The 57671-nt window shown below is 44.3% G+C and carries 53 protein-coding genes and 1 tRNA gene (2 of these 54 cut by a window edge); 32 read left to right on the forward strand and 22 right to left on the reverse strand.

What is annotated here, in order from left to right; all coding sequences use genetic code 11:
• Nucleotides 1–446, forward strand: partial view of a replication initiation negative regulator SeqA gene (seqA, locus tag R7P72_RS14120; RefSeq protein WP_005382149.1) — the 3' portion only. 97 nt of this gene lie to the left of the window's left edge; 446 of the gene's 543 nt are visible here — the last part of the coding sequence; the start codon falls outside the window, past its left edge; the stop codon is at nucleotides 444–446.
• A 92-nt stretch (nucleotides 447–538) separates the two neighbouring features.
• On the forward strand, nucleotides 539–2185 hold the full coding sequence (gene pgm / locus R7P72_RS14125) for a phosphoglucomutase (alpha-D-glucose-1,6-bisphosphate-dependent) (protein ID WP_025766986.1): 1647 nt from the start codon (nucleotides 539–541) through the stop codon (nucleotides 2183–2185).
• A gap of 61 nt (nucleotides 2186–2246) precedes the next feature.
• On the opposite strand, the gene R7P72_RS14130 is transcribed toward pgm, so the two are convergent.
• On the reverse strand, nucleotides 2247–3020 hold the full coding sequence (locus R7P72_RS14130; protein ID WP_025766985.1) for a DUF1853 family protein: 774 nt from the start codon (nucleotides 3018–3020) through the stop codon (nucleotides 2247–2249).
• A 232-nt stretch (nucleotides 3021–3252) separates the two neighbouring features.
• On the opposite strand from R7P72_RS14130, the gene R7P72_RS14135 reads away from it, so the two are divergent.
• On the forward strand, nucleotides 3253–4011 hold the full coding sequence (locus tag R7P72_RS14135) for a Nif3-like dinuclear metal center hexameric protein (protein WP_025766984.1): 759 nt from the start codon (nucleotides 3253–3255) through the stop codon (nucleotides 4009–4011).
• 92 nt (nucleotides 4012–4103) lie between these two features.
• Here the strand turns inward: R7P72_RS14135 and R7P72_RS14140 are convergent, their stop codons facing one another.
• Nucleotides 4104–5393, reverse strand: coding sequence for a citrate synthase (locus R7P72_RS14140; RefSeq protein ID WP_005382163.1), 1290 nt, complete (start codon nucleotides 5391–5393; stop codon nucleotides 4104–4106).
• A gap of 396 nt (nucleotides 5394–5789) precedes the next feature.
• Here R7P72_RS14140 and sdhC point away from each other — a divergent pair, with 396 nt between their 5' ends.
• The 8 genes from sdhC (at nucleotide 5790) to sucD (ending at nucleotide 15499) form a co-directional block, all read left to right on the forward strand.
• Entirely contained in the window at nucleotides 5790–6182 is a 393-nt protein-coding gene (gene sdhC, locus R7P72_RS14145) for a succinate dehydrogenase cytochrome b556 subunit (RefSeq protein WP_017634811.1), read from the forward strand.
• Complete coding sequence (gene sdhD, locus R7P72_RS14150; protein ID WP_005382169.1) at nucleotides 6176–6520, forward strand: succinate dehydrogenase, hydrophobic membrane anchor protein; 345 nt, start codon at nucleotides 6176–6178, stop codon at nucleotides 6518–6520. Before sdhC ends, sdhD begins: the two co-directional genes overlap by 7 nt.
• Entirely contained in the window at nucleotides 6521–8287 is a 1767-nt protein-coding gene (gene sdhA / locus R7P72_RS14155) for a succinate dehydrogenase flavoprotein subunit (protein WP_005382172.1), read from the forward strand.
• A 15-nt stretch (nucleotides 8288–8302) separates the two neighbouring features.
• A complete protein-coding gene (locus tag R7P72_RS14160; protein WP_005382174.1) occupies nucleotides 8303–9013 on the forward strand; it encodes a succinate dehydrogenase iron-sulfur subunit in 711 nt (236 codons plus the stop codon).
• A 171-nt stretch (nucleotides 9014–9184) separates the two neighbouring features.
• Nucleotides 9185–12010, forward strand: a complete 2826-nt coding sequence (sucA, locus tag R7P72_RS14165; RefSeq protein WP_005382176.1) for a 2-oxoglutarate dehydrogenase E1 component — start codon at nucleotides 9185–9187, stop codon at nucleotides 12008–12010.
• Between the two features lie 28 nt (nucleotides 12011–12038).
• The gene (odhB, locus tag R7P72_RS14170; RefSeq protein WP_005382177.1) at nucleotides 12039–13247 is read left to right on the forward strand and encodes a 2-oxoglutarate dehydrogenase complex dihydrolipoyllysine-residue succinyltransferase; all 1209 of its coding nucleotides are present in this window, start codon (nucleotides 12039–12041) and stop codon (nucleotides 13245–13247) included.
• Between the two features lie 213 nt (nucleotides 13248–13460).
• The gene (gene sucC, locus R7P72_RS14175; protein ID WP_005382179.1) at nucleotides 13461–14627 is read left to right on the forward strand and encodes an ADP-forming succinate--CoA ligase subunit beta; all 1167 of its coding nucleotides are present in this window, start codon (nucleotides 13461–13463) and stop codon (nucleotides 14625–14627) included.
• Nucleotides 14627–15499: a succinate--CoA ligase subunit alpha gene (gene sucD, locus R7P72_RS14180; protein WP_005382181.1), complete on the forward strand. Its 873-nt coding sequence runs from the start codon at nucleotides 14627–14629 to the stop codon at nucleotides 15497–15499. Before sucC ends, sucD begins: the two co-directional genes overlap by 1 nt.
• Before the next feature lie 119 nt (nucleotides 15500–15618).
• Here the strand turns inward: sucD and znuB are convergent, their stop codons facing one another.
• Complete coding sequence (gene znuB / locus R7P72_RS14185; RefSeq protein WP_005382183.1) at nucleotides 15619–16404, reverse strand: zinc ABC transporter permease subunit ZnuB; 786 nt, start codon at nucleotides 16402–16404, stop codon at nucleotides 15619–15621.
• Nucleotides 16397–17185: a zinc ABC transporter ATP-binding protein ZnuC gene (gene znuC, locus R7P72_RS14190; RefSeq protein ID WP_005382185.1), complete on the reverse strand. Its 789-nt coding sequence runs from the start codon at nucleotides 17183–17185 to the stop codon at nucleotides 16397–16399. The genes znuB and znuC overlap by 8 nt, the downstream gene beginning before the upstream one ends.
• A 78-nt stretch (nucleotides 17186–17263) precedes the next feature.
• On the opposite strand from znuC, the gene znuA reads away from it, so the two are divergent.
• From znuA to R7P72_RS14215, 5 genes are all read left to right on the forward strand, one after another.
• The gene (znuA, locus tag R7P72_RS14195) at nucleotides 17264–18151 is read left to right on the forward strand and encodes a zinc ABC transporter substrate-binding protein ZnuA (protein ID WP_033906913.1); all 888 of its coding nucleotides are present in this window, start codon (nucleotides 17264–17266) and stop codon (nucleotides 18149–18151) included.
• Between the two features lie 202 nt (nucleotides 18152–18353).
• Entirely contained in the window at nucleotides 18354–21731 is a 3378-nt protein-coding gene (locus tag R7P72_RS14200) for an AraC family transcriptional regulator (RefSeq protein WP_285437620.1), read from the forward strand.
• 833 nt (nucleotides 21732–22564) lie between these two features.
• Complete coding sequence (locus R7P72_RS14205) at nucleotides 22565–22792, forward strand: ferrous iron transport protein A (RefSeq protein WP_005382190.1); 228 nt, start codon at nucleotides 22565–22567, stop codon at nucleotides 22790–22792.
• Nucleotides 22792–25068 (forward strand): Fe(2+) transporter permease subunit FeoB, encoded by a 2277-nt coding sequence (feoB, locus tag R7P72_RS14210; protein ID WP_285437621.1) that lies wholly within the window; start codon nucleotides 22792–22794, stop codon nucleotides 25066–25068. The genes R7P72_RS14205 and feoB overlap by 1 nt, the downstream gene beginning before the upstream one ends.
• Nucleotides 25065–25295 carry a FeoC-like transcriptional regulator gene (locus R7P72_RS14215; protein WP_005426709.1) on the forward strand — a complete coding sequence of 77 codons (231 nt, stop codon included), beginning with the start codon at nucleotides 25065–25067 and terminating at the stop codon, nucleotides 25293–25295. The genes feoB and R7P72_RS14215 overlap by 4 nt, the downstream gene beginning before the upstream one ends.
• A 108-nt stretch (nucleotides 25296–25403) precedes the next feature.
• Here the strand turns inward: R7P72_RS14215 and R7P72_RS14220 are convergent, their stop codons facing one another.
• The 3 genes from R7P72_RS14220 to argS all read right to left on the reverse strand — a co-directional run bounded on the left by R7P72_RS14220 (nucleotide 25404) and on the right by argS (nucleotide 28405).
• Nucleotides 25404–25925, reverse strand: a complete 522-nt coding sequence (locus R7P72_RS14220; protein ID WP_318110640.1) for a YqhA family protein — start codon at nucleotides 25923–25925, stop codon at nucleotides 25404–25406.
• A gap of 150 nt (nucleotides 25926–26075) precedes the next feature.
• Nucleotides 26076–26504: an HIT family protein gene (locus R7P72_RS14225; RefSeq protein ID WP_039841466.1), complete on the reverse strand. Its 429-nt coding sequence runs from the start codon at nucleotides 26502–26504 to the stop codon at nucleotides 26076–26078.
• 167 nt (nucleotides 26505–26671) lie between these two features.
• On the reverse strand, nucleotides 26672–28405 hold the full coding sequence (gene argS, locus R7P72_RS14230; RefSeq protein ID WP_025517318.1) for an arginine--tRNA ligase: 1734 nt from the start codon (nucleotides 28403–28405) through the stop codon (nucleotides 26672–26674).
• A 220-nt stretch (nucleotides 28406–28625) separates the two neighbouring features.
• On the opposite strand from argS, the gene R7P72_RS14235 reads away from it, so the two are divergent.
• Complete coding sequence (locus tag R7P72_RS14235; protein WP_025766980.1) at nucleotides 28626–29222, forward strand: VOC family protein; 597 nt, start codon at nucleotides 28626–28628, stop codon at nucleotides 29220–29222.
• 72 nt (nucleotides 29223–29294) lie between these two features.
• Here R7P72_RS14235 and R7P72_RS14240 read toward each other — a convergent pair whose 3' ends face one another.
• From R7P72_RS14240 to purU, 3 genes are all read right to left on the reverse strand, one after another.
• On the reverse strand, nucleotides 29295–29663 hold the full coding sequence (locus R7P72_RS14240) for a hypothetical protein (RefSeq protein ID WP_017819944.1): 369 nt from the start codon (nucleotides 29661–29663) through the stop codon (nucleotides 29295–29297).
• A 4-nt stretch (nucleotides 29664–29667) separates the two neighbouring features.
• Nucleotides 29668–31287, reverse strand: coding sequence for a S1 family peptidase (locus tag R7P72_RS14245; protein ID WP_005382202.1), 1620 nt, complete (start codon nucleotides 31285–31287; stop codon nucleotides 29668–29670).
• Nucleotides 31288–31494: 207 nt separating this feature from the next.
• Complete coding sequence (gene purU / locus R7P72_RS14250; RefSeq protein ID WP_005382206.1) at nucleotides 31495–32328, reverse strand: formyltetrahydrofolate deformylase; 834 nt, start codon at nucleotides 32326–32328, stop codon at nucleotides 31495–31497.
• Nucleotides 32329–32546: 218 nt separating this feature from the next.
• Here purU and R7P72_RS14255 point away from each other — a divergent pair, with 218 nt between their 5' ends.
• The 7 genes from R7P72_RS14255 to rnd all read left to right on the forward strand — a co-directional run bounded on the left by R7P72_RS14255 (nucleotide 32547) and on the right by rnd (nucleotide 40040).
• A complete protein-coding gene (locus R7P72_RS14255; RefSeq protein ID WP_005382210.1) occupies nucleotides 32547–34487 on the forward strand; it encodes an ATP-dependent DNA helicase in 1941 nt (646 codons plus the stop codon).
• 29 nt (nucleotides 34488–34516) lie between these two features.
• Nucleotides 34517–35218: a tRNA (adenosine(37)-N6)-threonylcarbamoyltransferase complex dimerization subunit type 1 TsaB gene (gene tsaB, locus R7P72_RS14260; protein WP_017819943.1), complete on the forward strand. Its 702-nt coding sequence runs from the start codon at nucleotides 34517–34519 to the stop codon at nucleotides 35216–35218.
• Between the two features lie 60 nt (nucleotides 35219–35278).
• Entirely contained in the window at nucleotides 35279–35584 is a 306-nt protein-coding gene (locus R7P72_RS14265; protein ID WP_017819942.1) for a hypothetical protein, read from the forward strand.
• A gap of 41 nt (nucleotides 35585–35625) precedes the next feature.
• Complete coding sequence (locus tag R7P72_RS14270; protein ID WP_005382214.1) at nucleotides 35626–36183, forward strand: Slp family lipoprotein; 558 nt, start codon at nucleotides 35626–35628, stop codon at nucleotides 36181–36183.
• A 6-nt stretch (nucleotides 36184–36189) separates the two neighbouring features.
• A complete protein-coding gene (locus R7P72_RS14275) occupies nucleotides 36190–37044 on the forward strand; it encodes an alpha/beta fold hydrolase (RefSeq protein WP_005382215.1) in 855 nt (284 codons plus the stop codon).
• 106 nt (nucleotides 37045–37150) lie between these two features.
• On the forward strand, nucleotides 37151–38842 hold the full coding sequence (gene fadD / locus R7P72_RS14280; protein ID WP_005382216.1) for a long-chain-fatty-acid--CoA ligase FadD: 1692 nt from the start codon (nucleotides 37151–37153) through the stop codon (nucleotides 38840–38842).
• A gap of 79 nt (nucleotides 38843–38921) precedes the next feature.
• Nucleotides 38922–40040 (forward strand): ribonuclease D, encoded by a 1119-nt coding sequence (rnd, locus tag R7P72_RS14285; RefSeq protein WP_215810595.1) that lies wholly within the window; start codon nucleotides 38922–38924, stop codon nucleotides 40038–40040.
• Nucleotides 40041–40117: 77 nt separating this feature from the next.
• Here the strand turns inward: rnd and minE are convergent, their stop codons facing one another.
• Genes minE through minC form a run of 3 tightly spaced genes read right to left on the reverse strand, consistent with a single transcriptional unit; the run spans nucleotide 40118 to nucleotide 41876 of the window.
• Nucleotides 40118–40381, reverse strand: coding sequence for a cell division topological specificity factor MinE (gene minE / locus R7P72_RS14290; protein ID WP_005388332.1), 264 nt, complete (start codon nucleotides 40379–40381; stop codon nucleotides 40118–40120).
• Nucleotides 40382–40383: 2 nt separating this feature from the next.
• Nucleotides 40384–41196, reverse strand: coding sequence for a septum site-determining protein MinD (gene minD, locus R7P72_RS14295; protein WP_005388331.1), 813 nt, complete (start codon nucleotides 41194–41196; stop codon nucleotides 40384–40386).
• Nucleotides 41197–41213: 17 nt separating this feature from the next.
• On the reverse strand, nucleotides 41214–41876 hold the full coding sequence (gene minC, locus R7P72_RS14300) for a septum site-determining protein MinC (protein WP_005382304.1): 663 nt from the start codon (nucleotides 41874–41876) through the stop codon (nucleotides 41214–41216).
• Nucleotides 41877–42073: 197 nt separating this feature from the next.
• On the opposite strand from minC, the gene R7P72_RS14305 reads away from it, so the two are divergent.
• The 4 genes from R7P72_RS14305 to R7P72_RS14320 all read left to right on the forward strand — a co-directional run bounded on the left by R7P72_RS14305 (nucleotide 42074) and on the right by R7P72_RS14320 (nucleotide 45865).
• The gene (locus R7P72_RS14305; protein WP_005382303.1) at nucleotides 42074–42355 is read left to right on the forward strand and encodes a YcgL domain-containing protein; all 282 of its coding nucleotides are present in this window, start codon (nucleotides 42074–42076) and stop codon (nucleotides 42353–42355) included.
• 48 nt (nucleotides 42356–42403) lie between these two features.
• On the forward strand, nucleotides 42404–43375 hold the full coding sequence (locus R7P72_RS14310) for a lytic transglycosylase domain-containing protein (RefSeq protein WP_005388330.1): 972 nt from the start codon (nucleotides 42404–42406) through the stop codon (nucleotides 43373–43375).
• A gap of 88 nt (nucleotides 43376–43463) precedes the next feature.
• On the forward strand, nucleotides 43464–44408 hold the full coding sequence (locus R7P72_RS14315) for a LysR family transcriptional regulator (RefSeq protein WP_017634801.1): 945 nt from the start codon (nucleotides 43464–43466) through the stop codon (nucleotides 44406–44408).
• A 257-nt stretch (nucleotides 44409–44665) separates the two neighbouring features.
• A complete protein-coding gene (locus R7P72_RS14320; protein WP_005382298.1) occupies nucleotides 44666–45865 on the forward strand; it encodes a NupC/NupG family nucleoside CNT transporter in 1200 nt (399 codons plus the stop codon).
• Nucleotides 45866–45933: 68 nt separating this feature from the next.
• Here R7P72_RS14320 and folD read toward each other — a convergent pair whose 3' ends face one another.
• Complete coding sequence (gene folD / locus R7P72_RS14325) at nucleotides 45934–46794, reverse strand: bifunctional methylenetetrahydrofolate dehydrogenase/methenyltetrahydrofolate cyclohydrolase FolD (protein WP_005382297.1); 861 nt, start codon at nucleotides 46792–46794, stop codon at nucleotides 45934–45936.
• 203 nt (nucleotides 46795–46997) lie between these two features.
• Here folD and R7P72_RS14330 point away from each other — a divergent pair.
• Nucleotides 46998–47074, forward strand: a tRNA-Arg gene (locus tag R7P72_RS14330).
• A gap of 197 nt (nucleotides 47075–47271) precedes the next feature.
• Here the strand turns inward: R7P72_RS14330 and R7P72_RS14335 are convergent.
• From R7P72_RS14335 to R7P72_RS14350, 4 genes are read right to left on the reverse strand one after another with little or no spacing between them, the layout of a single operon-like run.
• Nucleotides 47272–48060: a competence protein CoiA family protein gene (locus tag R7P72_RS14335; protein ID WP_017420542.1), complete on the reverse strand. Its 789-nt coding sequence runs from the start codon at nucleotides 48058–48060 to the stop codon at nucleotides 47272–47274.
• Between the two features lie 11 nt (nucleotides 48061–48071).
• The gene (locus R7P72_RS14340) at nucleotides 48072–49193 is read right to left on the reverse strand and encodes an SAVED domain-containing protein (RefSeq protein ID WP_206953977.1); all 1122 of its coding nucleotides are present in this window, start codon (nucleotides 49191–49193) and stop codon (nucleotides 48072–48074) included.
• Nucleotides 49193–49684, reverse strand: coding sequence for a hypothetical protein (locus tag R7P72_RS14345; RefSeq protein WP_206953978.1), 492 nt, complete (start codon nucleotides 49682–49684; stop codon nucleotides 49193–49195). Before R7P72_RS14345 ends, R7P72_RS14340 begins: the two co-directional genes overlap by 1 nt.
• Entirely contained in the window at nucleotides 49685–50941 is a 1257-nt protein-coding gene (locus tag R7P72_RS14350) for a nucleotidyltransferase (protein ID WP_206953979.1), read from the reverse strand.
• 173 nt (nucleotides 50942–51114) lie between these two features.
• Here R7P72_RS14350 and R7P72_RS14355 point away from each other — a divergent pair, with 173 nt between their 5' ends.
• Nucleotides 51115–52017: a WYL domain-containing protein gene (locus R7P72_RS14355; RefSeq protein ID WP_182032668.1), complete on the forward strand. Its 903-nt coding sequence runs from the start codon at nucleotides 51115–51117 to the stop codon at nucleotides 52015–52017.
• 259 nt (nucleotides 52018–52276) lie between these two features.
• Here the strand turns inward: R7P72_RS14355 and R7P72_RS14360 are convergent, their stop codons facing one another.
• On the reverse strand, nucleotides 52277–54025 hold the full coding sequence (locus R7P72_RS14360) for a restriction endonuclease subunit S (protein WP_318110647.1): 1749 nt from the start codon (nucleotides 54023–54025) through the stop codon (nucleotides 52277–52279).
• Complete coding sequence (locus tag R7P72_RS14365) at nucleotides 54025–55515, reverse strand: N-6 DNA methylase (RefSeq protein ID WP_206953983.1); 1491 nt, start codon at nucleotides 55513–55515, stop codon at nucleotides 54025–54027. The genes R7P72_RS14360 and R7P72_RS14365 overlap by 1 nt, the downstream gene beginning before the upstream one ends.
• 162 nt (nucleotides 55516–55677) lie before the next feature.
• Here R7P72_RS14365 and R7P72_RS14370 point away from each other — a divergent pair, with 162 nt between their 5' ends.
• Nucleotides 55678–56076: a hypothetical protein gene (locus tag R7P72_RS14370; RefSeq protein ID WP_025506819.1), complete on the forward strand. Its 399-nt coding sequence runs from the start codon at nucleotides 55678–55680 to the stop codon at nucleotides 56074–56076.
• Nucleotides 56077–56243: 167 nt separating this feature from the next.
• Here the strand turns inward: R7P72_RS14370 and R7P72_RS14375 are convergent, their stop codons facing one another.
• Nucleotides 56244–56393: a hypothetical protein gene (locus R7P72_RS14375; RefSeq protein WP_017790133.1), complete on the reverse strand. Its 150-nt coding sequence runs from the start codon at nucleotides 56391–56393 to the stop codon at nucleotides 56244–56246.
• 75 nt (nucleotides 56394–56468) lie between these two features.
• Between R7P72_RS14375 and R7P72_RS14380 the strand changes: the two genes are divergently transcribed.
• Entirely contained in the window at nucleotides 56469–56837 is a 369-nt protein-coding gene (locus R7P72_RS14380; protein WP_025612556.1) for a translation elongation factor Ts, read from the forward strand.
• 81 nt (nucleotides 56838–56918) lie between these two features.
• Here the strand turns inward: R7P72_RS14380 and R7P72_RS14385 are convergent, their stop codons facing one another.
• Nucleotides 56919–57671: the 3' portion of an MATE family Na+-driven efflux transporter gene (locus R7P72_RS14385; RefSeq protein ID WP_206953985.1), read on the reverse strand. 576 nt of this gene lie beyond the right edge of the window; 753 of the gene's 1329 nt are visible here — the last part of the coding sequence; the start codon falls outside the window, past its right edge — the gene reads right to left on this strand; it ends in the stop codon at nucleotides 56919–56921.

A 57671-nucleotide genomic window follows, 5' to 3' on the forward strand; every position in this document is an offset into this window, starting at 1 on the left:
TAAACCTTGATGGTCAGTTGCAGGAAGCTAAAGCCGCGCCTGTAGTAGAGAAGCCACAAGGGATTGTAGTAAGTAAAGATGCGGGTAAAACGGAATCTGTTGATGTAGTGAAAGAAATGCGTTCGCTGCTTATTTCTGATGAGTTTGCCGGTCTAAAAAAAGCGATTGATCGCTTTATGTTGGTATTATCGACCTTACATAAATTGAATCCAGAAGGTTTCGCCCAGGCTACGAATGTAAAAGGACGCAAACGCGTGTACTTTGCAGATAATGAAGAAACCTTGCTAGCAAACGGTAATACGACCAAGCCAAAAGCCATTCCTGGCACACCGTTTTGGGTTATCACGAATAACAATACAAGTCGTAAAAGACAGATGGTTGAACAAGTGATGGCACACATGGGGTTCCAACCTGACTTAATAGAAAAAGTAACAGGTTCAATCTAAGAAACCTGATAGAAGCCTCATAATGCGTCGCAGTGAGCGGATATTATGAGGCTTTTTTAATTTTATTTGTATTGAAAGAAAGGATGTCAAACATGGCTATGCACCCTCGTGCTGGGCAAAAAGCGCAGCAGGAAGATCTTCACAATATCCCAGCACTCGTTGCTAACTACTTCTTACTTCAACCAGACGCGGCAAACGCAGAACACAAAGTTCAATTTGGTACTTCTGGCCACCGCGGTACTGCAGACAAGCACACTTTTAACGAAAACCACATTTTAGCGATCGCTCAAGCGGTAGCAGAAGTTCGTGCTGAGCAAGGCACAACTGGCCCGTTGTTTGTGGGTAAAGACACGCATGCGCTATCTGAGCCTGCTTTTTCAAGTGTGATTGAAGTATTGATTGCAAATGGTGTGAAAGTGATTGTCCAGCAAGACAACGGTTACACGCCAACACCGGGTATTTCACACGCGATTCTGACTTACAACATCAAACACGATGAAAAAGCAGACGGTATCGTTATTACCCCATCACATAACCCACCACAAGACGGCGGAATCAAATACAATCCGACACATGGTGGTCCTGCAGAAGCTGAGTTGACTCAAGCTATCGAAGATCGTGCGAACGAATTGATTGCTGAAGGTTTACAAGGTGTTAAACGCCTACCACTAGCAGAAGCAAAAGCATCGGATCTGTTTGTAGAGATGGACTTGGTGAAGCCATACATTGATGACCTGGTGAACGTTATCGATATGGAAGCAATCCAAAAAGCGAACCTGAAGATTGGTGTAGATCCATTGGGTGGCAGCGGTATCGATTACTGGCGTCAAATTGGTCAGGCATACAACCTAGACCTAACGCTAGTAAGTGAATCGATCGATCCTTCTTTCCAATTCATGTCGCTAGATAAAGACGGCGTTGTGCGTATGGACTGTTCTTCTCCTTACGCAATGGCGGGTCTATTGGCACTGAAAGACGAATACGATTTAGCATTTGGTAACGATCCTGACTACGACCGTCACGGTATCGTTACGCCAAAAGGTTTGATGAACCCGAACCACTTCTTAGCCGTTTGTATTGACTACTTGTACCGTCATCGTGACGCGTGGGGTAAAGACGTCGCTGTTGGTAAAACACTAGTTTCAAGTGCGCTGATTGATCGTGTTGTTGCGGATCTAGGTCGTGAGCTATGTGAAGTGCCTGTTGGTTTCAAATGGTTTGTAGACGGTCTGTACACTGGTAAGTTTGGTTTCGGCGGCGAAGAAAGTGCTGGTGCGTCTTTCCTTCGTAAAGATGGCACGCCTTGGTCAACAGACAAAGATGGCATCTTGCTATGCCTTCTAGCAGCAGAGATCACTGCGGTAACGGGTAAGAACCCTCAAGATTACTATGAAGAGCTAGCGGCGAAGCACGGTGAGTCGAAGTACAACCGTATTCAAGCTGTAGCAAATGGCCCACAAAAAGACGTATTGAAGAAGTTGTCACCAGAAATGGTTGCGGCTGAAACTCTAGCAGGTGATGCTATCACTGCTCGTCTAACGCATGCACCAGGCAATGGTGCTGCGATTGGCGGCCTTAAAGTAACGACAGCTAACGGTTGGTTCGCTGCTCGTCCATCAGGCACAGAGGACATCTACAAGATTTACTGTGAAAGCTTCAAAGGTGAAGAACATCTGAAACAAATCGAAGCTGAAGCACAAGAGATCGTTAATCAAGTGTTTGCAGCCGCTGGTTTGTAAAACATCCAATGGTCAATGTATCTAGCAAAGGGTTGATGTGAAAACATCAACCCTTTCATGTTTAAGTGCCCCGAACCGCTTTATCTCCGGGCCATGAATCTGGTACCACAAACCAGAATTGACCGTCCTCCGTTTGTGCATGTACAAATCGGTCTGAAGGCTTTTCAATGGGTCGAGATAAATCGTCCATACCAATCGCCCAGCATGGTTTGTGTAAATGATAAAGTGGCTTACCGATTAACTCCCATTGGCTCTGGTAGCACCAGTAACCACTAATCTGACTTGGGTTTAGTTCATAACCCAAGCACTCGCTAGGAGTTGGCTCTGGAGTAAACGGATTAATATAGAGTCGTCCTTGCATCAATAGATGCTCTTGTGGGGCGTCGTTTAACGGAATTATTTTTTGAAATTCCGGGCGATCGCTCATTTTCAATTGATGAGTAAGCATTCTATTCAGTTTTGTATGCAGCTGGTCGTGAGCATTCGGACCATACCAAACGCCGTTATAAAGAAGATAAAACTTAATCGCCACTTCCCAGTGTTCTATTTGATTTGATTCTGTATTCCGCAACACCAAATCTATAGCACCAATGGTCTTACCTTCGATGTCGTTTAACTGAACCTCTTCAGCGATAACCTGATATCGTTCTGAACTAGAGAGAACTGCAGTGCATAAGTGCTGATATAAAAAGCCCAATCTTGGATTACCATTGTATTGCTCAGTGTTCTTTAAAGGCGTTACCGTAAGATCCTCTAAGGTTGCAAACGGAGGGCGTAACTTGAAAAGAGGAGGTGAAGTGGCGATCCATTGGTAAAAGCGTTGCAGTTGGTTCATCCGTATCCCTAAATGTATGGTGAGGCGACAAGCTTTGTTATTGTAACTAAATTTGCTTTTGAGGGTAGGGTGGCTAGCATCGATATTAGGGTTCGAGATACACTTTAAATACCTAAATGATATCAAGGTGCCAGATGTCAAAACGTTGTTGTATCAACTAGGTTGCACACTCTCGGTCTGATTTCATCGAGAGGTTATTTAGGTTTACATGCGCTAGAAATTGGAAGTAATAATGAATAACTTAAAGCTAGAACAGATTCTTAATGACAAACTGTCACCGCAGTTAATTAAAGATTACGCACCAAACGGGTTACAGGTAGAAGGGACGCCAGCCGTAAAGCGTATTATCACTGGCGTAACCGCCTCTCAAGCCTTAATCGATAAAGCGATTGAGCTTAATGCAGACGCATTGCTTGTTCATCATGGCTATTTTTGGAAAGGTGAGCCTGAGCCAATTCGTGGCATGAAAGGTAAACGAATTCGTAGCCTGATCAAAAATGATATCAACTTATATGGTTATCACCTTCCTCTAGATATTCATCCAGAGCTAGGCAACAACGCTGAATTAGCTCGCTTACTTGAAATCGAAGTAGAAGGTGGGCTTGAAGGGCACCCTCAGTCAGTTGCTATGTTTGGGCGCTTGAAAAAGCCGATGTCTGGTGTTGAATTTGCGAGTAAGATCAACCAAGTTCTTGAAAGAGAGCCTCTGCATATCGCTCCAGAGAATACTGATAAGATGATTGAGACAGTCGGCTGGTGTACTGGTGGAGGGCAGGATTTCATTGAACTTGCTGTACAGCACGGGCTGGATGCATTTATCTCTGGAGAAATTTCAGAGCGCACCACTTATACTGCTCGTGAAATGGACATTCATTACTTTGCTGCAGGTCATCATGCTACTGAGCGTTATGGTGTTCAGGCCTTAGGCAAATGGCTAGCGGATGAATATGGCCTACATGTGGAGTTTATCGATATTGATAATCCGGTTTAGCGTTCTCCATTAATAACGTTAAACGCAAAAAAGAAAAAAGGGTTGAGACGAAAATCTCAACCCTTTTGTTTGTCTATCTTCGTACTAAAAGATCATTCACGTTCGTGAAGTGGAGAAAACTCACGTTGTGTTTCGCCAGTGTATAGCTGACGAGGACGACCGATGCGGTTCAGTGGATCGCTGTGCATTTCGTTCCAGTGAGCAATCCAGCCGATGGTACGAGAAATCGCGAAGATAACCGTAAACATAGAAACTGGAATACCAATCGCTTTAAGAATGATACCTGAGTAGAAGTCTACGTTCGGGTACAGCTTCTTAGACACGAAGTACTCATCAGAAAGTGCAATGCGCTCAAGTTCCATTGCAACGTCTAGCAGAGGGTCTTGAATGTTTAGCTCTTTGAGAACTTCATGACACGTTTCGCGCATTACTGTCGCACGTGGGTCGTAGTTCTTGTAAACGCGGTGACCAAAGCCCATTAAGCGGAATGGGTCATCTTTGTCTTTCGCGCGGTCTACATATTCAGGGATGTTATCGACGCTGCCAATCTCTTCTAGCATTCTCAAGCAGGCTTCGTTTGCGCCACCGTGAGCAGGCCCCCAAAGGGATGCAATACCAGCGGCAATACATGCAAATGGGTTCGCACCAGAAGAGCCAGCTAGGCGAACAGTTGATGTCGACGCATTCTGTTCGTGATCCGCGTGTAGAGTGAAAATCTTATCCATCGCACGGGCAACCACAGGATTTACTTCATACTCTTCGCAAGGGTTTGCGAACATCATATGCAAGAAGTTCTCTGCGTAGCTAAGGTCGTTACGAGGGTAAATAAATGGCTGACCGATAGAGTATTTGTAACACATCGCCGCCAGTGTTGGCATTTTTGACAGCAGACGGTACGCTGCAATTTCGCGGTGTTCGTCGTTGTTAATGTCAAGAGAGTCGTGATAGAAGGCTGCAAGTGCTCCAACTACACCACACATTACCGCCATTGGATGAGCATCGCGTCGGAAGCCATGGAAAAAGCTTGCGATTTGCTCGTGTACCATTGTGTGACGAGTAACGGTCGTTTTGAATTGCTCGTATTGTTCTCGGGTAGGGGCTTCACCATAAAGAAGGATGTAACATACTTCTAAGTAATCTGCGTTATTGGCTAATTGATCAATCGGGAAACCGCGGTGCAAAAGAATACCTTTGCCGCCATCGATGTACGTGATTGATGATTCACAAGATGCAGTGGCAAGAAAACCTGGGTCAAAAGTAAAGTAACCATTGGCTCCCAGCTTACGAACGTCAATTACAGGTGTACCTAGCGTACCGTCCATAATTGGCAGTTCGATTGGCGCTTGACCTTCAACATGAAGGGTCGCTTTCTTATCCGCCATAACAATCTCCTTTGTTTATTATTTAATCCGTCCAGGATGTTTATGTGCCATTTTTGTACTGTTGTTAAAGCTTAAAGTCAATTTTTCTCCATCTTTGTGTGCACTTGTTATGATTTTTCTCATGAAAATCGTTAAAAATCTGTTCTATGTAGCATAATTTGTTACACCAATTGTATTAGAATGTTGCTCGCCGTATATTGGCAAAGAAAATTTTAGTTAAATCCTTATAAATTCGGGGCTAGAAACAAAGAGTGAGGTTTGTTGCTGGATTCCGTTTGTTAACAACTTGTTTACAATTATCTGAGTGGTTACTCGCGATATTTGTTAAATAGATGTTAACTTTTGTACGTTTGGAAGCTGAAATTGGTTATAACAATAAATGCTCAATGGAGCTGAGTGAGCAAGCCCGTGAAAGAAAGAAAGTCAAGACCTGTTAATTTAGATTTACAGACCATCCACTTTCCTATCACAGCAATCGCATCCATCCTACACCGTGTGTCTGGGGTAATTACGTTTGTTGCGGTGGGTATATTACTGTGGTTACTATCCATTTCTCTGTCATCCCCAATGGGTTTTATGGAAGCCGCTGACATCGTCGATAGCTTCTTCGTAAAATTCATCCTGTGGGGAATTCTTACTGCACTTGCCTACCACATCGCAGGTGGTATCCGTCACTTATTGATGGATCTAGGTCACTTTGAAGAACTAGATTCAGGCACGATGAGCGCTAAAGTCGCGTTTGGTGCAACAGCAGTATTATCATTATTGGCGGGGATCTTGGTATGGTAAAACACGTATCTTCATTTGGTCGTAATGGTGTACACGATTTCCTACTAATTCGTGCAACTGCAATCATTATGACGCTATACACGATTTATCTGATTAGCTTCTGTGCATTTTCAGATATCTCTTACGCATCTTGGACCCAATTCTTTGGTGGTACCTTCACTAAAGTATTCACCATGTTGGCACTTGTCTCGATCCTGATTCACGCTTGGGTTGGTTTGTGGCAAGTATTAACTGATTACATTAAGTGCGCGAAACTACGTGGCGCACTACAACTTGGTGTTATTGCCGTGCTATTCGGCTATGTCTTCTCTGGTCTATTTATTCTGTGGGGTGCGTAAGTGTCTATTCCAGTTCGTGAGTTTGATGCCGTAGTAATCGGCGCTGGTGGTGCAGGTATGCGCGCTGCACTACAAATTTCAGAGCAAGGCCTATCATGTGCTTTGTTGTCAAAAGTATTTCCAACACGTTCTCATACTGTGTCTGCACAGGGCGGCATTACCGTTGCTCTGGGTAACTCGCACAAAGACGATTGGCAATGGCACATGTACGATACCGTTAAAGGTTCCGACTACATCGGTGACCAGAACGCGATTGAATACATGTGTAAAAATGGTCCTGAGTCAGTTATCGAGCTTGAAAAAATGGGTCTTCCATTCTCTCGTTTTGATAACGGTACCATATACCAACGTCCATTCGGTGGCCAATCTAAAGAGTTTGGTGGTGAGCAGGCTGCTCGTACAGCCGCTGCTGCAGACCGTACTGGTCACGCACTTCTTCACACGCTTTACCAGCAAAACGTAAAACACAAAACAACCATCTTCTCGGAGTGGTACGCTTTGGATCTTGTGAAAAACCAAGACGGCGCAATCATGGGTTGTACTGCGATTTGTATGGAAACGGGTGAAATCTGTTACTTCAAATCGAAAGCAACCATTCTAGCTACAGGTGGTGCAGGTCGTATTTACGCATCGACCACTAACGCGCACATCAACACGGGTGATGGCGTTGGTATGGCACTTCGCGCAGGCGTTCCAATGCAAGACATGGAAATGTGGCAGTTCCACCCAACAGGTATTGCTGGCGCGGGTGTTCTAGTGACGGAAGGTTGTCGTGGTGAAGGTGGTTACCTTCTAAATAAAGATGGTGAACGCTTCATGGAGCGCTACGCACCAAACGCGAAAGACCTTGCTGGTCGTGACGTGGTTGCTCGTTCAATGATGATTGAAATTCGTGAAGGCCGCGGCTGTGATGGTCCTTGGGGTCCACATATCAAGTTGAAACTTGATCACCTTGGTAAAGAAGTACTTGAATCACGTCTACCAGGTATCTGTGAACTGTCTCGTACATTTGCACACGTTGACCCAGTGAAAGAGCCAATTCCAGTAATTCCAACTTGTCACTACATGATGGGTGGTGTACCTACTCAAGTCTCTGGCCAAGCAATTAAGCAGAAGGCCGACGGTAGCGAGATGGAAGTACAAGGCCTTTACGCATGTGGTGAGATTGCTTCTGTATCGGTACACGGTGCTAACCGTCTGGGCGGCAACTCATTACTAGACTTGGTCGTATTTGGTCGTGCTACTGGCTTGCACCTTGGCGAAACGCTAGCAGCGCAAGCAGAAGCTCGTCCTGCAACAGAATCTGATATTGAAGCGTCTCTAGCGCGTACTATGCGTTGGGAAAACAGCACTGGTGGTGAAGATCCAGTTCAGATTCGTAAAGACCTACAAGCATGCATGCAAAACAGCTTCTCGGTATTCCGTGAAGGCGATGCGATGGCAACCGGTCTAGAAGAGTTGAAAGTGATTCGCGAACGTTTGAAAGATGCGCATCTAGCGGACAAGTCTTCAGAGTTCAACACGCAGCGTATTGAGTGTCTAGAACTTGATAACCTGATGGAAACCGCGTTTTCAACTGCCGTTGCAGCAAACTACCGTACAGAGAGTCGTGGCGCACATGCTCGTTTCGATTTCCCTGAGCGTGATGATGAGAACTGGCTATGCCACTCTATCTACAATCCGGAAACAGAAGCGATGACTAAGCGTGATGTGAACATGACGCCAACGCATCGTGAAGCTTTCCCGCCGAAAGTACGTACATACTAAAGGGAGGATACGACTATGAAATTAAACTTCTCTTTATACCGTTACAATCCGGATGTGGATACCAAGCCTTACATGAAAGAGTATACCCTTGAGGTAGACGAAGGCTCAGACATGATGGTGCTTGATGCATTGATTCTGCTAAAAGAGCAAGATCCAAGCATCGCGTTCCGTCGCTCATGCCGTGAAGGGGTATGTGGTTCTGATGGTTTGAATATGAATGGTAAAAACGGCCTAGCGTGTATCACACCGTTATCTGCTCTACAAGGCGATAAGATAGTTATTCGTCCACTACCAGGGTTACCTGTCGTGCGCGATCTTATCGTTGACATGACGCAGTTCTATGATAACTATGCGAAAGTTAAACCATTCTTGATTGATGATGGTGCATTACCACCATCACGTGAGAACCTACAATCGCCTGATGATCGTGCGCATTTAGATGGATTGTACGAATGTATCATGTGTGCATGTTGTACAACGTCTTGCCCATCATTCTGGTGGAACCCTGATAAATTCATCGGCCCAGCTGGTCTTCTCGCAGCGTACCGTTGGCTAATTGATAGCCGCGATACGGCAACAGATGAACGTTTGTCTGATCTTGATGATGCATTTAGCGTTTTTCGTTGCCATGGCATCATGAATTGTGTAAGTGTTTGTCCTAAGGGATTAAATCCGACGAAAGCCATCGGTCACATTAAGTCGATGTTGGTTAATCGTTCGGTTTAATTTACTCGCTCTTAGGAATGTCGCAGTGTTGCGGATCACCCGATATGACCGCTTCACTGCTTCAGTAATATTCGAGTAAAGAATACAAAAATTGCCGACCGTATTTTTAGTCGGCTCTTATAGCTCGGCAAAGACCGAAGCAAACGTGAAAACTACTGGTTAAGGGAAAATATGCACAACGGCGTGATGAAGGCATGGCTCGAGTCTTCACACTTGGCTGGCGCCAATGCAACGTATGTAGAGGACCTCTACGAACTGTATCTAAGTGATCCCGATCTGGTAAGTGAGGAGTGGAAACGTGTTTTTGAAGGCTTGCCTAAGCCATCAGAAGAAGTGGCAGAACAACCACATTCACGTGTCCGTGACTACTTCCGACGACTCGCTAGAGAAACAAAGCATTACAATGTCCAAGTTAGTGACCCAGATGTCGATGCAAAACAAGTAAAAGTTCTACAGCTAATCAACGCATACCGTTTCCGCGGGCATGAAGCTGCAGAATTAGACCCACTAGGTCTATGGCAACGCCCAACAGTGGCGGAGTTAGACCCTGCTTTTCATAATCTTACCGAAGATGACTTCGAAGAAACTTTCAACGTAGGTTCTTTTGCTGTTGGGCAAGAAACCATGAAGTTGAAAGATATCTATGAAGCCCTCAACAAAACTTATTGCGGTTCCATCGGTGCTGAATACATGCACATGACTGACACAGAGCAAAAGCGTTGGATTCAGCAACGCCTTGAGTCTGTCGTAGGCCAGCCATCATTCAACAAAGATGAGAAGCGCACATTCCTAGAAGAGCTAACAGCCGCTGAAGGTTTGGAGCGTTACCTCGGGGCGAAATTCCCAGGTGCAAAACGTTTCTCTTTAGAAGGTGGTGATGCGCTGATTCCGATGACGAAAGAGTTGATCCGTCATGCGGGTACAAGTGGAATGCGTGAAGTGGTTATCGGTATGGCTCACCGCGGTCGTTTGAACATGCTGGTGAACGTACTTGGTAAGAAACCTCAAGACCTGTTTGATGAGTTCGCCGGTAAACACGACGAAACTTGGGGTACGGGTGATGTGAAATATCACCAAGGTTTCTCTGCTGATTTTGCGACTCCTGGCGGTGATGTTCACTTAGCACTTGCATTTAACCCGTCGCACCTAGAAATCGTAAACCCAGTAGTCATGGGCTCAGTTCGAGCACGTCAAGATCGCTTGGGTGATAATCAAGGTAGCAAAGTGCTTCCTATCACCATCCACGGTGATTCTGCAATCGCTGGTCAGGGTGTGGTTGCCGAAACGTTCAACATGTCTCTTGCTCGTGGGTTCCAAGTTGGTGGTACGGTACGTATCGTCATCAACAACCAAGTAGGCTTTACGACGTCTAATCCTCGTGACACGCGTTCTACGATGTACTGTACCGATATCGCGAAGATGGTGCAGGCGCCAATTTTCCATGTAAATGCAGATGACCCAGAAGCAGTTGCTTTTGTTACTCGCATTGCATTGGATTACCGTAACGAGTTCAAGCGCGATGTCGTGATCGATCTTGTATGTTACCGTCGCCACGGCCACAATGAGGCGGATGAGCCAAATGCGACTCAGCCTTTGATGTACCAGAAAATCAAAAAGCATCCTACACCACGCAAATTGTATGCAGATGTTCTGATCGACAAAAATGAGTCAGATATCGAGACGGCGACTCAGTTAGTCAATGAGTATCGCGATGCATTAGATCGCGGTGAAGTGGTTGTTAAAGAATGGCGTCCAATGGCGTTGCACTCTGTAGACTGGTCCCCTTACTTAGGGCACGAATGGGATATGGAGTGGGATTCAAAATACGACAAGACACGCCTTATTGAGCTAGGCAATCGTCTGTGTCAGTACCCAGAAAGCCATAAACTGCAAAGCCGTGTTAATAAGCTATACAACGATCGTCTAGCAATGATGACCGGTGAAAAAGCTATTGACTGGGGTATGGCTGAAACATTGGCGTATGCTACATTGGTTGACGATGGCAAGCGTATTCGTCTTTCTGGCCAGGACTCGGGGCGTGGTACTTTCTTCCACCGTCACTCGGTTCTTCATAACCAAACCGATGCAAGCACTTACATTCCATTAGCGAATATTCATGACAACCAAGGGCCATTCCAAGTCTTTGACTCAGTATTGTCAGAAGAAGCTGTGTTGGCGTTTGAATACGGTTACGCAACAGCCGAACCAGGTGGTTTAACTATCTGGGAAGCACAGTTTGGTGATTTTGCCAACGGTGCACAAGTTGTTATCGACCAGTTTATCTCGTCAGGCGAGCAAAAGTGGGCGCGTTTGTGCGGTCTTACTATGCTTCTACCTCATGGTTATGAAGGTCAAGGTCCTGAGCACTCATCTGCACGTTTAGAGCGTTACCTTCAGCTTTGTGCTGAGCAAAATATGCAGGTTGTGGTTCCTTCAACACCGGCTCAGGTGTACCACATGATTCGTCGTCAGGTTGTACGCCCAATGCGTCGACCTCTCATTGTAATGTCGCCGAAATCTTTGCTGCGCCACCCTCTATGTACTTCAACGATTGAAGACTTGGCGGATGGTACATTCCAATCTGCAATTCCAGAAGTAGATGATTTAGAACCAAGCAAAGTGAAACGTGTCGTGTTCTGTGCTGGTAAGGTTTACTTTGACCTACTAGAGCAGCGCCGTAACAACGAGCAAGACGATGTTGCTATCGTGCGTATTGAACAGCTTTACCCATTCCCAATGGAAGAAGTACAAGCAGCAATTGCTCAATACACTAACGTTGAAGACTTCGTGTGGTGTCAGGAAGAACCTCAGAACCAAGGTGCTTGGTACTGTAGCCAACATAACTTCCGTGCCGCTATTCCTGCAGGTGCAAATCTTAAATACGCAGGTCGCCCAGCTTCTGCTTCGCCAGCAGTTGGCTACATGTCGGTGCACTTGAAACAACAAAAAGCGTTGGTTGAAGACGCTCTGAACGTGAACTCAAAAACTTCGAATTAAGAACTAGAAGTTAAAGGAAGAAACAGATATGACAATTGAAATTCTGGTTCCAGATTTACCTGAATCAGTTGCTGATGCAACCGTAGCGACATGGCACAAACAACCAGGCGACGCAGTAGAGCGTGACGAGGTTTTGGTTGACATCGAAACAGACAAAGTTGTGCTAGAAGTTCCAGCTCCGGAAGCTGGCGTTTTAGAAGCTATTGTTGAAGCAGAAGGTGCGACAGTACTTTCTAAACAAATCATTGCTAAATTGAAGCCAGGCGCAGTTGCAGGTGAACCAACTGCAGACAAAACAGAAGGTACTGAAGCATCTCCTGATAAGCGTCACAAAGCTGCGCTTAGCGAAGAAAGTAATGACGCATTAAGCCCAGCAGTGCGCCGTTTATTGGCTGAACATGGCTTAGAAGCAAGCCAAGTGAAAGGTACTGGTGTTGGTGGTCGTATTACGCGCGAAGATATTGAAGCGCATCTTGCGAACGCTAAATCTGCGTCAAAAGAAGACTCGCCAGCAGTGGTTGACGTGCCGGCAGCGGCTCGCAGTCAGAAGCGTGTTCCAATGACTCGCCTTCGTAAGACAGTCGCTAACCGTCTGCTAGAAGCGAAGAACAACACGGCAATGCTAACGACGTTTAACGAAGTGAACATGAAACCAATCATGGACCTTCGTAAGCAGTACAAAGATCAGTTCGAAGAGCGTCACGGTATTCGTTTGGGCTTCATGTCTTTTTACGTGAAAGCAGTAACAGAAGCGCTTAAGCGTTACCCAGAAGTAAATGCTTCGATTGATGGCGATGACATTGTTTACCACAACTACTTCGACATTAGCATGGCGGTATCAACGCCACGTGGTCTAGTTACACCTGTCCTAAAAGACTGTGACAAGCTTGGTTTCGCTGATGTTGAAAAAGGCATCAAAGAGCTGGCTATTAAAGGTCGTGATGGCAAGCTAACGGTAGACGAGCTAATGGGCGGTAACTTCACTATCACAAACGGTGGTGTGTTCGGTTCACTAATGTCTACACCAATCATCAACCCACCTCAATCAGCGATTCTTGGTATGCATAAGATCCAAGAGCGTCCGATGGCAGTGGATGGCAAAGTTGAAATCTTGCCGATGATGTACCTAGCGTTATCTTACGATCACCGCCTAATTGATGGTCGTGAATCAGTTGGCTTCCTAGTAACGATTAAAGAGTTACTAGAGGACCCAGCACGTCTCCTATTAGACGTTTAATATCGCTAAAACGTCTAGTTATCGTAGGTAGCTAGACGTTAAAAATTTCAATGGCTAGACTAGCTCAACGTTTGGCCTTCATTTGAATCCTTCAGTATGAGAACTCATGATGAAGGATTGATTTGAGAAGACCCTACAGACGTACAAGCAGCCAAGACTGCAGCGTTATGGAAATAATAAATCCCTTAAGGGAAAAACAAACGGAATATCGAAATGAATTTGCATGAATACCAAGCCAAACAGCTGTTTGCAGAATTCGGTTTGCCTGTGCCAGAAGGCTACGCGTGTGATACACCACAAGAAGCTTTTGAAGCCGCAGGCCGTATTAGTACAGCCAAGAAAGTAGTTAAATGTCAGGTTCACGCTGGTGGCCGTGGTAAAGCGGGTGGCGTAGAGCTACACGATACAAAAGAAGGCGTTAAAGAGTTTGCACAGAAGTGGTTAGGTAAAAACCTAGTGACTTACCAAACTGACGCTAACGGTCAGCCAGTAACAAAAATCCTTGTTGAAGAAGCTTCAAATATTGCGAACGAACTATACCTAGGTGCGGTAGTTGACCGTGCTAGCCGTAAGATCGTTTTCATGGCTTCTACCGAAGGTGGTGTGGAAATTGAAAAAGTTGCGGAAGAAACGCCGGAACTCATCCACAAAGCAGCAATTGACCCACTAGTAGGTCCACAAGCTTACCAAGGTCGTGAGCTAGCGTTCAAACTTGGTCTTGAAGGCGACCAAATCAAACAATTCGTTAAGATCTTTATGGGTCTTGGCACTATGTTTTCTCAGTACGATCTTGCTCTGCTAGAGATCAACCCACTTGTGATTACTGGTGAAGGCAACTTGCTATGTCTTGACGGTAAGATCAACATCGACTCAAACGCACTGTATCGTCAGCCTAAGCTTCGTGAAATGCACGATCCTTCACAAGAAGATGAGCGTGAAGCACACGCAGCTCAGTGGGAGCTGAACTACGTAGCACTAGACGGTAACGTTGGCTGTATGGTTAACGGTGCAGGCCTAGCAATGGGTACGATGGATATCGTAAACCTACACGGCGGCAAACCAGCTAACTTCTTAGATGTAGGTGGCGGCGCGACGAAAGAGCGTGTTGCTGAAGCATTCAAGATCATCCTATCTGATGACAATGTGAAAGCGGTACTTGTTAACATCTTCGGTGGTATTGTACGTTGTGACATGATCGCAGAAGGTATTATCGGCGCGGTTAAAGAGGTAGGCGTAAGCGTACCTGTTGTTGTTCGTCTTGAAGGCACTAACGCTGACCTAGGTCGCGAAGTTCTTGCTAATTCTGATGTTGATATCATTGCTGCTGAGTCGCTAACTGATGCTGCTCAGAAAGTTGTTGCTGCTGCGGAGGCTAAATAATGTCTGTATTAATTAACAAAGACACTAAAGTAATCTGTCAGGGGTTCACTGGTGGTCAAGGTACTTTCCACTCAGAGCAAGCTATCGCATACGGTACGCAAATGGTTGGCGGTGTGTCTCCAGGTAAAGGTGGCCAAACTCACCTAGGTCTTCCTGTATTCAACACAGTTCGTGAAGCAGTAGAAGCGACTGGCGCAACAGCGACAGTCATCTACGTACCAGCACCTTTCTGTAAAGATGCAATCCTAGAAGCGATTGACGCGGGTATCGAGCTAATCGTAACGATTACTGAAGGTATCCCTACTACAGATATGATCGACGTAAAAGTGAAGCTAGAAGAAACTGGCGTTCGCATGATTGGTCCTAACTGTCCGGGCGTTATCACTCCTGATGAGTGTAAGATCGGTATCATGCCTGGTCACATCCACAAGAAAGGCAAAGTAGGTATTGTATCTCGTAGCGGTACTCTAACTTACGAAGCAGTTAAACAAACCACTGACGAAGGTTTCGGCCAGTCTACTTGTGTTGGTATCGGTGGTGACCCAATCCCGGGTTCAAACTTCATTGATATCCTAAAACTGTTCCAAGAAGACCCTGAGACAGAAGCGATCGTTATGATCGGTGAGATCGGTGGTACTGCAGAAGAAGAAGCAGCAGCATACATTAAAGAAAATGTAACGAAGCCAGTGGTTTCTTACATTGCTGGTGTAACTGCGCCTCCTGGTAAGCGTATGGGCCATGCTGGTGCGATTATCTCTGGTGGTAAAGGTACTGCTGAAGACAAATTTGCTGCACTAGAAGCGGCTGGCGTTAAAACTGTGAAATCTCTAGCAGAGATTGGCCAAGGTCTACGTGAAGTGACGGGTTGGTAATCGACCACACTGCTTAATAAGTATTAAAAAGCCTGCGACTTCGCAGGCTTTTCTTTTTCCGTTTCCGTGGATTTATGTTTGTTGTTAGCAAGGTCTTTCGCGTTTAATACTCAATGCGATTATGCTTTGCTTTTAATCAGCTGGCTCAGCATAAATAAGGATGTTGCGCTGATCACTACGGAAGGGCCGGCCGGTGTATCGAAGTGCCATGATAGGCTAAGCCCCATCAGTACTGCCACAGAGCCAATAATGGATGCGAACAATGCCATTTGCTCTGGTGATGAAGAGACTTTACGTGCTGTTGCGGCTGGGATAATTAGGAGCGAAGTCATGATCAACGCGCCAACGAACTTCATACCTACTGCGATTACTACACCCACCATTAGCATTAACACCAATCTAACTAAGTCTGTATTCACGCCCTCAACAGCGGCAAGTTCTTCACTGACAGTGCTAGAAAGCAGTGGGCGCCAGAAGACGTACAAACACGCGCTTACCGCAACAACACCTGCGTAAATAAACATCAGATCTTGTGGAGAGACGGCAAGTAAGTCCCCAAATAGGTAGCTCATTAAATCGACGCGCACGTTTTCCAAAAAGCTAACCGATACTAAACCGATAGAGAGTGCACTGTGTGCCAAGATACCTAACAACGTGTCTGTAGCCACAAGTTGTTGCTTTTGCAGAGTGACAAGCAAAACGGCCAGAGCTAAACAGCAGACGAGTAGCGCAAGGTAGAGATTTACGTTGAGCAAGAAGCCCAGCGCTAGGCCCATTAACGATGCATGAGCTAGGGTATCTCCGAAGTAAGCCATTTTACGCCAAACGACAAATGACCCAAGTGGACCGGCAATGATCGCGATACCAATACCAGCAAGGATAGAAGGTAGGAGAAACTCAATCATGATGGTGATGTCCGTGTTTATGGTGGGAGCATGATGTCGCATCACCGCTTACTGGCGTTCCGGATAAATCGTGATGATGGTGCTCATGGTCGTGATGATAAAACGCGAGAGACTCTCTCGCTGCATTGCCAAATAGTGCGATGTAAGAAGGGTGCTGAGTAATAGTGGCAGGTGAACCTGAGCAGCAAACATGGTGATGCAGACAAATAACATCGTCCGTTTTCGCCATCACTAAATGTAAGTCATGCGACACCATAAATACGCCACAATCAAAGCGATGACGAATGCTCTCAATTAAGTCATAGAGATCGATTTGACCTTGGATATCCACACCCTGAGCTGGTTCGTCTAATACCAACAGCTGAGGACGCTGAAGCAGAGCGCGCGCCAGTAACACTCGTTGGTTTTCACCACCGGATAAGCGATGCATATTACTATTAAGTAAATGTTCAGCGCCAACAAGCCTTAATGCATCAATGCACTCCTGCTTACTGTATTTTCCTGCTAAATTTAGGAAGCGGGTTACATTCAATGGAAGGGAGTCATTGAGCTTCAACTTTTGAGGAACGTAACCAATTTTCAGTTTTCTTTGTCGGTTCAACTTGCCGCTAGTCGGCTTTTGAAGACCTAAGATAACTTTGACTAACGTTGATTTTCCCGCTCCATTGGGACCAATTAGGGTAGTTATTTTGCCCTTTTCTAATTCCATACTAATGTTATCGAGAACTCTGCGGCCATCGAACTCGACGCATAACTGCTCAAGATGGACTAAGGAAGACATGAATGAAACTCATTTGCAAATCAATAATGTTATAATGTAACATTATCTCACTTTCCACGCCATATCCCAAGTAAAACTATGAAAAGAGCATTAATTCTTGCTGCCTCAGCAATGTTAACACTGCCAGCACAGGCGGTAACGGTACTGACGAGTATCAAACCTATTCAGTTGTTAGTAACAGAGCTTACTCAAGGAGTAACTTCACCAGACGTGCTATTGCAGTCTAACACATCACCCCATGACTATGCTTTGCGTCCATCGGATGTTAAAAAGGTCGCTTCGGCTGATTTGGTTATCTGGTACGGACATGATCTTGAACCGTTTCTAGAGAAAGTTGTTTCGGATAGATCGAATACTTTGACTATTAGTCAAATTCCAAATCTAGAATTGCGTGAATTTGATAGTGAGCACAACCATGACCATGATGGGCACGATCATGGCTCACATGATCCGCACTTTTGGCTAGGTGTAAGCCAAGCACAACAAGTGGCCAAGGCTGTTGTGAATCAACTTGTATCACTTGATCCGGAAAATGCAGCTCAATATCAAGCGAACCTCAAAAAGTTTGAACTCGAGCTAAAAGACACTGACCAACAGATAAAGCAGAAGCTGGCACCAGTAAAAAACAAAGGTTACTTTGTATTCCATGATGCTTACGGTTATTTCGAAGATCGTTATGAACTAAATCAAATGGGGCATTTTACTGTGAGCCCAGAACGCAAGCCAGGAGCGAAGACCTTAATTCAAATTCGTCAAAAGCTAAGTGGTGGAGATGTGGCTTGTGTATTTTCTGAACCTCAGTTTACCCCGGCTGTCGTTCAGAGCGTAATGAGAGGCAGTGATGTCGCTAAAGGCGAGCTTGACCCGTTAGGGAGTACAATTGAAGCAAAACCTGGCAGTTACTTTACTTTTCTCAACAATATGGCGAATAGTTTTGAGCAATGCTTGAACAAAAAGTCAGATTAAGTGCTGTCGTAATGTAGGAGTAGTCTTTTTAACGTGATCCAGTAGTAAGAATTACAACCTTTGGTAAGGCGAGCCTTTTCTCAGAAAGTAATTGAGATATCATTACCAATAATTATCAGCTCAAAATAACCGTATCAATCCATGTTTTACAAACGATGAACGGTCACTTTCAGAGCACAAATTGATACAAAAGGTTTTCGTCTTGCTACGCCAATTAGCCCTTGCTCTGTTGGGCTTTGTCTTATCCTACCAAGCATTTGCGCTTCATAATGCAAATGCAATCTTTTACCCTTTGCCAACTCAGGCAAAGGGTACTTTTATCGCGGCTAAAAAGTTGTTCTTGGGTGAAAAGGGCGGTTTGTGGATTCATGACGTACACGGGAGAGTCCTGTTTTACGATGGTCAAACTATATTGCCTAAATCAGGTAGCTTCCTACAAACGTCGGCCAAGCAGTTGGCCTATCATAAAGGTGCTTTTTGGACCTTTATTGAAAATGAGGTCTATCGAACTTATCCAAATCAGGAGCGACGTTTAGTCTTTAGTTTAAATCCAGGCTCACAAATAAGAAAAATAGGGTCTTCAAAGAACTATATTTGGGTGAGTGATGGCGCGCATTTCTATACCTACAATATCGACACTAGCGAGTTAAACTCTTTCTCTCTATTGCAGCTCTATCAACATAGTAATAATAGCTACGTTTACATTAATGATGCGGTGCTAGTTGAAACGAAGTGGGCACTAGCAACGACTTCCGGCTTCTATCTTTCTGAAGGTGATAAGTTTGACCATGTCGCTGCCTCAGGTCAAAACTACATTGAGAAAGTCTATTATTCACACACGCGAAGAGAAATTTTGATAGGTACATTGCGTGGCGCTTTAATTTTCAACATTTACCAGCCTGATAAAGAAGTGATTAGAATTGGCGGCTCACATGTTTTGACATTCGCAGAGACAAATCAAGAGTACTGGGTGGGGACAGAGCATGGCCTTTATTTGTACTCATTTTTTTCAGGTGAGGTCACCGAAGTCGCGCCTGCAAGTTTTCTTGAGTTAGAGTTAGATAACACGAAGATTTATTCGTTGTTGAGTGACAATATGGGAGGGATGTGGATTGCGACTAACCAAGGTATTCGTTATTACTCGCTATTTAGTAAAAAATTTGAACGAGTGACCTTTAGTAGTTATGACTCACACACCCTATCTGGACGAATTCGGCAAACTATTGAAGGTCCTGATGGTGCGCTTTGGTTTGCTGATGACCGAAAGATTTATCGTTCAGGAAAGAGTGGGATTAACCAAGTCTTAGAGTTGGAGTCGCAGATCAATGAATTTGCGTTTCAAAACGGCATGCTTTGGCTTGCAACCTCAAAAGGGCTGGAAATATTTGAGCTAAATGGTCTCAACAAGATTACATTTCCTTATTTACAGGTTATGGCCGGACATGCCGTAGAGCATGTGACCGTTGATGGTGATGACCGTCTTTGGGTATCAAGCGGATACCATCTTTACAATGTTGATACTGCTGCACAAAGCGTACGAAACTTTGGAAGTGAGTGGCTAGTAAGTCAGTATTTGCCTGCTAAGGTTACGCGCCTATATGATACTCAAGATGCCCTATTAATAGGCACCGATCATGGCGTATACCAATACAGTAATGACAACATCCAGTTTATCCGTTTTTCAGAAAAGTTTGGTGAATCATTAGACATGACCACGGCGGTTGATGGCAGCCAGTGGTTTGCTTCATCTTATGGTGTGTTTAAAACTGATACACGAAGCGATGAAAAACGTGTTGTTGAAATGAGTGAGCCCAACGCCAGACCTGCTTGCTTGATCAGAGACAGGCAAGGTGTATGGTTAGCTTCCTCTGTCGGTTTAAGCTATTACCACCTTTCGGGTGAGTTAGTGAAACATTACGCATCGTCATCAGGCTTAATGAACAATGAGTTCCTCCCTGGTATTTGTAGCGTTATACAGCAGACAGAAATTGGTGAGCGAGAGCTTGTTCTGGGGTCGAAGTACGGACTCGTAAAAGCAGAAGCATCCAAGCTGCTTGTATCTAATCCCCCAGAGTCTAAGTTTATTGTTAGCCAAGTTGTGCTTGAAAATGAAGTTCTGCAAGTTGGTAGTGCCGATCTGAATGGGATCACACTGCCATATGGATCTTCGCTGAGTTTTTTATTCGGTGTGATGCCAAAACCAGACAGTCAAAATTTGTACTATCGATTGAACAACGATGACCCATGGCAAACGTTAGAGGGGGGCCAACTGACACTCGAGCACCTTAGTTCCGGTGAATATCACTTGCAGGTCAGTAATGAGTCTCAAGTTGCCGCTGGAGTCGTTGGTTTAGAATCTCACTTTATCGTCCTTCATCCTTGGTATCTATCGCGATTTGCTATTTTAGGCTTTGTCGTAGCTAGTATTGCGGTCGTCGCATTACTTGTTTTCTGGCGCTCTCGCTACGTTGTACAGGCTAACCGTGATCTAGCAGCTCAAGTGACTCTCAAAACGAATCAGTTAAGACATCAAAGTAGAGTGTTGCTTACGAGCAACCAGCAATTACGTAAACAGATTCAAGTTAGAAACCTACTCGTAGACCATGTAGCTCTATCCATAAAATCAAGCGTCGACTTTATTGTGGCGAAACTACCTATGCCTCTGGATACTGCGACAGAGGATCATTTGGCTAAAACGAATTGGCAGTTAAATGAACTCAAAAGTGTTCCAAGTGATGTAAGTGGTGGGAGTCAGAACTACAACTTGAGTCAGATAACTCAGTCAGTGGTTGATGTATGGCAAGATGACTTTGCAAAAGCGGGTATTTTGGTAGAGCTAGAAGATGAGAGTAAGCAGAGCCGGGTTGCTCTGGAAAGCTTTAATCTTGATGTTATTTTCAATAGCATTTTTGCCAATATCATCAAGCGCTCTTTCCGGGGTCAAACGGTTAGAATTATGCTAGAAAAGGGGCATGATATTGTGTCATTGAGCTTTCTTGATTACGGGACGCAATTACCTAATAAAGTCGCGACTGGGCTTCCATCTAACTTAAATCACTCTGAGTTGAGTATTGACCACCTTGCCCAACTAGTGACAACGAGTGGTGGTTATTTGGCTGTCTTCTCTTCTGATGCTCAAAACAAAGTCGAGATTACATGGCCATCTGCGAAGGAAAGTAGTTATCTGGATGAACCGCAGCAAGAACTCAATCCTGTAACTATTGCAGAAGATCAAGTCACACCAGAGAAAGAGTGGTTGCAAAAAGTCTATCAATTAGTGGCAGAGCATTACCATGATCCTGAATTTGGCACTGCGTCAGCCGCTAAAATGCTGTATATGTCTGAACGCTCTTTGCAGAGACGTTTTAAATCTGCCTCGTCAAGAACGTTAAAAGACTATGTCACAGAGGTTCGTTTAGAAACGGCGTGTGAACAGTTATTGGCGGGTGAGAAAATCAGTGAAGTCGCCTTTAACTGTGGCTTTAATGATCCATCTTACTTTAGCCAAAAGTTTAAGCTGCATTTTGGTTTGCCCCCTTCCAAGTTTGCTTTGACTCAAGAAAGCCAAGAAATTAACTAGAAAACCTTCATTATACGCTCCCTAGTTAATAGTTAAGATGCTGGGGAGCTGCATACAGTGCTCTATTATTGCTGCAGTTGCTAACGCAGTAAGTTTCATTGTTTCTTCATCACATCTAGCCTACAAATCCATTCTCAACACGTAAGCACGATCACGTTCTATCTGTTAGTCGCGATGTTCATAGCAATAAGCATAAATGGCTTCAAGAGAATGATTTACTGATAGTTGCAACAAATAAATGACAGTTGTATTGCTGTATCAAAAGAGCGTGGTTCATTTGGGGGAGTGATGGCATGCGACATTCGTGAAAACGAAAACTGTGTTGAAAAGATGAATAAGGTAAAGAAGTTTTGAAAGAGGTGAAAAAAAATATCGTGGTATAGCCGGGGGGACTATACCACGGGTGTCAAGGACACCTTCGCTTGCTGCCGGAGTGACATGTTGCCATGCCACCTCTGGAATTTATTAGAGAGGTTGCCCTCTCGATGGAGTAACTATACGAGAGGTTACTTATTTTTCTTATAAAAATAACGCCATGTTTATATGAGAAAAGCGACAACGTTTGGTTTTTTACTTAAGCCATTGTTTTAATTTGAATTTTTTGTTTTCTGTTTTGGTTTGTGACATTTTTGTTTCGTTAGGTGTCATTTGTAATTGTTAATTTTGACGTAAATAACGAGAGGAAATTTACGAAGTTAACGTTTGAAAGCGTGAAAACATTTACGGAATCTTTGATTTCACACAAGGATTGAAGGGGTATAGGGGAGTAATATTGGCAACCTAAACTTATTAAATAATAATATTTCTCATTAGCAATACTCTTAAGGGCCACTATGAAGTTATCAGAGATTAATCCTGGCGATACGGTGACGATTCGGTTGTTAGATGGTCTTTCATCAGATATCAGAAAGAAACTCATGGTAATGGGGCTGCTTCCCAATACAGAAGTCAAAGTGATTCGACGTGCGCCAATGGGCGATCCTTTACAAGTCGAAGTCCGTGGTGTGTCTGTCGCATTGCGAGAAACAATTGCTCAGAAAATTGAAGTGGAGCGAGTGTAATGCAATATCAAGTGCTAACCGTAGGTAACCCTAATAGTGGTAAAACGACGCTATTTAATGGTTTAACTGGCGCAAAACAGCAAGTTGGTAACTGGGCAGGCGTCACGGTTGAAAAGAAAACGGGACAATTCAAGCATGCTGGGGATGAGTTTTTGCTCACTGACCTTCCGGGTATTTACTCATTAGACAGTGGTAATGATAGTAATAGTATTGATGAATCCATCGCATCGCGTGCGGTTCTAACTCATCCTGCTGATCTCATTATTAACGTGGTGGATGCTACAAGTTTAGAGCGCAGCTTATACATGACGCTGCAACTTCGCGAACTTGGTCGCCCTATGATTGTTGTCCTCAACAAGATGGATGCGCTAAAGCGTGAACGTCAGATGATTAACGTTGCAGAGCTTGAGAAAACGTTAGGTTGTCCGGTTGTCAGTTTATCTGCAACCAATAAAACTCAAGTGGCAGAGTTTAAAGAAAAGCTCCATAAATCCATCGTTCAAGGAGTGCCACTTAAAGAATTGTCTTTGCATTACGGTGAGAAGATGGAGTCGGCAATTCAAACGGTTTCCGCACTTTTTAACGACCAAAACGTCGCTCATCGTGCACTAGCGATTCGTGCGCTTGAAAAAGACACAATGGTGCTCAATAGTCTTTCTGATATTGATAGAAGCAAAGTCTTGGAAGTCATTACGACGTTAGATTTGGATATCGATTTGCATGTCGCGGATACTAAGTACACGCATCTGCATGAACAGTGTAAAAAAGTTCGCCGAAGCGAAGGCAAGTTAAGTCGTAGTGTGACTGAAAGACTCGACCAGTTTATTTTGAACAAGTGGATTGGAATTCCTTTCTTCTTTGTTGTTATGTACCTGATGTTTATGTTCTCGATTAACATCGGTAGTGCATTTATCGACTTTTTTGACATTGGTGTGGGCGCATTATTGGTTGATGGTGGGCATCACTTGTTAGACGGTCATTTGCCTGTGTGGTTAGTGACGGTTCTTGCTGATGGTATCGGTGGTGGTATCCAGACGGTTGCAACCTTCATTCCGGTTATCGCGTGTTTGTACCTCTTCCTAGCGGTACTTGAGAGCTCAGGTTACATGGCTCGTGCAGCATTCGTACTAGATAAAGTGATGCAGAAGATCGGCCTACCGGGCAAAGCATTTGTACCGTTGGTTCTTGGTTTTGGCTGTAACGTACCGTCAATCATGGCAACTCGTACTCTAGACCAAGAACGTGAGCGTAAACTGGCTGCCTCTATGGCACCATTTATGTCATGTGGTGCTCGTCTGCCTGTATACGCGCTATTCGCTGCGGCATTCTTCCCAGGTTCTGGCCAGAACATTGTATTCGCACTTTACCTACTTGGTATTGTGGCAGCGATCTTCACAGGTCTTTTCCTTAAGCACACGCTTTACCCAGGTAGCAGCGACAGCCTAGTGATGGAAATGCCAGATTACGAGCTTCCGACGCTACAAAACGTGGTGATCAAAACTTGGCAAAAGCTAAAGCGCTTTGTACTTGGTGCAGGTAAAACCATCGTTATCGTTGTTGCTATTCTGAGTTTCTTCAACTCATTGGGGACTGATGGCAGTTTTGGTAACGAAGACAGCGAAAACTCTGTGCTTTCTAAAGCAGCGCAAGTTGTGACTCCAGTATTCTCACCAATCGGTGTTCAAGAAGATAACTGGCCAGCGACGGTTGGTATCGTTACCGGTATCTTCGCAAAAGAGGCGGTAGTTGGTACGCTTAACAGCCTATACACCACGCCAAGCGACGGTGAAGACGCAGAATTTGATCTAATGGGCAGCCTAGAAGAGGCAGTAATGAGTATCCCTGAAAACCTAGCCGGTTTGAGCTACTCAGATCCACTAGGCATTGAAGTGGGTGACTTAACTGACTCAAATGCCGTTGCCGAAGAACAAGAAGTCGATGCTTCTATCTTCGGTAACATTAAATCGCAGTTTGCTTCTGGCAATGCCGCATTTGCTTACCTAATCTTTATCCTACTGTACACACCTTGTGTGGCGGCGATGGGGGCTTACGTACGTGAGTTTGGTCATAAGTTCGCACGCTTTATCGCGGTTTGGACAATGGGCTTGGCTTACCTATGTGCGACGTTCTACAACCAATTGACGCATTTCGCAGATAGCCCAGTGACAAGTGGCATTTGGATGGCAGTGATCGTAGCTATCTTCTTTGGCACATACCGTGTGTTCAAACGAGTTGGTAAGAAACAAAACGGTGCATTAGAGGCGCAAGTAGCATGATTTTAAAAGAGCTTTATCAATACATTGCAGACAAAGGAACCGTTTCCCAGTCAGATCTGGCTAAGCAGTTTGGGATGAGTGAAGATGGTGCTGACGCGATGTTAAGTGTGTGGATTAAGAAGGGCAAAATTAGCCGCCTAGTTGACACCAATAAAGCTCATGACGTGACTCGAGTTCGCTACTCAGTGACTAAACAAGATGGTTTGTCTCTGACAGTCACCATGTAGCGACTATCAAAATTAGTCACCTAAAAATTATCACGTAAAAACGACAAAGCCGCATCAGCAATGATGCGGCTTTTATTTTGCTGGTTATTGTTTGTGAATACAGCGAAATTAATGTTCTTCAGAGTGTTTAGTCGCGCCTAACCCTAGGAACTTCAAACCAAGACTTAAAACTAAAATCGAAATAGGTAATGTTAAGATCGTCCAATCTAAGCTGTCGAAGTTAATCAGCACGAGCTCTAAGAATTTCACAAACAAGATCACGATGATGACTTCAGCCAAAATGTTTTTTAGATGGCCGATGTTTGGGGTTCTGATCCAATGCAAAACCGACTGCTCTTGTGTTTTCGCTTTAGCTTTGTTGGAAATAAATAGTGTGTAGATGCCGTGAGCAAAGATGAACAAAACTAGTGCGACAAGAAATGTATCCAGTGACTTGATCAAATAAGCGATCGCGATGTCTGCTTTATCTAAATGTGCGAGTGCTTCTGGAGGTGTTTGATTAAGAACGAAGACCGCAAATGCTGAATAGGTTTTTGCTGCACCCATAAGAAAAAGCAAGAATGAAGCAGCCATAGAACAGATGATGGCGATCCAGCTGACGTATCGGAATGTGTTGAAGACTTGTTTCATGATGACCCTCTCTAACTGAGCGGGCAGTCTAAACAAGTTTTATTTTAGTGATAATCCCAGAAAAATGAGAAAGATTGTTACAAATACGTATTAATCTTTCTCTGTCTATTTTAGCCGTATTCAAAGGCGAATTATTTTCGCTTACAGTGCTTATGCTTTTTGGAAAATAGAGCTCAGTGATAACACGTTCTTAATACGACCAAGCAATTCGTTTTGCTCTTCTTCTGTACGGAATTCACCTTTGGTATTACCCCAAACCGGTCCCGGCCATGCTATGTCATCTTTGAAGCGAGCGATATGGTGAATGTGCAGTTGCGGCACCATGTTACCTAGTGCACCGAGGTTTAACTTGTCTGGACGGAATGTTGCTTCCAGTGCTTGGCTTACCGCTTGAGACTCTAGCAAAAACTGTTGCTGTTCTTTCATTGGCAAGTGGTGAAGCTCTTTTAGGTTTGCACGTTTTGGTACCAAGATAACCCATGGCACAGCATTGTCTTTATGCAGAAGCGCCACACACAGAGGGAAGTGACCGATAACGGTAGTGTCTTTTGCCAATTGAGGGTGCAGTTCAAAACTCATTATATTATCCGATTTGAATTGAATGACATCAGTATACGCCAGATAAAACAAAAGGTTGACGCTTTCACGCCAACCTTTCTAAATCGTCTCGATTCTCGATTCTCGATTCTCGATTCTCGATTCTCGATTCTCGATTCTCGATTCTCGATTCTCGATTCTCGAATCGCTTACATGCGCTCTAGAGTATCAATACCTAGTAGAGACAGACCTTGCTTGATGGTCTTCGCTGTTAGCGCTGCTAGTTTCAGACGGCTTTGTTTCACAGCTTCGTCTTCAGCAACTAGGATAGGGCACGCTTCGTAGAAACTAGAGAACTGACCTGCTAGTTCGAATAGGTAGCTACACATGATGTGCGGTTGGCCTTCGCGAGCGACAGATTGAACCGCTTCTTCGAACTGCATAAGTTTAGCAATAAGTGCTTTCTCTTTCTCATCAGTGATTTTGATGTCACCTTGGAGAGCGTCCATAGCAACACCAGCTTTAGCGAAAATAGAAGCTACGCGAGTGTATGCATATTGCATGTATGGTGCTGTGTTACCTTCAAACGCTAACATGTTGTCCCAATCGAACACGTAGTCAGTCGTACGGTGTTTAGATAAGTCAGAGTATTTAACCGCTGCCATTGCAACTGTTTTAGAGATCTTCTCTTTTTCTTCCGCATCCAGTTCAGGGTTTTTAGATTCGATCAGTTGTGCTGCACGAACTTCTGCTTCATCTAGAAGGTCGGCAAGACGAACGGTACCACCCGCACGAGTCTTGAATGGCTTACCATCTTTACCAAGCATCATGCCGAACGCGTGGTGCTCAAGAGATACTGACTCAGGTACGTAGCCTGCTTTACGAACAATTGTCCAAGCTTGCATTAGGTGCTGGTGTTGACGTGAGTCGATGAAGTAAAGCACACGGTCTGCGCTTAGCTCTTCATAACGATATTTTGCACATGCGATGTCTGTTGTTGTGTATAGGAAACCGCCATCGCGTTTTTGAACGATAACGCCCATTGGTTCGCCATCTTTGTTCTTGTATTCATCTAGGAATACAACTTGCGCGCCATCATCTTCAACGGCAAGACCTTGTTCTTTTAGGTCTGCAACGATCTTAGGAAGCATGTCGTTGTACATGCTCTCGCCCATCACGTCGTCACGAGTCAGTGACACGTTTAGACGGTCGTAGTTGCGCTGGTTTTGGATCATGGTTACATCAACGAGTTTTTTCCACATTTCTGCACAGTACTCGTCACCGCTTTGCAGTTTCACAACGTAGTTTCGCGCTTTCACTGCGAATTCTTCGTCTTCGTCGTACAGTTTCTTAGACTCACGGTAGAAGCCTTCAAGGTCAGCCAGTTCCATAGAAACTTCGCCAGACTCTTGTTGTACACGCTCAAGGTTTGCGATAAGCATACCGAACTGAGTACCCCAGTCGCCGATGTGGTTCGCACGGATCACTTTGTGACCTAGGAACTCAAGAGTACGTACTACCGCATCACCGATGATGGTTGAACGTAGGTGACCAACGTGCATTTCTTTAGCAACGTTTGGTGCAGAGTAGTCAGCAACGATAGTTTGAGCTTCGTCTGCTGCAACGCCAAGACGTGAGTCAGCCAGTGCTGCTTCCGCTTGTTTTGCTAGGAACTCTTCGCTTAGGAAAATGTTGATGAAACCAGGACCTGCGATTTCTGTCTTACTCGCAATACCGTCTAGGTCTAGAACATCCAGTACTTTCTGTGCAAATTCTCGTGGGTTAGTACCCAGTTTTTTAGCAACGCCCATTACGCCGTTTGCTTGGTAGTCACCAAATTGTGGCTTTGCTGATTGGCGTACCGCCGCAGGGCTTCCTGCAGGTGCGCCAGCGGCTTCTAGAGCCTGAGATACTTTGTCATTAATAAGTGCTTGGATATTCACACGCGTTTCCTTCAATTCAAGGACGAAGAACTCGGCGAAGTAAGTGCCAAGTTCTGCTGGAGTTCACAAAAATGGGGCTAATGATAACAACTTTATTGCTTTTCATACAGAGAGGAATTGGGGAAATTTATACTTTTTCGATTGAATGGAAATGAGGCTTGGTTTGCGTTTACTATTGCGCTCAGAGTAATGAGATAAATAGCCCCACAAGAGAGCCACAATGACGACTCAACTAGTTGAAAAACGCCTAGCGCCTGAATTGATGATCCAAGATTTGGATGCATTTATGGCGAAGATTGAAGAGTTTGCATCCCTGTTAAAACTGGATCTGAGCTTTGCTCAAGCTGACCATATTGCGTTGCGTATTAACGATACTGATACCGCAAAAGCTGCGCATGAGGCTTGGAGTCAATACGGAAAGGTGATTTCACAAGCGAAAATCAACGGTCGCCCAATTATTGTTATTGAGTTCGATAAAGCGTTGGAAAGTCGTGGCTGGAAGATTGAGTGTCTGGAGCTGCCATACCCTGCGGAAGGCAAAATCTACCCAACTGAAAGCTGGGAACATGTGGAGTTTGTGATTCCGTCTCATGCCGAAACCGCAGATGAGTTTCTTGCTGATTTGAGACACACTTATCCAGCGTTTGGCGCACGCTTTAATGAGTTAGAAGAGCTGGGTGTGAAGATCAAACTGTCGAGCCCGAAAGGGGATGGCGAACGCTTGAATAACCCAACAGTGGCGTTTAAGTACCAAGGCATTTGTATCAAACTGCACCCGCATTCACTTAAGCGTATTGTGGAGTCTGAGCAGGCGTAAAACGCTAGGGTGAGAATTGCTGAGTTGCGATAGGCAAAAAGGGAGCCGAGGCTCCCTTTCGTAAGCGAATCACTATTTAGCCAGTGACTTGCTTTTTGGGTTGGTAATGGAAAGTTTTTTGCCTTTCAACTCTTCATCTAAAGGCAGTGTAAAAGTTTTGGCAAACGGCATTCGTTTACAATGATCCGCCTTGTCTCTAACGATAGTAATAAGAGCTTCTGTCTGTGAGCTTTGCTCTATTTTTAGGCTAAAGTCCTCGTTTTCACTGCAGCCGTTAGACTCTGTGATAAATGAAATTTGACTCTCACTTGTCCTATAAGTCTCTACCATCATTGCTTGGTGCTCAGACGTCTGGTTTGTTTGCAGTCCTGCGTTTGCTGAACATGCAGTTAAACTGATAGTGCCCAAACCAAGTAGGAATATCTTGAGTCTATGTTTCATCTCGTTACCTTTTTTTGCGTCGTACGAATGAACCTGCAGCCATTAACACCAGTAGGCCAATAGATAAACTGCCGCCTGAACTAGACTTTTTATTAACGTCGTTACCAGCATCGCCCGTATTATCTGTGCTGACTGACATATTTATGTTGCGAACAAATGCTTGCGCGCTGTAAATGCCACTTGAAAACGGGTGTTGGACGTATTCAAACGTTATCGTATTAGATGCTTTGTAAAGATCGATCTGGATCTCTTTATAATCGAGGAGTTGGTTGGTGCTATCGTAAATTTCACCATTAACTAAGATGAACAAGTAATCAAAACCATCGGACATTACTTTGAGATCCATGGTAAGTTTGCCCTTCGGAAGATCGGTCAAAACCAGCTCAGATACACCAGGATAAGCTCCCATATCCGCTGATTGCAGTTCACCATTTTCAGCCGTCCAAGCGTTTTGACCGGTATAAACATTTGCGTCTGCTAGCGGAATGGCATTACGCACTGATCTGCTTGCTTTATCTACACCTGAATACTCGAAAGTTGTTGTGAGTCTGGACAGTTTCGGATGATCGGTAAAGAGCTCTATCGTTGTTTCTGATCCCGAATAGCTAGGTTGGTAGCCGACGGTAATTTGACAGCTTTGCGAAGGCTTTAAGGTACCAGTACAAGTGCTTTTCTCGATGGTACTTCCGTATGATATTGTGCTTTGGTAGATGTTGAATGGGATAGTATCGTCATTACGAATAGTAAAGGTCTCTTGCTGCGCTTTTCGCTCAACGAAACGAAGATCTCGGTACTTAGTGAAGCTGATAGTATTGCGATGGCTATCTATCCATCCATTGTGTTGAAAATGAGCGACGTTGGCGTAAACACCATAAGCGTTTGGTTGAGCACATCCATCCCCCCAGCTGACCACGCCTAGCAATTTGTTGATACCGTTATCATCAACGATGAGTGGACCGCCGCTATCTCCTTGGCAGCTATCTTTACCTCCCCAATAGTATCCGGCGCAAATACCGTCATCTGATACATTAGAGTAGTTTCCTGGTAGGTTTTGGCAGGTAGCTCGATCTACGTATTCCAAATCTACTTGTTGTAAAACGGTTGGGTATATTCGGTCTGTCGTGGACGTATTTCCCCATCCAGCCACGTGCAACTTGTCTCCTACGCGTACGCTATCTAAAAGTTCTGGCGTTGCCAGGTCAATAGTTGCGCTATCGATATTGCGTTCTAATTCAATAAGAGCGATGTCATTGTTCGTTGTTATGTTGTTATATTCATCATGTGAATAGATATTTTTAATGGCGATGCGCTGTGCTTGAGACTCTCTGTTTTTGTCATAAAGACCAAGAACGATATCCAGATCGTCCGCATTAAGACCTTCCACACAGTGCGCAGCAGTTAATACGTATTTTCCACCTAGGAAACTGCCACCACAAAAGTGACCAATAGATGTAGGTTGTCCTTTACGTACCAGTGAAGCAATAAATTTCCAGTCGGAAGTGTTGGCAGGTTCGCCGCCGATAATGCGAGTGGATACATCATTCTGAACAGGCTCAAGAGTATCTGCGATTGTGGTTGCTGGTAAAGTCAGCCCAATCAGAAAAGCCACTAACGTTTTTTTCATTTTAATTCCGTAATATTAACGTGGTTTATTATAAGGAGGGCAAATGATAAACGGAATCATTCTCTCAGTAAATAGTTATGGAGAAATGAAAAATTATAACGTATAGGTTTAACTTTGATGGTTAAGAATTGGAGGGGGGATCTTCTGAAAAGATGAAACCCGCCAAGTTGGACGGGTTTCACTATCGTTGTAACTAGTACGGAGGGATTACAGGATCACTGTCTTATTCCCATAAACAAAGACGTGGTCATTGATCACTTTATTCAAAGCCTTACTCAATACGTTCTTCTCTACATCGCGTCCCGCTTGCGCCATATCTTGGGCATTGAATGTATGGTCGACAGGAATTACGTCTTGCTTGATGATCGGCCCTTCATCTAAATCATTAGTCACGAAGTGTGCTGTTGCACCGATGATTTTCACACCGCGATCGTAAGCTTGTTGATATGGCTTCGCGCCAATAAAAGCAGGTAAGAAGCTGTGATGAATATTAATGATTTTGTGGTGATATTTCTCAACAAACGTCGGCGTTAATACGCGCATGTATTTAGCTAGCACCAAAAAGTCAGCATCGTATTGATCGATCACTTCTAGCATCTTCTGCTCGTGTTCTTCACGGCTAAGGTTTTCATGGGTCACATGGTGGTAAGGAATGTCGAAGCGTTCAGTGAGAGTTTGCAGTTTGTCGTAATTCCCCACCACAGCGGCGATCTCAACATCTAGGCTTCCATCGTAGGTTTTCATCAGAATATCGCCTAAACAATGCGCTTCTTTTGTGACGAGAATGACGATGCGCTTACGGCGAGAGCCAACCAATTTACGCTTAGCACCTTGCGGGAGAGCTTGGTCCAAGTCGGCAAGAAACGTTTGATCGTTGAAGTACCCCTCCAACTCCGTTCTCATGAAAAAGTGGCCACTGGTATTATCAACAAATTCGTTATTGTGAACGATGTTGAGTTGGTGCTTGTAACAGATATTAGTAATTTTCGAGATGAGACCCGGGGCGTCAGAACAGTGGGTCAACAGTGTTTTCTTTTCCATAAATCAGGTACTTCCATGCATTAATATTTTAGCGTACGAATTTGTTATTATTCCCTGGCGGGTGTAACTGTACTGCCATGTTTCACCATAAATAATCTATTCTTACGTTGGTTTCAACAAAATATCCGCGTGTCGCCGCAAGCTGGTCAGATTGTGGGCTGATGTCACTCCTATTCCTCTGATATACTCTCGATAATTTTTCAAACTCAATACCAAGCATGATCGCAAAAACTTTTTCCTCTGATGGCGCGTTAGGTAAGGCCATTCCTGGCTTTCAAGCTCGTCAGCCACAAATCGATATGGCGGAAGCCGTCAGCAGTGCGATCAAAGATCAAACCCAGTTGGTGGTGGAGGCAGGAACCGGAACCGGTAAGACCTTCGCCTACTTAGTCCCTGCGCTGTTAAGCGGTAAAAAAGTGATCATCAGTACAGGCTCGAAAAACTTGCAAGAGCAGTTGTACCATCGTGACTTACCGCTCATGGTCAATGCGCTTGGTTTTTATGGCCAAGTGGCGTTATTAAAAGGGCGTTCTAATTATCTGTGTTTGGATCGTTTGAGCCGCCAAATGGTCGAAAGCCACACTAATGAATCTGACCCGACGTTATTAACTCAACTGGTTAAAGTGCGTGCTTGGTCATCAGAAACCAAAACAGGTGACCTTGGGGATTGTGATGATCTGCCAGAAGACAGCATGATCATTCCGACTATCACCTCAACCAATGATAACTGTTTAGGTAAAGAATGTCCGAGCTACACCGATTGCTTTGTATTGAAAGCGCGTAAGCGAGCCATGGATTCCGACATTGTTGTAGTGAACCATCACTTGTTTCTTGCTGATTTAGCGATCAAAGAAACAGGATTCGGTGAACTGATTCCAGAAGCCGATGTGTTTATTTTTGATGAAGCTCATCAGTTGCCAGATATTGCGAGCGAATATTTCGGCCAGTCAGTTTCAAGCCGCCAAATTCACGATCTTGCCAAAGACATTGAAATAGCCTATCGCACCGAAGCCAAAGATATGCGTCAATTGCAAAAAGTGGGCGACAAACTCATGCAAAGCGCAATGGACATGCGGATTGTATTGGGTGAGCCAGGCTTTCGTGGCAACTGGCGTGAGGCGTTGCAATCAGGTTCTATTAAGCGAGAATTATTGCGCTTAACTGACAGCCTCGAATTGGCGATTGATGTACTCAAAATAGCCTTAGGGCGCAGTCAATTACTGGATACCGCCTTTGAACGAGCAAATTTGATCAAAGGCCGTATCGACCGGGTATGTGATGTCGATATTACCGGTTACTCATACTGGTACGATACCTCGCCTCGTCATTTCGCTCTGCACATTACGCCTCTTTCTGTCGCGGACAAGTTCCATGAGCAAATAGAGATTAAACAAGGCGCTTGGATTTTCACGTCAGCAACCCTAGCCGTATCGGGCGATTTCAAGCACTTTACTGAGCGCCTTGGCCTCAAGCCTACAAAGCAATTTTCTCTGCCGTCCCCCTTTGATTATCAAAAGCAAGCGCGCCTTTGTGTGCCAAGGTATTTGCCAGAGCCAAACAGTAACGGCTTAGCGGATAAGTTAGTCCGAATGCTTGCTCCGGTGATTGAAGAAAATGATGGTCGCTGCTTCTTTTTATGTACCTCGCACAGCATGATGCGTGAACTAGGTGAGAAGTTCCGAGAAGTACTTGAGCTGCCTGTGTTAATGCAAGGGGAGATGAGTAAGCAGAAAACCTTGGCGGAGTTTATGGAACTGGGTAACGCTTTACTCGTGGCGACGGGCGCTTTCTGGGAAGGGATTGATGTTAGAGGTGATGCGCTGAGCTGTGTTATTATCGACAAATTACCGTTTACCGCCCCTGACGATCCGTTACTCAAAGCCCGTATCGAGGATTGTCGATTACGTGGCGGTGAACCATTTGCTGAAGTACAAATCCCGGATGCAGTGATTACGTTAAAGCAGGGAGTCGGGCGATTAATTCGAGATCAGAAGGATCACGGTGCGTTGATCATTTGTGATAATCGCCTCGTCACGCGAGACTATGGTGGTATTTTCCTCGGAAGTCTACCACCTATCCCAAGGACGCGAGACTTAGATGGAATCAAAGCATTCCTGAAAGCAGAACAATCTGTCACAGACGCAAGTGCTGAGGCATAACCCAATAAATGAGAGTTGTAGAGAGTTAAATGAGCGCAAAAATTCTTGCTATCGATACAGCGACTGAAAACTGTTCAGTTGCGTTGTTGGCTAATGATCAAGTGATTTCACGTAGCGCGGTTGCACCACGCGATCACACCAAAAAAGTACTGCCAATGGTTGATGAAGTACTCAAAGAAGCTGGCCTGACTCTACAAGAGCTGGATGCGTTAGCGTTTGGACGTGGTCCAGGTAGCTTTACTGGCGTTCGTATCGGTATTGGTATCGCACAAGGTTTGGCGTTCGGTGCTGACTTACCTATGATCGGCGTTTCAACGCTGGCTGCAATGGCTCAAGGTAGCTATCGCTTACATGGTGTGACCGATGTCGCTGTGGCTATTGACGCACGTATGGGTGAAGTTTACTGGGCACGTTACACTCGCCAAGCAAACGGTGAGTGGGCAGAGATGGATGCAGAGTGCGTAATTCCACCAGCACGTCTCGTTGAAGAAGCACAAGCAGACGACAAAACGTGGACGACAGCAGGTACTGGTTGGGATGCTTACCAAGAAGTATTAGCAGACCTACCGTTTAATTTGACGCATAGTGACGTTCTGTACCCTGATTCACAAGACATCGTGATTCTTGCTGAACAAGAATTTAAAAAGGGTAATACCGTGCCGGTCGAAGATTCGAGCCCTGTTTATTTACGTGATAATGTGACATGGAAAAAACTTCCTGGTCGCGAATAGTCCGTTTTTCATTAACCTGACAAAAAGCAGGGCGTTTGCCCTGTATTTTTATGGAGTGCTATGGCGTCGATTAATGGCTTGCCTCCTTCTTTGATTCCCGGTGCAAATCGCACTCATAAAGCCAGTCAAAAGAAGCAGGTAAATAAATCACAAACAAAGCAGCCTGTAGGTCAGCCTTCAAAGGTTGCTAACGCCGTGGCGCACTCCATAAAACACGTGGATGAGTCCCAAATTCACCGAGCTCAAGTGCAATATGACCTTCCTGAAGGGGGCGCACGTAAAGCAATGGAGCAGTACATGGATGTCATGAATCGAGCTAAAAAAGAGGAACTGGCTCAATTACTTGGTGTCGATATTTACGTGTGAGATCTCCCCAGCTTGGGGTTACTAATATTGAAAGGTGGTTTATGAAGGTTTTTGGACGGTTTTTTCTCGCATTATTTGCTACGGTTGGTTTGTCTGCGTGTAGCTCTTTGCCAGAGGAGCTAAATGCAAGCACAGAATTGGTCGTTACAGACTATAAAGCGTTTGCTGAGTCTCAGGGGCAAGTGAGTGAAGATGTTCGCCTTGGTGGAATCATCGCTAAAGTGGATAACTTTAAAGATAAAACGCGTCTAGAGATTGTAAACCTTCCTATCAGTAAGTCTGGTAAACCTGATATTGATGAAGAGCCTACGGGGCGTTTTGTCGCCTATTTTGATGGCTATTTAGAGCCTGTCGCCTTTAGTGAAGGCCGTTTGGTGACGGTTGTAGGCAAAGGAGCAGGGGAAGAAGAAGGAAAGATCGGTGAGCACGGTTACATCTTCCCAGTAATTAAGGGGGAAGGGTACCGTTTATGGAAAATTGAAGAACGTGTACGCATGTATGACTCGCCAACCTACTTTTACCCATGTTACTCGATTAACTGCCGCATGTGGCGTAATGATTTCCCGCAAGACGGTAAAGTGATAAAACAGGTCAAATAATCTGCGATGCATGAGCGTCAATTCGAGCTTCCTGCCGGCAAAATGGCAGCCCTTGAGATAGGGAACGAGAAAACGGCTGACTTGTCAGTCGTTTTTCTTCATGGGTGGTTAGATAATGCGGGCAGCTTTAAAGCGCTCATGGAGCAGTTGAATCAACTTAATCCTCACTTACACCTCCTCGCCATCGATCATTTTGGTCACGGTTTATCGAGTCATAAATCTCACGATAATTATTACCCCTTTCACGACTATATTGCCGATTTGTATCAGTTTTTGGACGAATTATCACCAAACAGACTGATATTAGTAGGGCATTCACTTGGTGCTTTAATCGCAAGTTGCTATAGTGCAGCGTTTCCAGAGCAGGTCGAAGCTCTTGTGCAAATTGAGGGAGCAGGACCTCTTCATGAGGATCCTACTAACAGTTTGCCTCGTCTTCGCGATGGCGTTTTAAGTCGAATAAGACAGCAAAACAAGCCAGAGCGAGCCATTGCCTCCTTCGATCTGGCGTTAAAATTACGCATGCAAGCCAACCAATTAACCGCTGAGCAACTTCTACCGATAGTCGAGCGTGGAACAGAGCAGCGAGGAGATAAATGGTATTGGCGGCATGACGCCAAGTTAAAATGTGCGTCGCTTTACCGAATGGCGCAAGCGCATGCTAACTCGATTACCAGCCAAATACGTTGTCCTCATTTGATTGTATTAGGCGATCAAGGATTTCAGAATTTACCATCTAACCAAGCTGATTGGGGAGAGAACCCACCGCAAGTGGTTTCTGTCAAGGGTGGTCATCACTGTCATTTAGAGCAAATACTCGAGGTCGCAACGCGAATTCTTGGTGTAGTTAACAAAATTTAAACAAGTGTTTGAGAGTTGCGTGCTCAAGCACGTTCGCTGTGCTGTAATAGCTTTCAAAATAAAAAGGACGCTATTTTTTAGCCAGTTATAAACGAGGAGTAACATCGTGGATAAACCATGGCTTTCACGTTATCCAAGTGACGTACCTGAAACCATTAATCCAGAGCAATATGAGTCTTTGGTAGAAATGTTTGAACAGTCTGTACAAAAATATGCAGACCAACCAGCATTCATGAACATGGGCTCGGTTATGACCTTCCGTAAATTGGAAGAGCGTAGTCGCGCATTCGCAGCGTATCTGCAAAACGAGTTAAAACTGCAAAAGGGTGACCGTGTTGCTCTGATGATGCCAAACCTACTGCAATACCCAGTGGCGTTGTTTGGTATTTTGCGTGCAGGTTGTATCGCCGTAAACGTTAACCCACTTTACACTCCTCGTGAACTTGAACACCAATTGAATGACTCAGGTGCGACGACGATTGTGATTGTGTCTAACTTTGCGAATACGTTAGAACAAATTGTCGATAAAACACCAGTCAAACACGTAGTGTTAACCAGTCTTGGTCAAATGCTGCCACGAGCGAAAGGTACGATTGTCGATTTTGTCGTGAAGTACGTTAAGGGCATGGTGCCTAAGTACGATTTACCTGGTGCAATCTCAATGCGTCAGGCTCTACGTAAAGGTCGTCGTCTACAATACGTTAAACCGTTTATGTCTGGGGATGACATTGCATTCCTGCAATATACGGGGGGGACGACAGGTGTCGCGAAAGGCGCGATTCTGACTCACCGCAACATGATTGCGAACGTTCTACAGGCAAAAGGCGCGTACGGACCGGTTTTATCTCCGGGGCGTGAATTAGTCGTAACAGCATTACCGCTGTATCACGTATTTGCTCTTACCGTAAACTGTCTGCTGTTTGTCGAAATGGGTGGTCGTAACTTACTTATTACCAACCCTAGAGATATTCCAGGGTTCGTGAAAGAGCTACAAAAGCATCCGTTTACTGCGATTACGGGCGTGAATACCTTATTTAATGCATTGGTCAACAATGAAGATTTCCACGAGTTGGATTTCAGTAATCTACGTTTAGCCGTTGGCGGCGGCATGGCAGTGCAGCGCTCAGTGGCAGAAAGATGGCAAAAGACCACGGGTTGCTATTTGCTCGAAGGTTACGGTCTAACAGAGTGTTCTCCGTTGGTGGCGGCATATCCGCATGATCTTGTTGAATACAATGGCTCTATTGGTCTGCCGGTACCATCAACAGAAGTTCGTATCGTGGACGAAGAAGGTAACGCTCTTGCGAATACTGAAACTGGCGAACTTCAAGTTCGTGGTCCTCAGGTTATGCAAGGTTACTGGCAACGACCTGAAGCAACGAAAGATACGATTAACGAAGACGGCTGGCTATCAACCGGCGACATCGTTAAGTTCGATGACGAAGGCTTCCTGCATATCGTTGACCGTAAGAAAGACATGATCTTAGTATCAGGCTTTAATGTTTACCCGAACGAAATCGAAGACGTTGTAGCACTACACGGAAAAGTACTTGAAGTTGCAGCTATTGGTCAGCCGCATGAAGTGTCTGGTGAATTAGTGAAGATTTATGTCGTGAAACGCGATCCGAGCTTGACCAAAGACGAAGTGATCGCGCATTGTCGAGAACACCTAACTGGCTACAAAGTTCCGAAGTTGGTTGAATTCCGCGAAGACTTACCTAAAACCAATGTCGGTAAGATCTTGCGTCGTGTTTTACGCGAAGAGAATGACGCTGAACTTGCGAAGAAAAGCGCATAAGCCGATTTCGTCGAGTCGAGATATTTAAAAAATGATAGAATGCCAGCGTTTTGCTGGCATTTTTTATAGCGAGAAGTATGTGAACTATCAAATTATTACTAAAAACAAAGACCTAGAAGAGGTTTGCACTCATGCCCGAGAGGCAGACGTAGTGATGCTGGATACCGAATTCGTTCGTATTCGCACTTTCTACCCGCAGTTAGGTCTGATTCAGCTTTTCGATGGTAATCGCCTCTCGCTGATTGATCCGACTGAATTAACGGATATGACGCCGTTTGTAGCGCTATTAAAAGATACTTCTGTGCTAAAAGTGCTGCACGCATGTGGTGAAGATTTAGAAGTTTTCCAAAACGCTTTTGGTTGTACACCATTCCCTATGGTGGATACGCAGCTGATGGCCGCTTTTCTCGGTCACGGCCTATCGACAGGCTTCGCTTCGCTGGTGGAAGAATATTTAGGCGTAGAGCTCGACAAAAGTGAATCACGTACCGACTGGATGGCTCGTCCACTGACACAAAAGCAATTAGATTATGCTGCCGCAGATGTTCATTACTTGTTACCGTTATACGAAAAGCTGTTCGATAAGGTGACGCAAGCAGGTTGGTGGGAAGCTGTACAGCAAGAAAGTGATTTACTCGTTTCGAAACGTATTCGCGTAACCAATGAAGAGCATGCCTACCTTGATATTAAGGGCGCTTGGCAATTAAAACCTTCTGAGCTGGCGATTTTAAAGCCATTGGCGACGTGGCGTTATCGTGAAGCAATCAAACGAGATTTAGCGCTGAACTTTATCTTCAAAGAAGGTGATCTATTAACGGTCGCTCGTCTTGGTTTAACGAACTTAAAGAAGATGGAAGCAGAAGATATTGATATCCGAGCGATTAACCGCCATGGCGCGAAGATTGCCGCGATTGTTAAACAAGCGAAGCAAACACCTTCTGAAGAGTATCCTGCGAAAATTGAGCGTTTAATGGACTATCCGGGTTACAAGCAGGTCTTCAAAAATATGAAAGACTTGGTGAAATCGGCTTCGCAGAAGTCAGGTTTAGCCACGGAGTTCCTTGCCTCTAAAAAGCAGATCAATCAGTTGATCAGTTGGGTTTGGAAAAAAGATCGTGACCCAGAAGTATTGCCTGATTTGATGCAAGGGTGGCGTTTGGATTTACTCGGCGACAAGATGAACAAAGCATTAAAGTAATGAAAGATGAAAAAGGTTGGCCTCGATGCCAACCTTTTTCGTTCTAATTAGAGCATTCGTCTGGCGAGAGAAACTGATTACTTTTCTTCGTCTGGTAGCTTCACATTCAGCTCAAGAACTGAGATATCGTCGTCTTTGTGCTCAAATGTTAAGTCAACCATATTTGGATCAATTGCCACGTACTTGCTGATCACCTTCAAGATGTCTTCTTTTAATTGAGGCAAGTAAGACGGCGCAGGATCATTTTGGCTGCGGCGCTCTGCGACAATGATTTGCAAACGCTCTTTAGCTAGATTCGCAGAAGTTTTCTTCTGTGGACGGAAAAATTCTAATAATGACATGTCTAGCCTCCAAAGAGTCGTTTAAAGAGTCCTTTCTTCTCCTCAGTAAGGAAACGAAATTCAACCTGATTGCCTAATAAGCGATCAACGGTGTCAGAATAAGCCATACCCGCATCGGTGTTATCGTCAAAAGTGACTGGCACACCTTTGTTTGACGCGTTAAGCACGGCTTGGCTTTCTGGAATCACGCCCAGTAGTGGAATATGTAAGATCTCCTCTACGTCTTCAACGCTTAGCATTTCGCCTTGAGTGACGCGAGATGGGTTGTAGCGAGTCAGTAGAAGGTGCTGTTTTACTGGCTCTAGCCCTTGTTCTGCACGCAGTGACTTGGAATCTAAAATACCGAGAATGCGGTCAGAGTCACGCACAGAAGAGACTTCTGGGTTCGTTGTGACAATGGCTTCATCGGCATAGTACAAGGCCATTAACGCGCCTTGCTCGATACCTGCTGGTGAATCACAAATAATGAAATCAAAGCCCATTTCATCAAGTTCGCCGAATACGCGCTGAACACCATCTTTTGTCAGTGCGTCTTTATCACGAGTTTGAGAAGCAGGAAGAATAAATAGGTTGTCCGTGCGCTTATCTTTGATCAGCGCTTGGTTTAATGTCGCTTCGCCGTTAATGACGTTCACAAAGTCATACACGACGCGGCGCTCACAGCCCATGATTAGATCGAGGTTACGCAAACCGATGTCAAAATCGATCACCGCGGTCTTTTTTCCCTTAAGAGCTAGACCAGAGGCGATGGCTGCGCTTGAAGTGGTTTTACCAACGCCACCTTTACCAGACGTTACTACAATAATGCGTGCCATTTTTTTTCCTTTTTAGATTAAATCGCGAGAACTTCTAAATGTAATGATTCATCGGCTTTACTGATCATTACTTTCTTTTGCCAGTACTCGCTTTCAATTTGATCGCTTAACCAGTAGTCACCCGCAATGGATACCAGTTCTGCTTGTAAATCGTGGCAAATAATACGCGCTTCCTGCTGACCACTTGCTCCTGCAATCGCACGACCTCGAAGTGTGCCATGGATATGAATAGAGCCGTCAGCAATGACTTCAGCACCAGCACTTACGTGCGCTAGCACCACCAAATCACCATCTTTTGCGTAGATCTGTTGTCCTGAGCGGACAGGCGTACGAACTACTTTCGTTGGTGCCATTTTGGCAGGTGCTTGGCTTGGTGATTTGCTCGCCGACATAATGGCGAAGCCAGCTTCGGAAGCAAGGTTTTGTACACGCTTGTCTTTACAGCCCGTTACACCGACCGGAATAAAACCAGCATCTGAGATGCCTTGTTTAAGCTTAGGGAAATCAATGTCGCCTTGTACTTTTGCTATATTGATTACCAAAGGCGCGGATGCAAAAAAAGAAGGTGCTTGAGAAACTTTTTCTTGCAAAAATTCGACAGTCTTTGCGATCTCATTGTCAGAAAGGTGTAAAACTGACAATGTAAAACTGCTACCTTTAAGGTCTGGTGAATGGGTCATCGTGGACTTCTTGCCTTTATTGAAAGAGCGTTGCCTTAAACTAGGTATGTCATGTTATATTTCATCCTTTGACGCAGCAAGTTCTCTCGTGGGCAAATAGGTGAATTAATCTCAAATTTGCTATTAAGTTTGCGAGAATTTGACGTTTTCAACCTAATCCGCACTCAACGCGGCTAAATCAGCATAAAAGGCGTGTCATGCTTTGTTCTATTTATAAAAGCTCGAAAAAAGAAGGTACTTATCTCTATATTCCGAAAAAGGATGATTTTTCACAGGTTCCTGACACCTTAATGCAGATGTTCGGTAAGCCTATCGCTGTCATGACGATTAAACTTGATGGCCGTAAATTGGCACAAGTTGATATCGAAAAAGTGAAGGCTTCATTACAAAATGATGGCTTCTTTCTTCAGGTTCCACCGCCGCCGGAGAACCTATTAGAAAAGTACAAAGAACAAAAAGCCCAGCAGAAAGGCGAATAACGTCATCGTTTTTCATCTGGGATTTCTGCCTTGCTCAAGGAGGGCAATATGAAAAAGATACTGGCTACCATGCTTAGCGTTGGTATGTGTACCTCGGCTTTTGCAAGTAGCGAGGGTTTTGATGAATACTTGAATAAGCTGCGTGCTGAAGCTCGTGATAAAGGTATCTCAGAGCAGGTCATTAGTGCTGCTTTTGCTAATGTTGAGTACAAGCCGCGAGCAGTAAAAGCGGACCGAAACCAACCAGAAAAGAAACTGACATTGGATGAGTACATTCCTCGCGCGGTGCCTGAATGGAAGGTGAAGCAAGCCAGACAACTCTACAAAGAGCATTACACCGAGCTAAAGCGTATAGGCGATGAGTACGGTGTCCACCCGCGCTTTATTGTGGCGCTTTGGGGAGTTGAAAGTAACTTTGGTAAGTTTACCGGCAACTTTAAAGTGATTGATGCACTATCCACAATGGCATTTGAAGGCCGTCGTGAAGAGTTTTTCCGTAAAGAGACTATGTCGGCACTTCAGATCCTCGATCAAGGCCATATTGAGCTAGAGAACTTTAAAGGCTCATGGGCTGGTGCGATGGGTCAATGCCAGTTTATGCCAAGCTCTTTCCTTCGTTTTGCTGCTGACGGCAACGGTGATGGTAAAAAAGACATATGGCAATCTGAAGCGGACGTGTTTGCATCAACCGCTAACTATTTGAGCAAGTCTGGTTGGGATGATAAATATACTTGGGGTCGCCAAGTTAAGGTTCCTAAAAATATTGATCGCAGCCTAGAAGGGCGCACGGCTGAAAAAGGCAAATACCTTCAAGAGTGGAGCCAATTAGGTATCACAAAATATGATGGTAGCCCGTTGCCAAAACTGGATGAAGACATCAAAGCATGGTTGATCATGCCGGACGACGAGAATGGTCGTACGTATCTGGTTTACAATAACTACAACGTATTGATGAAGTGGAACCGCTCTTACTACTTCGCACTTGCTGTGAGTCACTTGGCTGACCGCATTAAATACTGATCTGCCATCAAACAATTTGGCATTCAGTCTTCAATACAAGGGCTCTTCGGAGCCCTTTGTTTTTTCTATAACCAAATCGAGGTAAAGCGTGTTATCTGAACGTGCCGCACAAATGGTGATTTTCTCCGCTCTTCTTAAACACAAAAGCTTCACAGCTGCTGCAAAGAGCTTAGGCGTGTCGGTGTCTCATGTGAGTAAACAGTTGAGTCAGTTAGAAGCGTCTCTTGGTATCAAGCTTGTTCAACGCACTACGCGAAGCTTTACGCCGACTGAGGCAGGGAAAACCTTTTTTCATCACTGTGAGCAAGTGGTACAAGCGGTGAGCAGCGCCACATTAGAGATGGAAACCCAGCGGGATGAAGTGGCAGGTTTGGTACGTCTTGGGTTGTCGCAATCATTTGGTACCTTACACATTATTCCAGCGATTCAAGAGTTACGCGAACTGTATCCTCAACTTCAAGTGGAAGTACATCTGTTTGACTATAAGGTCGATATGTTAGCCGAAGGGCTCGATTTATGGGTAACCAACAACGAGCATTTGCCTGAAGGTTACATTGCGCAGCGTTTGACGGATTGCCAGTTTGTTGTTGCGGCATCGCCAGATTACTTATTGAAACATGACACGCCAACAGAACCTGATGACCTATCTGCTCACAACTGCCTCATATACAGAAGCTGGGAGCGTGACTATACGGGGTGGGCGTTTACCAAAGATCAGCAAGAATTGAACGTAAAAGTCTCGGGTAACTATTCAGTGGATCTGGCAGAAGCCGTTCGGGATGCGGCTATTGCAGGTTGGGGTATTGCCTACCTTGCCACTTACTTGCTAGGTGATGAGTTCAGAACGGGTAAGTTAATACAGCTGTTACCTGATTGGAAAGCCAGCCAGTCGATGCCGTTTTATGCGGTATACCCAAGCCGCCAGCATATGCCAAAAAAAATATCCGCAGTGATTAACTTTATCAAACAGAAGATCGGCAACCCTTGTCATTGGGACCAACGTTTGGCGCCTTACATCTCTATTCCTAAATAACAGGATCAATGACGTTGTAGAACGACACATAAGGTGATTCACTTCACAAAAATTTTTCCTGAATCAGAAACATATTTTCCATATGGAAACAATTAAAATAAGCAAACGTTTATCTTCAATAAATTCAATTGGTTATTTTGTTGGTCAGTTATTGGTCGCTTAAACTTTTCACACTGTTAACATCCTCAACTTGCAGCATTTTGAGTCCGCTATACAATCCAGTGCCTTCCATATCCCCCTTCTGTCGGATTCATTTTATGAACTCAATTATTGGTATCGTAGCCATACTATTCCTAGCATGGCTACTTTCTACAAATAGAAAAAATATAAAGCTGAGAACGGTGTCGTTTGCGTTTGCTTTGCAGGTACTGTTTGCGTTGTTGGTTTTATATGTACCAGCAGGAAGAGATGCGCTGAATTCAGTGAGCAGTGTTGTGTCGAATTTGATCAACTATGGTCAAGAGGGCATTGCGTTTTTATTCGGTAATTTGGCGACAGGGGGCTTCACCTTTGCGATCAATGTTCTGGGTATCATCGTTTTCTTCTCCTCTCTTATCTCAGGTCTTTATCACATTGGTGTGATGCCAAAAATCATTAACTTTATCGGTGGTGGTATTCAAAAGCTGCTGGGTATCGGTCGTGCTGAGTCTTTGTCTGCTACGGCGAATATCTTTGTTGGTACCATTGAAGCACCATTAATGGTAAAGCCTTACCTAAAACACATGACTGACTCGCAGTTCTTTGCAGTTATGACAGGTGGTTTAGCGTCAGTTGCTGGCGGAACGTTGGTTGGTTACGCATCACTGGGTGTCGACCTCAACTATCTTATTGCTGCTGCATTTATGTCGGCACCTGCCGGCTTGTTGATGGCAAAAATTTTAATGCCAGAAGATACGGATAAAGCAGCAGATATCGACATTAGCCAAGTTGAAATTCCACGTGCAACCAACGTAGTAGAAGCATTAGCCGATGGTGCCATGGCGGGTGTACGCATTGCTGTATCGGTCGGTGGTACGTTACTGGCGTTTATTAGTGTCATTGCAATGCTAAACGGCATGTTAGGCTGGATAGGTGATCTTATCGGGACACCATTAAGTTTTGAGCTCATCCTAGGTTTTGTGTTTGCGCCAGTCGCTTGGTTGTTGGGTATACCATGGCAAGAAGCAACCACAGCAGGCTCGCTGATTGGTAACAAGATTGTGGTGAATGAGTTCGTCGCTTTCATCCAGCTTGCAGAAGTGAAGTCTCAACTTAGTGAACACTCACAAGCAATCGTGACGTTTGCTTTGTGTGGCTTTGCAAACATCTCAAGCATGGCGATGCTGATTGGTGGGTTGGGCTCATTGGTACCAGAAAAGCGTGCATTTGTTTCTAAGCATGGTTTCCGTGCGATTATCGCTGGTGTCATGGCGAACTTAATGAGCGCTTCGATTGCGGGTGTGATTTTAAGTCTGTAATTGAAATAGATATCAACAATTAGCAAAAAGGCTCCTTGCGGAGCCTTTTTCGTATCTGAAGTTTTACGTTATTTGTCTGTGTGGAACTGTTCGCAAGCGAGCATCGTGTTCTCAATTAAACTTGCGACGGTCATTGGGCCAACGCCACCAGGAACAGGAGTAATAAAGCTCGCACTTTCACGTGCTTTGTCGTATTCCACGTCGCCAACTAGTTTGCCTGAATCAAGACGGTTAATACCGACATCGACCACCACTGCGCCTTTTTTAATCCACTCACCAGGGATGAAGTTAGGCTTACCAACCGCAACCACGACAACGTCAGCTTGACGCACATGACTCTCTAGGTCTTTGGTAAAACGGTGACATGTTGTTGTTGTGCAGCCCGCAAGCAGCAGCTCAAGTGTCATTGGACGACCAACAATGTTTGATGCACCAACCACAACCGCATGTTTACCACGTAGCTCAATGTTGTAACGGTCGAGTAGGGTAATGATGCCCTTTGGCGTGCAAGAGCGAAGCTTTGGAATACGCTGCGCAAGACGACCAACGTTGTAAGGATGGAAGCCATCCACGTCCTTCTCTGGGTGAATGCGCTCTAAAACATGTGTTGTGTCTATGCCCGCAGGAAGGGGTAATTGCACTAGAATGCCGTCAATTTCATCATCGTTGTTTAATTCATCAATCAGCGCTAGTAACTCTTCTTCTGAGCTAGACGCAGGAAGGTCAAAAGACTTAGAAACAAACCCAACTTCTTCACATGCGCGGCGTTTGCTACCGACATAAACCTGAGAAGCAGGATCTTCACCAACTAGAACCACTGCTAAACCAGGAGCACGTAGCCCAGCTTCAACACGTGCTTTAACACGTGCAGCCACTTCAGATCGAACAGTTTGGGAAATGAGAGTTCCGTCTATATTTTGAGCAGTCATGACTTTCCTTATAAATTAAGAAGGCAGATTATCTGCGGCGCATTGTCGCAGAATTTCTTATTAACATCCATACGCAAACGTTTGCTTTGTGGTGTTTTTGAACATTAAGCGTTTTAATGGACTTTTTTTAGGCATTCAGATCAGAATGTTATGAAAACCCGTTGATTTACCCGTTTGAACTCGTATAATCCTGTCCCTGTAGCGCGCCCTTAGCTCAGCTGGATAGAGCACGTCCCTTCTAAGGATGTGGTCATTGGTTCGAATCCAATAGGGCGTGCCATATTCTATAAGGCCTGACAGCTTATTAAGTTGTCAGGCCTTTGTCGTTTTGGGCGTTTATAGTCGGCTAAGTAGTCGGTTAAGCTTGTAGCTTAATGTAATCATCTGTAATGAATACATAAGTTCGCTTTCTTCTCGCGGCTACGTATTTGAGACTAAAAATGCAAATCAGCCCCATTGTGAGGCTGATTAATCTATTTAATTAGAGTTTTTCCTATAAAACACAACCATCTCACTGATTGAATTAAATTGGCTACCAACCTCTTTCCAAACACACTCTTCACAAAGAAGCCCTCGTCCATATCTTGCTGTTTTCTCACCACAGCATAGGCAGATAGGATCATTGGTCTTTATACTGTTTTCTGCAACCTCTGTATCTTCACATGGTTGTTCTATGGTTGACTGAGGCCAACGAAGCATTTCGACAAGTTCTTCCCAGTGCTTTAAAAGGTAGCTAAAAACACCTTCAGAGTTAAGAAGCCTGATAGGACTTTTAGTTGGGTAAAGATCGTTAGCTAACTTATGCGTATTTACTCTCAGGATAATGTCGATATCGTGAGGTACTGCTTCTGGTAATAAATGGGGACTGCTCTCGAAAGGGATATCCATTACTACCGATATGTTAGAGGTTAAGTCTTTAGTGAATGCATCAACTTGAACTCCAAATTTGGTACATTCAACCTCCCATTGCACATCATTAAAATCCCACTCATCTAAATCAAAGTTAACTAGAGTTGGGAGCTGTTGCCTTATAATCAGAGCCAATGCAGTAACGGGGGAGAATTCACACTCAGAACTTGTTGTATTTTTATCGGTACGGTGTGCAAAGTGCCATTGGTTGATATTTCCCAACCTCGCAGTAACTGGGGTTCCACATGATAAACAATGACAGTTGCAATCATCGCCACGCTCCACTTGCTCAATCCCCACTATTCGGTTTGAACTGTTACTGCGAGCGAAAGGCATAAGAACTTGAAATGAAGACATATAAAGACCTCTTATACGGCTTGCTCTAAGTCATCATTAAACTCGGTCAGTCTAATAGATGGCTCTGCGTGGGGTAAGTTAGTAATTGATACCCCCCATGGGTAAGGGATTTTGTTATCTTTTTCGTATTGGTAAATCGTAATGTGAGGAAGGTTCCGTCTGTCGTACGCTTGACCAAATTTGAATGCTACGCTGTTTTGAGAAGCTAATACGAGATGTATATCGTTATAGCCTTCTTCCATGAGATTTTTAACTTCTTCGATCAAATCATAAGCTAAACGACTTTGCTTTTTACTTGACCAGTGATTATCAAAACGCTTTTCCCTCAGTTTCAGATGTATCTGTGGCATCTTTGGAAAGCAGAGGTCAATAGCTTTCTCATCAACAGGGTAAGAGAAAGATACAGCAAGAACGATAGATTCTTTGCTATCAGCATGCTTTATTGTCTTTTCAAACTTCTCATTGTCGTCACTAATAGGATCGAGTTCTTTCCAGCTTGATAGTTGTCGATCCCAGTCGAGCACTTCAATATGAGACTCATCGTCCAACAAATATCCTGATAGGAAAGCAAAAGGAACAGGAACTAAACCACCATAAACAATGTGAAAATCTTCAGCAGCAACACTATTTCTTCGCTCTTCTATAGAGTGTTCTAGATTGAGGAATTTCTTAAGAGCTAATTTGGGTTGGCTTACTGTGCCGTTAGCAAGACTGTCTCGGATATCTATTACTGTATTGGAAATATTTCGGCCTTTGTATTTTTGCTGAACGTGCTCTGATAGTGGGGAGTCAGATGTGTTTACGAGTCCTCTTTGCTCAATAGCGAGTACAGTTTGTTTAGCTAATTGTCGGTGTTCTATAACTGAGCGGACTATCTCCCAAGCTAGCCCAGTTGCCATTAGGAGTATACTGAAATAAAAACCGATAGAAACGAGTAGAGCAGGGACATCAGAACCAGCAACGTCAAGGCTAATGAGTTGGCTAGCTGTTGCGTATTGAACATTGAATGCTACGCCTCCCATCAATGTTATCGGGAAGAAATAGGCTCCTGTCCTGAAAATTAACAAGGCAGGAGAGCGTTTTCTGAATAGCCAGTTGATGGTCTGAACAACGATATAAGTCAAAAGGTTCATTACTTTCCTTTGTTTGCTGGTTGATGGTGAGAGTTGTTGATTTGATCCATATATTGCTCAATAGTTAGTTCACCAGGGTGAACACCACCACCACGCCATTCTCCATCTGATAACCAAAGCTCCCAGTACCACAGCCATTCTTGCGTCCATGGGATGATTGATTCACCGATTAACATACTAGGCACCCAGTCTTTGGAGCTACCGTTGTTAAACATTAGGCAGGGTTTAGTATTCCCTTTGGAGAAGAACTCATGAGGTGAGCGCTTCCCTCCTGCTAGATCTCTTAGATTCGGGGACAACACCTCGACCTCAGGAATACAACCTAACCCAGCCCATTTAACAAGAATTAGGTATTCTCGGCTAAGTCGAGAAGGTTGTAGTACTTGTCTCCATTCCAGTTTTAGACCTGTTTTACCTTTGAGTATTCTACCTTTGCCACCATGGTAACGTTTTTGTAGCGAGTTAAGCTGCCTTTGAAGGTGATGGCACATCTATACATCACCGTAGAAGTTGTGTTTAGGAACGGGGGTGGCTGTGGCTGCATTGGATACTCCTAAGCCAATAGAAGAAACTACCGCACGATTTTTCGCTCGTCGTTCAGTCAGAGTGTCCGCAAGTTTGGCTTGGATGCCTCTTGCTGCTTGAGAACCAAACATTTCTCTTGAGCGCTCAATGGTTTTATCAAGCCCTTGATCTAATTCAAGTAGTTTTGCTAGGTCTTCAGTAACCTGCGTATACCACGCTTTAAATGCTTGGGGTAACATCGGTTTCTCATGCCATTTATCTGCAAAATTCTCCGTAGGAAGTGCTGGGTTGCGAATAGTGTACTTTAAAGTACCGTCAGACTGATATTGATGGGAAATGAAGTTTGGCATTTCTTCAAGTACATCTAACATCAGATCAAATGGGTTGTGGTACTCCTTGTTAGAGTTTGAGCACTTTTCATAAGCTAGACCTGCTAGAGTCGTAATAATTATGCTTATTGGAGCGCAATCGCCATAAATGTTCTGCTTATTTTGTTTCCACATGTCTCTATGTCGCTTGAGAAGCTGAACTACAATCTGAAGTACAGTCTTTCGACCCTGACCAGGTATCGGTTCTACTGTCCCCGCATATATATCACTATTAGATCTGTAGTTGCTTTCTCTATTCCAGCGAATCTCTTTACTACACGCGCTTCGGAACCACTTCCTATATCCGTATGGATGAGAAGGACTATTGGCATCCTTGATGTCTGCAACTCTTACTTTGCTCTTATGGTTTGGCGAGTCCATATCTTCAGGCATGCTAGGGGTTATGTCCATGTGGAACCCCTGGCCTTCGATACCTCCATATTGCAGAGTGACACATCTGCGTTTCGGCATATTCTCTATTTTGTCACCGTATCGTTGAGAGTCTTTCAGCACTCGTATCAAATTGAAGAGTAGCTCGTTGGCTTCATCAGTAGTTGTTGGATAGTGCTGACTTGGTAAGTGCAGCACGAGATCTATATCCATGTCTGAGTCTTCATCAATCGGTTTTACGGATGTGCCAATACCAACACTACCTTGAGCATAAATGTGGCATTCCGCTAGTTCGCCCCCTTGGTTTGCCAAGTAGGATCCGATTGCTCGGTAAGCCGTCTTCAATTGAGACAACTGTGTTTCGGTCAAGTCTAGGTTCGATGTGATATGAGAGATCATCTCGAAACAAAATTCTTTGTCGCTTGCACTTAGTTGTCTTAGTGATTTGAAACCTTGATCTTGCACAGCTATCTCCTGGTGGTTTTGGTTGGTTAATAACCGATTATACCGATTGAGATTATTATGATAGATCGAAATGATACGTGTCAATGATCTTTTTGTGTATTTGTTGTGTATTGTAATTACACGTAATAATTTTTTTGCTACGATTTGGCTAGATTGAACAATGGATAGGCATCATGGAAAACAGTTCTCAAGCAGATATCACATCAGAGACAACCTCTATTAACGCTCGTTTAGCTTATATTGACTTTAAGTTGTTTTTTACAGGGCGTGTTAGTCGGGCTGATCTTAAAGATGCGTTTGGAATTGCAGAAGCAGCCGCTTCCCGAGTTCTTACTGAATATTCCAAACGTAGGCCAAACAACAAAACTCAAAAAACGAATACGATTATCAGGAAATCTTTCGAGCCATTGACAGATATAGATGGTGAATTGGCGCTTGGCATGCTTGCCAATGGATTTAATAGCAACAAGATCTTCGGTGTTACTGAGCTTGCCTATGAAAAGATTGGCAAGTTTCCAAACCAAATGAATACCAATGAAGTCGCTATGATTACTAGGGCTATATCGGGTAAGTATGCGATTTCCTGCAACTATCTTTCTGAAAACAGCTCTAATCATCAAACTAGAACCTTGGTTCCGTTGGCAATTATGTATGATGGAACCAGTTGGATGTTCAGAGCATTTGATCGTTCAGAAGTCAAAAAGAATAAATTTAAAAACTTCCATTTTGCTCGTGTTAGGAATGTGGTTGAAGAGCATGATTCTAAGGAGTCTAGGCAGCATGATCATGAGGCTTTAGCTCAAGATAAGCTGTGGAACTTAAGGTTGCCTTTGATCTTAAAACTCCACCCCTCGTTGTCAGAGATGGATAAGCAAAAAGTAAGAACTGACTTTGGTATACCTGAAGATAAAGATGAGGTTTATGTTACAGAGAGAGCTGCATTTAGATGGATTGTTGAGAAAAAGTGGTATATCGATGCTCGGTCAAATGAAGAAAAGCGAGAGGATAAGCAAAGTCGTTTTTATAAGTTCGAGCTAAGCAATTTGGAAATGATAAAACAAATGGAACAGGCCTAACCCACAACAATAAATTTGAATCCGATAGCTTGAGATTGTTCGGTTAAAAACAACTTTTCGACCTGTTGATTGAATTTCTTTTTACTTCAATAGCTTTGGACTGGTTTGAATCCGTAAAGTCGTGATGCTGACTACTTTGTATCGGCAAATAGAGGCGGTGGTATCGTTGCTAGATAGAAGTCTCTTGCAGCCGAGGGCTGCAAGAGTTGTCGATGTTAGCGTGAGAGGTTTTTATTGGCGATATTGTAAAGACTCATAGTTATACTACTTGTTCAATAATTGCATCGGTGAGATGCAATTGGTTGGTTTGTGAATCTCTAATACTCACTTTTAACTGTTCGCATACACCAATTAGTGCGGCAATCATTTGGAGTATTTCTGATCGTTCTTTTAAAGGCGGTAATGGAATCGGCATTTTGCGTAGGCCTGTAAGGGGAACCGTCTTTTGTGCAATACCAGTAGCTACAGAGGTTGCAAAATCAAAAGAGTATTTTGAGCGTAGTACATACTGTATGTATTCAACAGGTGTATCCGCTGTTGAGTTAAGAATAGCTACGTGTCGTTGAACGCAGAAAGGTACATCCTCGGTGACTAATATTGGGATACCGTAAGATCCTGTTACCGTATACAAAAGATCTCCTTTTGAAGGCTGCCTAGTCCAATCTAGCTTGTCGAAGTATTGAGCAGGGACGTAATTACAACCCTCAAACTGTATGTGTCCTGTATTTAAGTTTCCAATTACCAAGAAAGGGATGCCGTCATCGGACTTGGGTGGAGCTTGATGATCGCCATCTGTTACTACTGAAAACAGATCTTGGAGATAGCACCACTCCCACCCACTCGGCAGTTCAAACGGCTTTTCATCTTCAGCAATCGGCGGTAGTGCTTTTTGCTTTTTGATTTTCTTATCTTTGACTAACTGTGCTTTTTCTTCCGCAATTCTTTTGAGTAACTCAGCAGCAGGTTCATCACTTGGATCTTGTGGAACCAACTTACCCATCACCGCCAGTTGTAGAATGGTTTGTTTAAGCTGGTCGATACTCTCTTCAGTGGTAAATAAGGTATCGAAATGCTCACTGATTCGCGCCCAGTTTTGCATTAACTCGTCAGCATCGGCAGAGTTGGTGAGTGTGTCCAACAGAGTTGTTACCAGCACTTGATGCGCTTCAATACTGTCTTCGGTTTGCTGCTCAAGCTGGTCGCAAAGCGCCATTAGCTCATCGACTTTATCGACGATACGGTGTTGTTCAGCCTCTGGCGGTAAAGGGATAGTTAATAAAGATAGTGATTCAGCGTTAAGCGTAAAGCCCATAATCGCATTCTTTTTATTTCCCGAGTTTGCTCGGCTTGGTAACACCTTAAACAAGTAACTTTGCAAAACTCCTGTGTACGGAAATACAGAAATGATCGCTTCATTGTGGAAAGCGTCAACATTGAGAATAGAGGCTTTTCCAACGGTTAGCTTGAAACTCATCAGCATAGTTCCAGCAGGAATCGGTGTTCGCTTAAAAACTTGTTCTACCGCTATATCACTAACTTTTTTAGTGGATACACTAACCGTAGATTTGTCGTTTAGATCTGCAATACTCACCCAAGGTATTCCACTTCCAGTTTCATCCCAATACAGTGAGTTCTTGGTAGCTGGTGTTTTTCCTGGCCCATAATGAGCAACATCTGGGAAACGTACCCACTTCCATCCATTTGGCAAGTCAAAAGGCTTTTCTTCATCGCTTATATTAGGAAGTTTCTTTGGCTTTTTAATCTTCTTTTCTTTAACTAATTGCGCTTTTTCTTGCGCGATACGCTCAAGTAACACAGAAGCTGGTTCATCATTAGGGTCTTGAGGCACAAGCTTTCCTCGCACCGCTAACTCTAAGATCAACTCACGCAGCTTTTTAACACCGTAAAGCTCTAGTTTCTTGCTGCTACCGCGACCAGAGGTCGATTTGGTCTGAACTGCTGAAGTCCAAACATCAATATGCTCGGTGATTAGGTTTTCGACTGCCATTATTGCTCTCCACCTTGCTTTTTACCTTGAATGGCAGAGCTAAGTGCATCACCGAGAATACCTTTCAGTTGGTCACGCAGTGCTTTAATGTCTTGTTGTTGCTGCTGATAGTTCGCCAGTAACTCTTCAGGATCATGGCTGATTACTTCGTCCTGATACGGGTTTTTAATATCAAGGTTAAAGTTGCGCTCGATAATATCTTCAATCGACACTTTCCAAGCTTGCTTGGTCTCGATGCGGCTAGAGAATCCATCGGCCTCGTTACCCCACCAATCGATCTCTTGTTGGAACTCCTCAAACTTCATCGGTTTGGTTTTGCTGTAGTTCTTCACGCCTTCTGGGTAAGGGTGTTCGTAGAACCACACTTCTTTGGTCGGTTGGCCTTTGGTAAAGAACAGAATGTTGGTCTTAATACCTGTGTATGGGTTGAACACGCCATTAGGTAAGCGAACAATCGTGTGCAGGTTACATTCTTCCGTCAGCATCTTTTTGATTTTGGTTTTTACACCTTCACCAAACAAGGTGCCATCAGGTAATACCACACCAGCGCGACCATCTTTATCCAATACTTCGACAATAAGTTGCAAGAACAGATCGGCGGTTTCACGAGTTTGCATTTCGGCTGGGAAGTTCTTTTCAATCCCGTCTTCTTCGGTGCCGCCAAACGGTGGGTTAGTCGCAATCACGTTGATATTGCTATCCCAACTTGAAAGCGGCTTGTTAAGCGTGTTGCCGTGCTTGATCTGCACAGGGACTTCGATGCCATGGAGCATCATGTTGGTGATGCACAGCAAATGTGGCAGTTGTTTCTTCTCTACACCATGGATTTGCTTTTGCAGCGTTTGGTGGTCGGCTGCGCTTGTCACGTAGTTCTCTTTGACGTGATCGAACGCGCAAGCCAAGAATCCGCCCGTGCCGCAGGCGGGATCCATAATCTGCTCACCCAGTTTAGGGTCAAGACGATTGACGATAAAGCGAGTCACCGCGCGAGGGGTATAGAACTCACCTGCATTCCCCGCGCTTTGAAGGTCGCGTAGGATTTGCTCGTAGATGTCACCAAACAAGTGACGTTCTTTAGAGTCAGTAAAGTCGATTTCGTTGAGCTTGTTAATCACCTGACGCAGCAGTGTGCCATTTTTCATGTAGTTGAAGGCGTCACTAAAGGCTTCTTTCACCACAAAACCACGCGGGTTGGTGTCTTTCGGTGCAGTAAGGTTTTTTAACGTCGGGAATAGGTCATCATTGATGAATTCCAGCAGCTCATCACCTGTAATGCCTTGGTTATCTGCCGCCCAGTTACGCCATAAGTATTTCGCTGGGATGGGTTCACGGTAATCATCTAACTCGAACTCTAGCTCTTCCTCTTGAGCATCAAACACTTTAAGGAATAAAAGCCACGACATTTGGCCTAGACGCTGCGCGTCACCATCAACACCCGCGTCTTTACGCATGATGTCTTGAATAGACTTGATAACTGAACTGATTGACATGGAGTTCCACTACTAACTGACTGAAAAATTGGGGCTGATTATAGCAGAAATGGATCGAAGAAAATGAACTTATCGCTATGAAACTATGTTTGTAATTGTGGTTTAATAATGAATCAGTGATATAAATGAAACAATAAAAAATACAACCAGGTTGTCTAGAAAATGAAGGTTGAGTGTCCCCATTGTCACACTGACAATGTTATTGAATATGCAGAGCATATCTCGTGTGAGAAGTGTGAAAAAAGCTTCAAAGGCTTTAAATTTAGTAAACGGAAACTGGTGTCTGCCAGTACGGCATTGGTCGTGGGCGTGGTTGGTGGTTATAAGGTGAATGGTGCTTTTGATGAAGAGCGTTACCCATTAGAAGTAGAGTATGCCATCGTTGATACCTGCATAAACTCGTCAAAAAACATGGTGTCGGTGAGTTGGTATGAGAGTAAGCGAGAAACGTGTTTATGCGCTCTTTCACAAACGGAAAAGTCTGTGCCGTATTCCGATTACAAATCTGATCAAAACTTGTTTTTGAGTAACTTCAAGCTGAATGCGAGAAGTTGTTCATAATAGAAAAATGAGGCAGCTAGACTGCCTCATTTATATCTAATGTGCTTAGCGTTTAGGTGTGTTGCCTCGACCTTTGCCTGAAGGCTTGCCAGTTGTGCTTGGGTAGTTTGGATTACCTTTCGGCGCAGTCTTTGGTGCAGAACTTGGTTTTGCCATGATGGTTACTCCTATTTACCTTGTTTTTGGTTGTTGGCAGCAGCGCGTTGAGCGCGAGCCGCGAATGAATCTTTAGAGACTTGTCCGCCATTTTGTTTTGCTTGATTCGCTTGAATACGAGCAGCGGCTTCAGGAGTCATTGGTGCTTTGTTTTTAGACATAGTATTTTCCTTTTCATTAATTGAATGCTTGTCTCCGCTGAGACCATTGCATAGTAACTAGTAGGGTAGGGACAAATGGGGACAACCCAAAAACAAAAGCAAATTCGAACTATGTTGGATGCGTTAGGCTGGAGCCATAAGCAACTGGCCGATGTTCTTTACGAAGAACTTCAGTGTTCTGAATATGAAGACATAGAAGATGCTTCCCCTCAGGAAATTCGGAAGTTTAGAGAGGTTCTCAAGAAGCAGTTACAAAGGGAATCTACCCCAGAAAGTCGGCTTGAACAGTACGTGAAAATCATTTCGGAACATCCAGATTTTGTTGCATTGGGGTTGGATGTCGTGGTTCCAAAATACGTTAACCATAGATGCTTGAATGAGGATTCGCTTGCAGGGTTAGCAGAGATATCCAGTTGGCTGGATGATAGGGAGCAGGTAGGTTAAAAACGGCTAAATAGCCGTTTTGTTCTAATTTCTTGAGTTTGTTGGTTGGCCCAGGGAAGTCGAAAGTTAGACAAACTGTTGTCACGATTGGATTTCAGCAGCTTGTATATCATCCGCTTTGCTACGTAGAGCTAGGTACAACACCCAAGTGATTAGCGCATCAGCAGTAATGCCCAAGCCGAACATTATGGCGATTCGTTCAAGCGTGGGTACAAAGATACCGATTTGATAAAGCACAAAAGCACAACCGTAAAACAAGGTGTTGACGATAAGTGATTGATACAGCATTAAATCCGTGCGTCCAATACCATAAAAGTAACTGTCTATGACATTGTTTAAACTGAAAATGACATAGAACCCAACCATCAGCCAAACTAGACTGGTGATTGATTCTGGGTTCTCTATTCCCATGACATTGGCTATAAAGCTGTTCCAAAGCGGTGCGGTGAGTATCCAAACAGCAATGATTCCTAACGTTATCCAAAGGTAGCCATTGACTCGCTCAGATGTTAACCCATTGTTTGTCGCAGCATCTTGCTTAACCAGTTGTCCTAATGTCAAAACGGGAAGTAGTAGCCAGCCCCAAATAAATTGATTAGCAACCCAGAACGTTCCCGCTTGTTGTACTTGGTTAATAAGTTGAAGAATCATGACAATAAAGGCAGTATTTCGCACGAGTGACTCAAGCCCTGACTTCCATCCAATTTTTGCCCATTCTTTGAGCCATTGCGATTGATCTCCTTTAGAAAACTTGAAGCTCAGAGTGATCCCTGATTTCGATAAATAAATGAGGGCAAACAGCGCGAGAAGACTATTGACTACGATATTACTCAG

The organism is Vibrio sp. Vb0888, from assembly GCF_033338835.1.
GTDB lineage: Bacteria > Pseudomonadota > Gammaproteobacteria > Enterobacterales > Vibrionaceae > Vibrio > Vibrio alginolyticus.

What these genes read in the sequence shown, in the direction of transcription:
- sucD (WP_005382181.1), top strand. Translation starts at nt 14,627, where the DNA reads ATGTCTGTATTAATTAACAAAGACACTAAAGTAATCTGTCAGGGGTTC.
- R7P72_RS14270 (WP_005382214.1), top strand. Translation starts at nt 35,626, where the DNA reads ATGAAGGTTTTTGGACGGTTTTTTCTCGCATTATTTGCTACGGTTGGT.
- znuB (WP_005382183.1), bottom strand. Translation starts at nt 16,404, where the DNA reads ATGATTGAGTTTCTCCTACCTTCTATCCTTGCTGGTATTGGTATCGCG.
- sucA (WP_005382176.1), top strand. Translation starts at nt 9,185, where the DNA reads ATGCACAACGGCGTGATGAAGGCATGGCTCGAGTCTTCACACTTGGCT.
- R7P72_RS14305 (WP_005382303.1), top strand. Translation starts at nt 42,074, where the DNA reads ATGCTTTGTTCTATTTATAAAAGCTCGAAAAAAGAAGGTACTTATCTC.
- R7P72_RS14265 (WP_017819942.1), top strand. Translation starts at nt 35,279, where the DNA reads ATGGCGTCGATTAATGGCTTGCCTCCTTCTTTGATTCCCGGTGCAAAT.
- minD (WP_005388331.1), bottom strand. Translation starts at nt 41,196, where the DNA reads ATGGCACGCATTATTGTAGTAACGTCTGGTAAAGGTGGCGTTGGTAAA.
- feoB (WP_285437621.1), top strand. Translation starts at nt 22,792, where the DNA reads ATGCAATATCAAGTGCTAACCGTAGGTAACCCTAATAGTGGTAAAACG.
- R7P72_RS14215 (WP_005426709.1), top strand. Translation starts at nt 25,065, where the DNA reads ATGATTTTAAAAGAGCTTTATCAATACATTGCAGACAAAGGAACCGTT.
- R7P72_RS14275 (WP_005382215.1), top strand. Translation starts at nt 36,190, where the DNA reads ATGCATGAGCGTCAATTCGAGCTTCCTGCCGGCAAAATGGCAGCCCTT.
- tsaB (WP_017819943.1), top strand. Translation starts at nt 34,517, where the DNA reads ATGAGCGCAAAAATTCTTGCTATCGATACAGCGACTGAAAACTGTTCA.
- purU (WP_005382206.1), bottom strand. Translation starts at nt 32,328, where the DNA reads ATGGAAAAGAAAACACTGTTGACCCACTGTTCTGACGCCCCGGGTCTC.
- pgm (WP_025766986.1), top strand. Translation starts at nt 539, where the DNA reads ATGGCTATGCACCCTCGTGCTGGGCAAAAAGCGCAGCAGGAAGATCTT.
- R7P72_RS14245 (WP_005382202.1), bottom strand. Translation starts at nt 31,287, where the DNA reads ATGAAAAAAACGTTAGTGGCTTTTCTGATTGGGCTGACTTTACCAGCA.
- R7P72_RS14355 (WP_182032668.1), top strand. Translation starts at nt 51,115, where the DNA reads ATGGAAAACAGTTCTCAAGCAGATATCACATCAGAGACAACCTCTATT.
- znuA (WP_033906913.1), top strand. Translation starts at nt 17,264, where the DNA reads ATGAAAAGAGCATTAATTCTTGCTGCCTCAGCAATGTTAACACTGCCA.
- R7P72_RS14310 (WP_005388330.1), top strand. Translation starts at nt 42,404, where the DNA reads ATGAAAAAGATACTGGCTACCATGCTTAGCGTTGGTATGTGTACCTCG.
- znuC (WP_005382185.1), bottom strand. Translation starts at nt 17,185, where the DNA reads ATGTCTTCCTTAGTCCATCTTGAGCAGTTATGCGTCGAGTTCGATGGC.
- sdhD (WP_005382169.1), top strand. Translation starts at nt 6,176, where the DNA reads ATGGTAAAACACGTATCTTCATTTGGTCGTAATGGTGTACACGATTTC.
- R7P72_RS14335 (WP_017420542.1), bottom strand. Translation starts at nt 48,060, where the DNA reads ATGTCTTCATTTCAAGTTCTTATGCCTTTCGCTCGCAGTAACAGTTCA.
- R7P72_RS14205 (WP_005382190.1), top strand. Translation starts at nt 22,565, where the DNA reads ATGAAGTTATCAGAGATTAATCCTGGCGATACGGTGACGATTCGGTTG.
- R7P72_RS14340 (WP_206953977.1), bottom strand. Translation starts at nt 49,193, where the DNA reads ATGAACCTTTTGACTTATATCGTTGTTCAGACCATCAACTGGCTATTC.
- R7P72_RS14220 (WP_318110640.1), bottom strand. Translation starts at nt 25,925, where the DNA reads ATGAAACAAGTCTTCAACACATTCCGATACGTCAGCTGGATCGCCATC.
- R7P72_RS14135 (WP_025766984.1), top strand. Translation starts at nt 3,253, where the DNA reads ATGAATAACTTAAAGCTAGAACAGATTCTTAATGACAAACTGTCACCG.
- R7P72_RS14140 (WP_005382163.1), bottom strand. Translation starts at nt 5,393, where the DNA reads ATGGCGGATAAGAAAGCGACCCTTCATGTTGAAGGTCAAGCGCCAATC.
- R7P72_RS14370 (WP_025506819.1), top strand. Translation starts at nt 55,678, where the DNA reads ATGAAGGTTGAGTGTCCCCATTGTCACACTGACAATGTTATTGAATAT.
- R7P72_RS14225 (WP_039841466.1), bottom strand. Translation starts at nt 26,504, where the DNA reads ATGAGTTTTGAACTGCACCCTCAATTGGCAAAAGACACTACCGTTATC.
- R7P72_RS14365 (WP_206953983.1), bottom strand. Translation starts at nt 55,515, where the DNA reads ATGTCAATCAGTTCAGTTATCAAGTCTATTCAAGACATCATGCGTAAA.
- minC (WP_005382304.1), bottom strand. Translation starts at nt 41,876, where the DNA reads ATGACCCATTCACCAGACCTTAAAGGTAGCAGTTTTACATTGTCAGTT.
- R7P72_RS14320 (WP_005382298.1), top strand. Translation starts at nt 44,666, where the DNA reads ATGAACTCAATTATTGGTATCGTAGCCATACTATTCCTAGCATGGCTA.
- R7P72_RS14380 (WP_025612556.1), top strand. Translation starts at nt 56,469, where the DNA reads ATGGGGACAACCCAAAAACAAAAGCAAATTCGAACTATGTTGGATGCG.
- folD (WP_005382297.1), bottom strand. Translation starts at nt 46,794, where the DNA reads ATGACTGCTCAAAATATAGACGGAACTCTCATTTCCCAAACTGTTCGA.
- R7P72_RS14240 (WP_017819944.1), bottom strand. Translation starts at nt 29,663, where the DNA reads ATGAAACATAGACTCAAGATATTCCTACTTGGTTTGGGCACTATCAGT.
- R7P72_RS14130 (WP_025766985.1), bottom strand. Translation starts at nt 3,020, where the DNA reads ATGAACCAACTGCAACGCTTTTACCAATGGATCGCCACTTCACCTCCT.
- R7P72_RS14235 (WP_025766980.1), top strand. Translation starts at nt 28,626, where the DNA reads ATGACGACTCAACTAGTTGAAAAACGCCTAGCGCCTGAATTGATGATC.
- sucC (WP_005382179.1), top strand. Translation starts at nt 13,461, where the DNA reads ATGAATTTGCATGAATACCAAGCCAAACAGCTGTTTGCAGAATTCGGT.
- R7P72_RS14360 (WP_318110647.1), bottom strand. Translation starts at nt 54,025, where the DNA reads ATGGCAGTCGAAAACCTAATCACCGAGCATATTGATGTTTGGACTTCA.
- R7P72_RS14345 (WP_206953978.1), bottom strand. Translation starts at nt 49,684, where the DNA reads ATGTGCCATCACCTTCAAAGGCAGCTTAACTCGCTACAAAAACGTTAC.
- R7P72_RS14160 (WP_005382174.1), top strand. Translation starts at nt 8,303, where the DNA reads ATGAAATTAAACTTCTCTTTATACCGTTACAATCCGGATGTGGATACC.
- odhB (WP_005382177.1), top strand. Translation starts at nt 12,039, where the DNA reads ATGACAATTGAAATTCTGGTTCCAGATTTACCTGAATCAGTTGCTGAT.
- R7P72_RS14255 (WP_005382210.1), top strand. Translation starts at nt 32,547, where the DNA reads ATGATCGCAAAAACTTTTTCCTCTGATGGCGCGTTAGGTAAGGCCATT.
- minE (WP_005388332.1), bottom strand. Translation starts at nt 40,381, where the DNA reads ATGTCATTATTAGAATTTTTCCGTCCACAGAAGAAAACTTCTGCGAAT.
- R7P72_RS14375 (WP_017790133.1), bottom strand. Translation starts at nt 56,393, where the DNA reads ATGTCTAAAAACAAAGCACCAATGACTCCTGAAGCCGCTGCTCGTATT.